Origin of the sequence: Streptomyces sp. NPDC093097, from assembly GCF_044754325.1 — a bacterium.
In the GTDB taxonomy this organism is placed as follows: Bacteria; Actinomycetota; Actinomycetes; order Streptomycetales; family Streptomycetaceae; genus Streptomyces.
The window spans coordinates 1-56,561 of sequence record NZ_JBIVOW010000030.1 but is presented as its reverse complement, the minus strand read 5'-3'; the positions used below and the strand labels follow the sequence as shown (position 1 = coordinate 56,561).

The 56,561-nt window shown below is 72.7% G+C and carries 48 protein-coding genes and 1 tRNA gene (1 of these 49 running past the window's edge); 25 read left to right on the top strand and 24 right to left on the bottom strand.

Annotated features, from left to right (window positions below; translation table 11 throughout):
* From ACIQE0_RS34935 to ACIQE0_RS34925, 3 genes are all read left to right on the top strand, one after another.
* Positions 1-602 carry the 3' end of an LCP family protein gene (locus ACIQE0_RS34935; RefSeq protein WP_402339490.1) on the top strand. 682 nt of this gene lie to the left of the window's left edge, so only the last 602 of its 1,284 coding nucleotides appear in the window; its start codon lies off the left edge, out of view; the stop codon is at positions 600-602.
* A gap of 250 nt (positions 603-852) precedes the next feature.
* Positions 853-2,607: an LCP family protein gene (locus ACIQE0_RS34930; protein ID WP_402339487.1), complete on the top strand. Its 1,755-nt coding sequence runs from the start codon at positions 853-855 to the stop codon at positions 2,605-2,607.
* Positions 2,608-2,664: 57 nt separating this feature from the next.
* Positions 2,665-4,329: an LCP family protein gene (locus ACIQE0_RS34925; protein WP_402339484.1), complete on the top strand. Its 1,665-nt coding sequence runs from the start codon at positions 2,665-2,667 to the stop codon at positions 4,327-4,329.
* Positions 4,330-4,377: 48 nt separating this feature from the next.
* Here the strand turns inward: ACIQE0_RS34925 and ACIQE0_RS34920 are convergent, their stop codons facing one another.
* Positions 4,378-5,409 carry a glycosyltransferase family 2 protein gene (locus ACIQE0_RS34920; protein WP_402339481.1) on the bottom strand — a complete coding sequence of 344 codons (1,032 nt, stop codon included), beginning with the start codon at positions 5,407-5,409 and terminating at the stop codon, positions 4,378-4,380.
* A 256-nt stretch (positions 5,410-5,665) separates the two neighbouring features.
* Between ACIQE0_RS34920 and ACIQE0_RS34915 the strand changes: the two genes are divergently transcribed.
* From ACIQE0_RS34915 to ACIQE0_RS34905, 3 genes are read left to right on the top strand one after another with little or no spacing between them, the layout of a single operon-like run.
* Entirely contained in the window at positions 5,666-7,108 is a 1,443-nt protein-coding gene (locus ACIQE0_RS34915; protein ID WP_402339478.1) for an LCP family protein, read from the top strand.
* On the top strand, positions 7,105-7,557 hold the full coding sequence (locus tag ACIQE0_RS34910; RefSeq protein ID WP_366338691.1) for a hypothetical protein: 453 nt from the start codon (positions 7,105-7,107) through the stop codon (positions 7,555-7,557). Before ACIQE0_RS34915 ends, ACIQE0_RS34910 begins: the two co-directional genes overlap by 4 nt.
* 39 nt (positions 7,558-7,596) lie before the next feature.
* The gene (locus ACIQE0_RS34905; RefSeq protein WP_402339476.1) at positions 7,597-8,313 is read left to right on the top strand and encodes a VanZ family protein; all 717 of its coding nucleotides are present in this window, start codon (positions 7,597-7,599) and stop codon (positions 8,311-8,313) included.
* Between the two features lie 20 nt (positions 8,314-8,333).
* Here ACIQE0_RS34905 and ACIQE0_RS34900 read toward each other — a convergent pair whose 3' ends face one another.
* Complete coding sequence (locus ACIQE0_RS34900) at positions 8,334-8,888, bottom strand: acyl-CoA thioesterase (protein ID WP_366338695.1); 555 nt, start codon at positions 8,886-8,888, stop codon at positions 8,334-8,336.
* A gap of 272 nt (positions 8,889-9,160) precedes the next feature.
* Here ACIQE0_RS34900 and ACIQE0_RS34895 point away from each other — a divergent pair, with 272 nt between their 5' ends.
* Positions 9,161-10,441, top strand: coding sequence for an LCP family protein (locus ACIQE0_RS34895; RefSeq protein ID WP_402339473.1), 1,281 nt, complete (start codon positions 9,161-9,163; stop codon positions 10,439-10,441).
* A 70-nt stretch (positions 10,442-10,511) separates the two neighbouring features.
* Here ACIQE0_RS34895 and ACIQE0_RS34890 read toward each other — a convergent pair whose 3' ends face one another.
* Positions 10,512-11,684 carry an acyl-CoA dehydrogenase gene (locus ACIQE0_RS34890; RefSeq protein WP_366338699.1) on the bottom strand — a complete coding sequence of 391 codons (1,173 nt, stop codon included), beginning with the start codon at positions 11,682-11,684 and terminating at the stop codon, positions 10,512-10,514.
* 207 nt (positions 11,685-11,891) lie between these two features.
* On the opposite strand from ACIQE0_RS34890, the gene ACIQE0_RS34885 reads away from it, so the two are divergent.
* Positions 11,892-13,232, top strand: a complete 1,341-nt coding sequence (locus tag ACIQE0_RS34885) for a UDP-glucose dehydrogenase family protein (RefSeq protein WP_402339469.1) — start codon at positions 11,892-11,894, stop codon at positions 13,230-13,232.
* Positions 13,233-13,854: 622 nt separating this feature from the next.
* Here ACIQE0_RS34885 and ACIQE0_RS34880 read toward each other — a convergent pair.
* The 3 genes from ACIQE0_RS34880 to ACIQE0_RS34870 are packed head-to-tail and all read right to left on the bottom strand — an operon-like array spanning position 13,855 to position 16,816.
* Positions 13,855-15,027: a dipeptidase gene (locus ACIQE0_RS34880; RefSeq protein WP_402339466.1), complete on the bottom strand. Its 1,173-nt coding sequence runs from the start codon at positions 15,025-15,027 to the stop codon at positions 13,855-13,857.
* Positions 15,024-15,611: a 5-(carboxyamino)imidazole ribonucleotide mutase gene (purE, locus tag ACIQE0_RS34875; RefSeq protein ID WP_366338556.1), complete on the bottom strand. Its 588-nt coding sequence runs from the start codon at positions 15,609-15,611 to the stop codon at positions 15,024-15,026. The genes ACIQE0_RS34880 and purE overlap by 4 nt, the downstream gene beginning before the upstream one ends.
* Positions 15,608-16,816 (bottom strand): 5-(carboxyamino)imidazole ribonucleotide synthase, encoded by a 1,209-nt coding sequence (locus tag ACIQE0_RS34870; RefSeq protein WP_366338554.1) that lies wholly within the window; start codon positions 16,814-16,816, stop codon positions 15,608-15,610. Before ACIQE0_RS34870 ends, purE begins: the two co-directional genes overlap by 4 nt.
* Before the next feature lie 137 nt (positions 16,817-16,953).
* Here ACIQE0_RS34870 and ACIQE0_RS34865 point away from each other — a divergent pair, with 137 nt between their 5' ends.
* Together ACIQE0_RS34865 and ACIQE0_RS34860 are read left to right on the top strand one after the other, a co-directional pair.
* Positions 16,954-17,421, top strand: coding sequence for a hypothetical protein (locus tag ACIQE0_RS34865; protein ID WP_402339462.1), 468 nt, complete (start codon positions 16,954-16,956; stop codon positions 17,419-17,421).
* A gap of 135 nt (positions 17,422-17,556) precedes the next feature.
* Positions 17,557-18,066, top strand: coding sequence for a GtrA family protein (locus ACIQE0_RS34860; RefSeq protein WP_402339459.1), 510 nt, complete (start codon positions 17,557-17,559; stop codon positions 18,064-18,066).
* A 92-nt stretch (positions 18,067-18,158) separates the two neighbouring features.
* Here the strand turns inward: ACIQE0_RS34860 and ACIQE0_RS34855 are convergent, their stop codons facing one another.
* Positions 18,159-19,406, bottom strand: a complete 1,248-nt coding sequence (locus ACIQE0_RS34855) for an ATP-binding protein (RefSeq protein ID WP_366338548.1) — start codon at positions 19,404-19,406, stop codon at positions 18,159-18,161.
* Between the two features lie 6 nt (positions 19,407-19,412).
* Positions 19,413-20,093 (bottom strand): response regulator transcription factor, encoded by a 681-nt coding sequence (locus ACIQE0_RS34850; protein ID WP_016575659.1) that lies wholly within the window; start codon positions 20,091-20,093, stop codon positions 19,413-19,415.
* Between the two features lie 507 nt (positions 20,094-20,600).
* On the opposite strand from ACIQE0_RS34850, the gene ACIQE0_RS34845 reads away from it, so the two are divergent.
* On the top strand, positions 20,601-22,127 hold the full coding sequence (locus ACIQE0_RS34845) for an oligopeptide:H+ symporter (RefSeq protein WP_366338546.1): 1,527 nt from the start codon (positions 20,601-20,603) through the stop codon (positions 22,125-22,127).
* Positions 22,128-22,209: 82 nt separating this feature from the next.
* On the opposite strand, the gene ACIQE0_RS34840 is transcribed toward ACIQE0_RS34845, so the two are convergent.
* From ACIQE0_RS34840 to ACIQE0_RS34815, 6 genes are all read right to left on the bottom strand, one after another.
* The gene (locus ACIQE0_RS34840; protein ID WP_402339455.1) at positions 22,210-23,661 is read right to left on the bottom strand and encodes a hypothetical protein; all 1,452 of its coding nucleotides are present in this window, start codon (positions 23,659-23,661) and stop codon (positions 22,210-22,212) included.
* A gap of 50 nt (positions 23,662-23,711) precedes the next feature.
* A complete protein-coding gene (locus ACIQE0_RS34835; RefSeq protein WP_402339531.1) occupies positions 23,712-24,767 on the bottom strand; it encodes a hypothetical protein in 1,056 nt (351 codons plus the stop codon).
* 116 nt (positions 24,768-24,883) lie between these two features.
* Entirely contained in the window at positions 24,884-25,903 is a 1,020-nt protein-coding gene (locus ACIQE0_RS34830) for a hypothetical protein (RefSeq protein ID WP_402339452.1), read from the bottom strand.
* 20 nt (positions 25,904-25,923) lie between these two features.
* A complete protein-coding gene (locus ACIQE0_RS34825; RefSeq protein ID WP_366338540.1) occupies positions 25,924-26,625 on the bottom strand; it encodes an LPXTG cell wall anchor domain-containing protein in 702 nt (233 codons plus the stop codon).
* A 232-nt stretch (positions 26,626-26,857) separates the two neighbouring features.
* Positions 26,858-27,346 (bottom strand): ATP-binding protein, encoded by a 489-nt coding sequence (locus tag ACIQE0_RS34820; protein ID WP_366338538.1) that lies wholly within the window; start codon positions 27,344-27,346, stop codon positions 26,858-26,860.
* A 171-nt stretch (positions 27,347-27,517) separates the two neighbouring features.
* Positions 27,518-27,886: an STAS domain-containing protein gene (locus ACIQE0_RS34815; protein ID WP_366338536.1), complete on the bottom strand. Its 369-nt coding sequence runs from the start codon at positions 27,884-27,886 to the stop codon at positions 27,518-27,520.
* A gap of 369 nt (positions 27,887-28,255) precedes the next feature.
* Between ACIQE0_RS34815 and ACIQE0_RS34810 the strand changes: the two genes are divergently transcribed.
* Complete coding sequence (locus tag ACIQE0_RS34810; RefSeq protein WP_402339448.1) at positions 28,256-29,098, top strand: RNA polymerase sigma factor SigF; 843 nt, start codon at positions 28,256-28,258, stop codon at positions 29,096-29,098.
* Positions 29,099-29,217: 119 nt separating this feature from the next.
* On the opposite strand, the gene hutI is transcribed toward ACIQE0_RS34810, so the two are convergent.
* From hutI to hutU, 4 genes are read right to left on the bottom strand one after another with little or no spacing between them, the layout of a single operon-like run.
* Positions 29,218-30,399 (bottom strand): imidazolonepropionase, encoded by a 1,182-nt coding sequence (hutI, locus tag ACIQE0_RS34805; protein ID WP_366338532.1) that lies wholly within the window; start codon positions 30,397-30,399, stop codon positions 29,218-29,220.
* A 50-nt stretch (positions 30,400-30,449) separates the two neighbouring features.
* A complete protein-coding gene (locus ACIQE0_RS34800) occupies positions 30,450-31,868 on the bottom strand; it encodes a formimidoylglutamate deiminase (protein WP_366338530.1) in 1,419 nt (472 codons plus the stop codon).
* Positions 31,859-33,097: an allantoate amidohydrolase gene (locus ACIQE0_RS34795; protein ID WP_402339444.1), complete on the bottom strand. Its 1,239-nt coding sequence runs from the start codon at positions 33,095-33,097 to the stop codon at positions 31,859-31,861. Before ACIQE0_RS34795 ends, ACIQE0_RS34800 begins: the two co-directional genes overlap by 10 nt.
* Positions 33,094-34,758: a urocanate hydratase gene (gene hutU / locus ACIQE0_RS34790; protein WP_366338528.1), complete on the bottom strand. Its 1,665-nt coding sequence runs from the start codon at positions 34,756-34,758 to the stop codon at positions 33,094-33,096. Before hutU ends, ACIQE0_RS34795 begins: the two co-directional genes overlap by 4 nt.
* A 238-nt stretch (positions 34,759-34,996) precedes the next feature.
* On the opposite strand from hutU, the gene ACIQE0_RS34785 reads away from it, so the two are divergent.
* From ACIQE0_RS34785 to ACIQE0_RS34765, 5 genes are all read left to right on the top strand, one after another.
* Entirely contained in the window at positions 34,997-35,518 is a 522-nt protein-coding gene (locus ACIQE0_RS34785; RefSeq protein ID WP_366338526.1) for a hypothetical protein, read from the top strand.
* A complete protein-coding gene (locus tag ACIQE0_RS34780; protein ID WP_366338524.1) occupies positions 35,515-35,859 on the top strand; it encodes a transcriptional regulator in 345 nt (114 codons plus the stop codon). The genes ACIQE0_RS34785 and ACIQE0_RS34780 overlap by 4 nt, the downstream gene beginning before the upstream one ends.
* Positions 35,856-36,845 carry an ABC transporter ATP-binding protein gene (locus ACIQE0_RS34775; RefSeq protein ID WP_402339441.1) on the top strand — a complete coding sequence of 330 codons (990 nt, stop codon included), beginning with the start codon at positions 35,856-35,858 and terminating at the stop codon, positions 36,843-36,845. Before ACIQE0_RS34780 ends, ACIQE0_RS34775 begins: the two co-directional genes overlap by 4 nt.
* An 11-nt stretch (positions 36,846-36,856) precedes the next feature.
* Entirely contained in the window at positions 36,857-37,816 is a 960-nt protein-coding gene (locus tag ACIQE0_RS34770) for an ABC transporter permease (RefSeq protein WP_402339438.1), read from the top strand.
* Positions 37,817-37,940: 124 nt separating this feature from the next.
* Positions 37,941-39,275 (top strand): diaminopimelate decarboxylase, encoded by a 1,335-nt coding sequence (locus ACIQE0_RS34765; RefSeq protein ID WP_402339435.1) that lies wholly within the window; start codon positions 37,941-37,943, stop codon positions 39,273-39,275.
* Positions 39,276-39,317: 42 nt separating this feature from the next.
* On the opposite strand, the gene ACIQE0_RS34760 is transcribed toward ACIQE0_RS34765, so the two are convergent.
* Together ACIQE0_RS34760 and ACIQE0_RS34755 are read right to left on the bottom strand one after the other, a co-directional pair.
* Positions 39,318-40,238, bottom strand: coding sequence for a MurR/RpiR family transcriptional regulator (locus ACIQE0_RS34760; RefSeq protein WP_366338518.1), 921 nt, complete (start codon positions 40,236-40,238; stop codon positions 39,318-39,320).
* A gap of 192 nt (positions 40,239-40,430) precedes the next feature.
* Positions 40,431-41,468 (bottom strand): sigma-70 family RNA polymerase sigma factor, encoded by a 1,038-nt coding sequence (locus tag ACIQE0_RS34755; RefSeq protein WP_402339433.1) that lies wholly within the window; start codon positions 41,466-41,468, stop codon positions 40,431-40,433.
* Between the two features lie 239 nt (positions 41,469-41,707).
* Between ACIQE0_RS34755 and ACIQE0_RS34750 the strand changes: the two genes are divergently transcribed.
* Together ACIQE0_RS34750 and ACIQE0_RS34745 are read left to right on the top strand one after the other, a co-directional pair.
* Positions 41,708-43,147: a purine-cytosine permease family protein gene (locus ACIQE0_RS34750; protein WP_402339430.1), complete on the top strand. Its 1,440-nt coding sequence runs from the start codon at positions 41,708-41,710 to the stop codon at positions 43,145-43,147.
* Between the two features lie 41 nt (positions 43,148-43,188).
* Positions 43,189-43,602, top strand: a complete 414-nt coding sequence (locus ACIQE0_RS34745; RefSeq protein ID WP_402339428.1) for a hypothetical protein — start codon at positions 43,189-43,191, stop codon at positions 43,600-43,602.
* 363 nt (positions 43,603-43,965) lie between these two features.
* On the opposite strand, the gene ACIQE0_RS34740 is transcribed toward ACIQE0_RS34745, so the two are convergent.
* Positions 43,966-45,354: a cystathionine beta-synthase gene (locus tag ACIQE0_RS34740; RefSeq protein ID WP_366338512.1), complete on the bottom strand. Its 1,389-nt coding sequence runs from the start codon at positions 45,352-45,354 to the stop codon at positions 43,966-43,968.
* Between the two features lie 226 nt (positions 45,355-45,580).
* Here ACIQE0_RS34740 and ACIQE0_RS34735 point away from each other — a divergent pair, with 226 nt between their 5' ends.
* From ACIQE0_RS34735 to ACIQE0_RS34725, 3 genes are all read left to right on the top strand, one after another.
* Positions 45,581-46,618 (top strand): SGNH/GDSL hydrolase family protein, encoded by a 1,038-nt coding sequence (locus ACIQE0_RS34735; RefSeq protein ID WP_402339425.1) that lies wholly within the window; start codon positions 45,581-45,583, stop codon positions 46,616-46,618.
* 244 nt (positions 46,619-46,862) lie between these two features.
* A complete protein-coding gene (locus ACIQE0_RS34730; RefSeq protein ID WP_402339422.1) occupies positions 46,863-48,083 on the top strand; it encodes an acetyl-CoA C-acetyltransferase in 1,221 nt (406 codons plus the stop codon).
* 647 nt (positions 48,084-48,730) lie between these two features.
* Positions 48,731-49,720: a hypothetical protein gene (locus tag ACIQE0_RS34725; protein WP_366338506.1), complete on the top strand. Its 990-nt coding sequence runs from the start codon at positions 48,731-48,733 to the stop codon at positions 49,718-49,720.
* Here the strand turns inward: ACIQE0_RS34725 and ACIQE0_RS34720 are convergent.
* On the bottom strand, positions 49,684-50,052 hold the full coding sequence (locus tag ACIQE0_RS34720) for a hypothetical protein (RefSeq protein WP_366338504.1): 369 nt from the start codon (positions 50,050-50,052) through the stop codon (positions 49,684-49,686). The genes ACIQE0_RS34725 and ACIQE0_RS34720 overlap by 37 nt on opposite strands.
* A 98-nt stretch (positions 50,053-50,150) precedes the next feature.
* On the opposite strand from ACIQE0_RS34720, the gene ACIQE0_RS34715 reads away from it, so the two are divergent.
* Positions 50,151-50,378, top strand: a complete 228-nt coding sequence (locus ACIQE0_RS34715; protein ID WP_366338502.1) for a DUF4287 domain-containing protein — start codon at positions 50,151-50,153, stop codon at positions 50,376-50,378.
* A gap of 93 nt (positions 50,379-50,471) precedes the next feature.
* Here the strand turns inward: ACIQE0_RS34715 and ACIQE0_RS34710 are convergent, their stop codons facing one another.
* Positions 50,472-51,320: a Bax inhibitor-1/YccA family protein gene (locus tag ACIQE0_RS34710; RefSeq protein ID WP_366338500.1), complete on the bottom strand. Its 849-nt coding sequence runs from the start codon at positions 51,318-51,320 to the stop codon at positions 50,472-50,474.
* Between the two features lie 562 nt (positions 51,321-51,882).
* On the opposite strand from ACIQE0_RS34710, the gene ACIQE0_RS34705 reads away from it, so the two are divergent.
* Together ACIQE0_RS34705 and ACIQE0_RS34700 are read left to right on the top strand one after the other, a co-directional pair.
* Entirely contained in the window at positions 51,883-54,732 is a 2,850-nt protein-coding gene (locus ACIQE0_RS34705) for a CDP-glycerol glycerophosphotransferase family protein (protein WP_366338560.1), read from the top strand.
* On the top strand, positions 54,732-55,901 hold the full coding sequence (locus tag ACIQE0_RS34700) for a glycosyltransferase family 4 protein (protein ID WP_402339417.1): 1,170 nt from the start codon (positions 54,732-54,734) through the stop codon (positions 55,899-55,901). Before ACIQE0_RS34705 ends, ACIQE0_RS34700 begins: the two co-directional genes overlap by 1 nt.
* 111 nt (positions 55,902-56,012) lie before the next feature.
* Here ACIQE0_RS34700 and ACIQE0_RS34695 read toward each other — a convergent pair.
* Positions 56,013-56,094 (bottom strand) — tRNA-Leu (locus ACIQE0_RS34695).
* Positions 56,095-56,561: the final 467 nt, after the last annotated feature.

Here is a 56,561-nt window from a genome sequence, read left to right as displayed (position 1 = left end):
ACGCGGTGCACGGCGTCCGGATGTGCCTGGCCGCGCCGATCAGGGACGAGGAGGCGCACGTCTCGCTGCCGGCCGGCCGGCAGACGTTGGACGGTGAGGCGGCGCTCGGATATGTGCGGGCCCGCAAGAGCCTGGGCAATGGCAGTGACACCCAGCGGATGGCCCGCCAACAGCAGTTCCTCGGTGCGCTGGTGAAGAAAGTGCAAAGCAATGGTGTGCTGCTCAATCCGACCCGGTTGTATCCGGTGATGGATGCCGCGACGAGTTCGCTGACGACCGATGCCGGACTCGCTTCGCTCCGGGGGTTGTATGAATTGGTCCGGAGTATGCGCAGCATTCCCTCGTCGCATGTGCAGTTCCTGACCGTGCCCCGCACCGCGTACCGCGACGACCCCAATCGCGATGAACTGGTGCAGCCGGATGCGGACCGCCTTTTCGCGCGGTTGCGCAAGGATCGGCCGGTGACGGTGGTGCCGCAGCGGCCCGCCCGGGCGACGGACGGCAGGCCGGCCCATTCCCGCCGCGGCGGAAGACCGGCGCCCGCGGCGAGTTCGCCGTCGTCCTTTCCCGGGAGCACCGCGGAACGCGGCGTCTGCGAATAACGACGCCGTTCTCCGGCGCCGGGGCGAAGGGAATGGGCGGATTGCCCACTTGTAGGGACGTGGAATGTGTCACGGGCGTCGCTCGGCGCTGAACTTGGCGGATAGTGTGAGCGATCCGGTCCGCCCGACCAGCTGGCCGATGATCGTTGACCGCGTATCGAATGACCAAGTACCGAACCACGTATCTCAGGATCGACCGAGCGCCTTAGGGGATGGCGCCGCGTGGTACCGACGGAGGACTCAAGGCACCGTGGACGCGCAAGGCCGTGGGCAGGCGGGCGACGACAACGTCGACCCCGCCGATCAGTGGGTGTTCGATCCGAACACCGGCAACTACGAGTTGCGGCTCGACCCGTCGGGTCGGGGCCCGGCTCGGCCCGCCGACCGCAAGGCGCCCGGCAGACGTGCCGCGAGGGGCCCGGGCGGCGAGGACACCGACACCCGTCCGCTGCCGGTCCAGCGGTCCGGCAAGAAGGCCGACGACGACGCGGAGGCCCCGGCCGGCGGGCGGGCGGCGCGGCGCGCGGCGGGCCGGTCCAGGAGCGCGGCGGCCGCGCCGGCCGCCGGCCGCCGGCGGACCAAGCCGAAGAAGTCGGTGAAGCGGAAGGTCCTGTACTGGACGGCCGGGGTGGTGGGGTTCGTCCTCGTCGCCGGCTGCGGGACCGCGTTCGTCATCTACCAGCAGCTCGACGGCAACATCAAGAAGGTCGACGTCGGTGAGGAGAACTCCGCGGTCACCGACGGCCCGGTGAACCTCCTGGTCATCGGCACCGACGCGCGCACCGGCAAGGGCGACAGCCACTACGGCGACTCCGGCAGCCTGGGGCACGCGGACACCACGATCCTGATCCACGTCTCCAAGGACCGGTCCAACGCCGCGGCGCTGAGCATCCCGCGGGACCTGATCACCGACGTCCCGGACTGCCCGACGAAGCAGCCGGACGGCTCGACCAAGGTCATCCCGGGCGAGCGGAACGTACGGTTCAACATAAGCCTGGGTCAGGAGGGCCGGGACCCGGGCTGCACCTGGCGCACCGTGGAGAAGCTGACCGGGCTGCAGGTCAACCACTTCATGATGGCGGACTTCAACGCCGTCAAGGACCTGTCCACCGCGGTGGACGGCGTCGAGGTGTGCGCGGGCAAGGACATAGACGACCCCAAGTCGCACCTGAAGCTGACGGCCGGTCGGCACGTGGTCAAGGGCGAGCAGGCGCTGGCGTTCGTACGGACCCGGCACGCGGTGGGCACCGGCAGCGATCTGAGCCGGATTCAGTTGCAGCAGCAGTTCGTCGGGTCGCTGATCCGGAAGCTGAAGTCGAGTGCGTTCAGCAGCCCGGGCAAGCTGCTGGACGTGGCGCAGGCGGCGACCAAGGCGCTGACCGTGGACACCGGCATCGGCAGCGCGTCGAAGCTGATGGACTTCGGCAACGACCTGAAGAAGGTGAACCTCGACAAGATCACCTTCGCCACCGTTCCGGTGCTGGACAACCCGCGGGACAAGGCGACCGTGATACTCGACACGGCCAAGGCCGACCCGCTGTTCAAGATGGTGCAGCAGGACCACCCGCTGGCCAAGGGGGCCGGGAAGGGCGGCGGCAAGAAGAGCGCGGCGCCGGTGCGCAAGGCGCCGCCGGAGCGGGTCCGGGTCGATGTCACCAACGGGGGCGGGCCGATCGGCGCGGCCCAGGAGACCGTGGACTGGATGCAGAACTCCAAGGGCGCGCGGCTGTCCACCAACGCCGGCAACGCCCCGGAGAAGCTGGCCACGACCCGGCTGGAATACGCGCCCAACCAGGCCGATCAGGCCGCCGCGCTGGCCGAGTGGATGGGGCTGCCCAAGAGTGCGCTGACGAAGACCTCGGTGGACGCCGGTCCGCGGGTCCCGATGAAGCTGGTGCTGGGCAAGGACTTCACGGCGCCGGGTTCGCCGATCGAGGCGCCGACCGAAACCCCGGCGGGGGTTCAGCACGTCAGTGCAGATGACAAGAACATCTGCGCGAAGTAGTCCGGTGGCCCACGGCGGGCCGCCGGTCGCATCGGAACACACACGGGGGAATGCCGAATGCCGCACAGCGGTGTACGGGACGAGGGGAAGAACGGGGAGCCGGCGCCCCAGCCGCTGGGCTGGGCCGGCGGCGGCTACGAGGACAAGGGGCTGCCGCCGGACGCGCCCGGCTGGGAATCGGACGGGGATTCCGGCGAGGGCGGGGGTCCGCCCGGCGGGCGCCGGCGCGGCGGCCGCCGGGTGCTGCGCTGGACGGCGCTCGGCCTGGGCCTGCTCCTGGTGGCCGGCGCCACCGGCGGCTACCTCTACTACCAGCACCTGAACGCCAACCTCCGCAAGGAGGCGCTGGATCTGGGCCCGGGCGGGCTGAAGAAGCCCGAGCCCAACGCGTTCGGGCAGACGCCGCTGAACATCCTGCTGGTGGGGTCGGACGGCCGGAACACCGAGAAGGACGTCGAGTTGGGCGGGGCGCGGCAGGACGCGGACCGCAAACCGCTGGCGGACGTCCAGATGCTGGTGCACGTCAGCGCCGACCGCAGCAGCATGTCGGTGGTCTCCATACCGCGGGACACCCGGGTGGCCATCCCGGAGTGCACCGACCCCGAGGACGGCCACGTCTATCCGCAGACCACCGCCGCCATCAACCAGTCGCTCCAGCACGGTGGTCCGGGCTGCACCGTCGCCACCTGGAAGGCGCTGACCGGCGTCTACATCGACCACTTCATGATGGTCGACTTCGCCGGCGTGGTGGACATGGCCGACGCGGTCGGCGGGGTGCCGGTCTGCGTCGACCGGAACGTCTACTCGCACGACAGCAGGGGCCACGGCAGCGGGCTGCGGCTGACCAAGGGCACCCACGCCGTCCAGGGCGTCCAGGCGCTCCAGTGGCTGCGCACCCGCTACGGCTTCGAGGACAACACCGACATCGGCCGGGCGCGGGCCCAGCACATGTACATGAACTCGATGATCCGCCAGCTCAAGCAGGGCACCAAGCTCACCGACCCGGTGCAGCTGCGGGACCTGGCGGAGGCGGCGACCAGCGCGCTCACCGTCGACGAGGGGCTGGGCTCGGTCAAGAAGCTCTACGACCTGGGCGGCGACCTCCAGCGGGTGCCGACCCGGCGCATCACGATGGTCACCATGCCCTGGCAGTACGGGCCCGGGGAGCGGTACGTCCTCCCCAAGCCCGGCGACGCGGAGTCGGTCTTCGCGATGCTGCGGAAGGACGTCGCGCTGGACGGCAAGGACGCCAAGGGCGCGAAGAAGACTGCCGAGCCGGACCCCGGGCCGTCGACGCCCAAGGCCGAGCTGGCCGTCGTCGTCCAGAACGGCACCGACGGCGCCCGCGGTCCGGCCGCCGGCCGGGCCGGCGACGTCCATGGCCGGCTGCTCGCGCTCGGATACTCCGCCGCCCGCACGGAGCCCGGCCTGACCAGCCGGGCCGACACCGCCCTGGTCTACAAGGACGCCGCGCAGCGCGGCGACGCCCTGGCGCTCGCCAAGGCGCTGGGGCTGCCCAAGGGCGCGGTGCAGGAGTCGTCGTCGGTGACCACGATGCGGCTGGTGGTCGGCAACGACTGGCGGACCGGCACAAACTACCCGGCCGCATCCGACGGCGACGGCGGTGGCACGGCGCACCGGGCCCCCAAGAGCGCGGACCCGCTGAACGCCGAGAAGGACGCGTCGGCCTGTATGCACGTCAATCCGCAGTACGCGTTCTGACGTGCCAGGGTGCGCGCCCGCGGGAGGCGCGCACCCGGCGCGGGGCCGCTACTCCGCGGCCGGTACGGGCGCCTGGACGGCCGGCCGCCGGCTGGCGATGACCCTCTTGGCGAGCGAGCGCGGGCTGGTGAGGAAGCCGGTGCCCCACGACATGTGCATGGTCGCCAGGGCGAGCGGGATCTGGGCCCGGGCCTTGAGCGACATGCCCTTGCCGGCCGGCAGCGAGCCGGCGGTGATCGCGGCCAGGTAGCCGGCCGGGACGACGAAGCCCCAGGGCGTGAGGACCGCGCCGACGACCAGGCCGGCGGCGATGGCGCAGACCGCGGTCGGCGGGGCGAGATAGCGCAGGTTGATCGACCCGGAGTGGTAGCGGGCGACGACGTGCCGCCACTTCCCGTAGTCCTTGTACTGCTTGGCGAGCGCCCTGACGCTGGGCCGCGGCCGGTACTGGACCTTCAGCTCCGGGGAGAACCAGATCTTCCCGCCGGCCTCGCGGATCCGGAAGTTCAGCTCCCAGTCCTGGGCGCGGATGAACTCCTCGTTGTAGCCGCCCTGTTGCTCCAGCACCTCGCGCCGGAAGACGCCGAGGTAGACCGTGTCGGCGGGGCCGGCCGCGCCGCCGGTGTGGAAGGAGGCGTTGCCCACGCCGATCCGGGAGGTCATGGCGGCGGCCACCGCCTCCTCCCAGGCGTTCTCGCCCTCGGCGTGCATGATGCCGCCGACGTTGGCCGCGCCGGTCTCCTCAAGGAGGCGCACGGCGGTGGCGATGTAGTTCTGCGAGAGCATGCCGTGGCCGTCGACGCGGACGACGACGGGGTGCCGGGACGCCTTGATCGCGGCGTTCAGGGCGGCGGGGGTGCGGCCCGTGGGGTTGGGCACGGTGTGCACCCGGGGGTCCTCGGCGACCAGTTCCGCGGCGATCTCGTCGGTACGGTCCGTGGAGGGGCCGAGGGCGATCACCACCTCCATCTCGCCGGCGTACTCCTGGGCCAGGATGTGCCGGACCGCGTTGCGCAGGTGACGTTCCTCGTCGAGCACCGGCATGATCACGGAGACGGCCGGGAGCTGCTGCTGGGACATGGTTCCTCAGGGGGGACGGCCCGCGGCGAGCCGCCCATGGGGGCGGCGGCGCCCGCCGGGAGACTGCGGTATTCCGCCTCACGGTACCGCGAACGGGGGACAGGCTCGGACGGCAACCGGGTGGCCGGAGGCAAAGTGCCCGGTGTGTGGCGTTTTGCAGGAGATCGTACGGGCTTACGGTGACCCGGTCCGTTCCGGCCGGTCCCGGCCGCCCGGCCCCGCTCCCCCTCGTCCCCGTCCACCGCGGAGGTGGCCCGTGACCGCGCCGTCCCCCTCCAGCCGCACCGTGCCGGGCCGGCGGCCCAGGCGGCGACGCGCGCGCTGGGGGCTGCGGGTCAGCACCGCCGCGGCCGCCCTGCTGCTGTCCGCGAGCGGGGTGGGGCACGCCATGGTCACCGGCGTGGAGGCCGGCATCGGCCGGGTCGACGCCTTCCAGGGGATGACCGACCGGCCGGGGGGCGGCGCGGGGCTGACGTTCCTGGTCGCCGGCACCGACAGCCGGGACAAGCTGACCGACGAGGAGAAGCAGAAGTACCACCTGGGCGGTGACCCTTGTCACTGCACCGACACCCTGATGCTGGTGCACCTGGCCGCCGACCGGAGCCACGCCAGCGTCGTCAGCCTCCCCCGCGACTCGTACGCCGAGGTGCCCGCCTATCCGGACGCCGAGGGGCGGCGCCACCCCGAGCACGCGATCAAGCTGAACGCGGCCTACGCCGAGGGCGGCGCCAACCTGACCGTGCGCACCGTCGAGCACATGACGGGGGTGCACATCGACCACTACCTGGAGGTCGACTTCACCAGCTTCATGCGGACCGTGGACGCGGTCGGCGGGGTGGACCTCTGCACGGTGCGGCCGCTGAAGGACCGCTACTCGGGGCTGGACCTGCCGGCCGGCACCTCCCGGCTGGGCGGCGGCCGGGCGCTCCAGTACGTCCGGGCGCGCCATGTCGACGCCTCCGCCGACCTGGGCCGGATGCAGCGGCAGCAGCGCTTCCTGGCCGCGCTGCTGCACCGGATCACCTCGTCCGGGGTGCTGATGAACCCGGTCCGCTTCAAGGAGGTGGCGGACGCCGTGCTCCAGTCCGTACGGGCCGACGCGGACTTCAACGCGGGCGATCTGACCGATCTGGCGCAGGCGATGCGCGGCTTCGGGCCAGCGTCCTCGGAGTTCGCCTCGGTGCCGCTGCGCGGTCCGGCCGAGGAAGTGCCGGGGCTGGGGTCGACGGTGCGCTGGGACCCGGTGCGGGCGCCGAGGCTGTTCCGGGCGCTGCGCGAGGACCGGCCGTTCGCACTCCACCGGGACCGCACCCGGCCGCCGGCCGCGGTCGTGGACGTACCGCCGGAGCGGGTCCGGGTGCGGGTCGACAACGGCGCCGGGCGGCGCGGGCTGGCCACCGAGGTCACCCGGCAGCTGCACGCCGCCGGCTTCGCCACCGCCGACGCCCCCGGCGACTCCGCGCTCGGCACCGTGCCGCACACGGTGGTCTCCTACGACCCGCACTGGGACCGCTCGGCCCGGACGGTGGCGGCCGCGCTGCCGGGCGCGCAGCTGCGCCCGGCAGCCGGGCAGGGGCCGGTGATGCGGGTGACGGTGGGGACGGACTTCCGGGCGGTGCGGCCGGTGCGGGCCGAGGAGCCGACGCCGGCCCCCGGCTCCGTCGCCGCGATGACCGGCGACCAGGCGGTGTGCCGATGACCGTGCCCGCTCCCCGCCGCACCGCCGCCGGGCCGTCGTCGGCCGGGTCCGGTCGGCGACGGCGGGTGGGCCGGGCCGCCGCCGCGGCCGCGGTGCTGGCGCTGCTGGCGGCCACCGCGGCGGCGGCCCCGGCGGCCCCGGCCGAGCCGGTCGGCTGCGGGGCGCTGCTGAACGGGCGGCTGTGCCTGCGCGGCCCGGTCGGCGGCACCGGCCTGTACACCGCCGTCTACCAGCGCGACGTCCCGCTGCCCGGCGAGATCACCGTCCGACTCGGCTACCAGCGCAAGAACTCCCAGATCACCGCGTTCCCCGGCTGGTTCGGCAGCGGGCGGACGCGGGGCGGGGCGCTGCGGCTGAGCGGGCGGGTGGAGATGCAGCCCGACGAGTGCATCCGCGGCGTCATGGAGCACACCGCGACGGTCTTCGTCACCAAGTGGAGCTGCGGCTGACGCCGGGCCGCCCGGCGCCCGGAAAGGTGCGTGCGAACCATGTGGCAGGTCGTCCTGGCGGTCACCCCCACCACGGTGACGCTCTTCCTCCTCGGGGCGCTGGCGCTGGCCCTGGGCCTGGCGCTGTGGTCGGCGCGGGCCCCGCACCGGCGCACCCCGCAGACCGCGGCCCGCGCGCTGCTGGCGGCCTGGCTGCTGCTGGTGCTGGTGGTCACGCTCGCCCCCACCCAGCCGATCGGGTCCGGCGACGCGACGTTCTGGTGGCGGCCGGGCGGCGGGCGCCTGGAGCTGGGCGCCCCGTTGGAGCCGGGCGAGGTGGCGATGGCCGTGCGGCGCCAGATCGCGGGCGTCGCGCTGTTCGTCCCGGTGCCGGTGCTGCTGCGGTTCGCGGCGCCCCGGTGGTCGGCGGCCGGTGCGTTCCTGTTCGGGGTGGGGCTGAGCGTCGCCGTCGAGACGGGGCAGCTGCTGATGCGGGCGGGCCGGGTGGCCGACATCGACGATGTGCTGTGCGCGGCGGCGGGGACCGTGGTCGGCGCGGCGCTGGCGCTGCTGGCGAAGCTGGCGGCGGCGGGGGGGGGGACCCCGCGGGGGGGGGCGGGCCCCCGGGGGGGCCGCGCCCCCGCCGCCCCGCGCGCCGCCCGCGCGGGGGGGGGGGGGGGGGGGGGGGGGGGGGGGGGGGGGGGGGGCGCCCCCGGCCGCGGGGGGGGGGGGGGGGGGCCCCCCCCCCCCGCGGCCCCCCCCCCCCCCCGGCGGTAGAGCAGCGGGCGGGCGGCCGGTCAGGCGTCGTCGAGTCCCTCGGCGGCGCGGCGCTCGCGCAGTTCCTTGATGGCGCGGCGGCGGGCCAGCCGGTGCGTCCGGCGGATCTGGGCCTCCTGGTAGCGCCGCTTGTCGCGCCCGGTCTCGGGAATGACCGGCGGCACCGGGCGGGGCTTGCCGTGCTCGTCGACGGCGGCGAAGACGAGGTAGGCGGAGCCGACCTGCTGGGCGGGGGTGGACTCGTTCCAGCGCTCGGCCAGGACCCGGACGCCGACCTCCATCGAGGAGCGGCCGGTCCAGTTCACCTGGGCCTTGACGTGGACGAGGTCCCCGACCCGCACCGGCTCCAGGAACGCCATCTCGTCCATGGACGCGGTCACCGCCGGGCCGCCGGAGTGCCGGCCCGCGACCGCGCCCGCGGCATCGTCGACCAGTTTCATGATCACGCCGCCGTGCACCGTCCCGAGGAGGTTGGTGTCGGCCGCGGTCATGATGTGCGACAGCGTGGTGCGGGAGACGGAGGTGGGCTTGCCCGCAGGGCCGTCCTCCGGGCTGGTGGTGGCGAGGTCGGTCATGCAGAACAGCGTAAGCCGCTTCCGTACGGGACCGTACGGAGCGGGGACTCCGGCGGCGTGACCCCGGTCTCACCGGGCCGTGAGATGTCTCTCCTCGTCCGCGCCGGAAACCAACCGGAATGAAGCCTTCCGATCGACGCGCCGGAATCGTCGGCCCCCTTGCGGTATGGGCCGGTAGCGCTCGGTCGCTTTGCATCAGCTCTGCAACAGCCGGGGCCCGATCTCGCCCCCGCCCTATGGAGCGGCCTCCTTCGGCATGCACACTTCCCCCTATGAATGAGTGGCCCCAAGGACGGTCCGGAGACCCGAACCGGTACGGACGCGGCAGCGGCAGCACCGAGCCGGAGGGCATGCGCGCCATGCCCCACGTACGGCGCGACGCGGGCCCCGGCTACCCGCGGAACGAGCCCCCGTTCCCGCGGGGCGGCGCGGGGGTGCCACCCCAGCAGTCCCGGGGCCACCACGACTACGACGGCTACGACAGCGGTTACAACACCGGGCAGGTCTACGGCGGTGGCGGCGGCCGCGGCGACGACGGCCATGACGGCGGGTACGGCTCCCGGCCGCGCCCCCGCTGGGGCCGCCGCATCAAGTGGGCCCTGATCACCCTGGTCGTGGTGGTGCTGGCGACCTCGATCGGCACCTACTTCTGGGCGGACGGCAAGCTGCGCCGCGAGGTGGACCTGAGCAAGGTCATCGACCGCCCGGCGACCGGCGACGGCACCAACTACCTCATCGTCGGCACGGACAGCCGCGAGGGCATGACCGACGAGATGAAGAAGCAGCTGCACACCGGCGGCCCCACCGACGGCGGGCGCACCGACTCGATGCTGATCCTGCACGACGGCAGCAACGGCCCGACGCTGATATCCCTGCCGCGCGACTCCAACGTCGAAATACCCTCGTACGTCGGCTCGACCTCCGGCAAGAAGTACCCGGCGACCGGGCGGCACACCAAGCTGAACGCGGCCTACGCCGAGGACGGCCCGGCCCTGCTGGTGCGGACCGTCGAGTACAACACCCACCTGCACATCGACCACTACGTCGAGATCGGGTTCGCCGGCTTCGCCAACATCGTCGACGCGCTCGGCGGGGTGGAGATGGACATCCCGCAGGCCTTCAAGGACAAGGACTCCGGCGCCGACTTCAAGGCCGGCAAGCAGACCCTCACCGGCGCCCAGGCGCTGGCCTTCGTACGCACCCGGCACGCCTTCGCCACCCAGGACCTCCAGCGCACCAAGAACCAGCAGAAGTTCCTGGCCGCCGTCGCCAAGCAGGCCGCCACGCCGGGCACGATCCTCAACCCCTTCGCGCTCTACCCGACGCTGGGCGCCGGCCTGGACACGCTGAAGGTGGACAAGGACATGGGCCTGTGGGACCTGGGCCAGATGTTCTTCGCGATGAAGGGCGTCACCAGCGGCGACGGCAAGTCGATGAACATGCCGATCTCCGGGAGCACCCACGGCAACCTGCTCTGGGACCAGGCCAAGCTCAAGCAGCTCGTCCAGCAGCTCAACAACGACGAGCCGGTCACCGTCTCCAGCGACAACTGATCGGGCAGAGCACGGCAGGGGCCCCGACCGCGGCTGCGGTTCGGGGCCCCTGCCGTGCTGCGGCTCCGCCTTACGGCAGGTTGCGCGCCATCACGATCCGCTGCACCTGGTTGGTGCCCTCGTAGATCTGGGTGATCTTGGCGTCCCGCATCATCCGCTCCAGCGGGTAGTCGCGGGTGTAGCCGTAGCCGCCGAGCAGCTGGACGGCGTCGGTGGTGATCTCCATCGCCGCGTCCGAGGCGTAGCACTTGGCGGCGGCGCCGAAGAAGGTCAGGTCCTCGCCCTTGGCGCCGGCCGAGACGCGCTCGGAGCGGGCCGCCGCTGCGTAGGTGAGCTGGCGGGCCGCCTCCAGCTTCATCGCCATGTCGGCGAGCATGAACTGGACGCCCTGGAAGTCGCCGATCGGCTTGCCGAACTGCTTGCGCTCCTGGACGTAGCCCTTGGCGTAGTCCAGCGCGCCCTGGGCGATGCCGAGCGCCTGGGCCGCGATGGTGATGCGGGTGTGGTCCAGGGTCTTCATGGCGGTGGCGAAGCCGGTGCCCTCCGCGCCGATCATGCGGTCGGCGGGGATGCGGACGTTGTCCAGGTAGACCTCCCGGGTCGGGGAGCCCTTGATGCCGAGCTTCTTCTCCGGGGCGCCGAAGGAGACGCCCTCGTCGCCCTTCTCGACGACGAACGCCGATATGCCCTTGGACCGCTTCTCCGGGTCGGTGACCGCCATGACGGTGTAGTACTCGCTGACGCCCGCGTTGGTGATCCACCGCTTCACGCCGTTGAGGACGTAGTGGTCGCCGTCGCGGACCGCCTTGGTCTTCATCCCCGCGGCGTCGGAGCCGGCGTCCGGCTCGCTCAGGCAGTACGAGAACATCGCGTCGCCCTTGGCGAGCGGCGCCAGGTACTTCTTCTTCAGCTCCTCGCTGCCGGAGAGGATCACCGGGAGCGAACCGAGCTTGTTGACCGCCGGAATCAGGGACGACGAGGCGCAGACCCGGGCGACCTCCTCGATGACGATCACGGTCGCCAGCGCGTCGGCGCCGGCGCCGCCGTAGGACTCCGGCACGTGCACGGCGTGCAGGTCGTTTGCGACCAGCGCGTCCAGCGCCTCCTGCGGGAAGCGGGCCTCCTCGTCCACCGCGGCGGCGAACGGCGCGATCTTCGCCTCGGCGAGCGAGCGCACCGACTCGCGGAGCATGTCGTGCTCCTCGGACGGCCGGTACAGATCGAAATCAGCGGTTCCCGCCAAGGTCTCTCACTCCCCTGTGAGGTTTCCGGCAGTGCTAACTACCGTTAAGTAACCCTTACTGGGAAAGGATTCTAGGGCGGATACCGGGCCGCGGATAGGTGAGGTTGCCGACAGTCCCCCCAGGGGGGTACGGCGGGCGGGAAGGGGGCGTTCCGTGCGCGGATATGCTCGGTCAGCACCACTTTCCGCCAGACGTCTGGAGCCCCAATGGCCCTCAAGATCACCGTGATCGGCACCGGCTACCTCGGTGCCACCCACGCTGCCGCGATGGCAGAGCTGGGCTTCGAGGTGCTCGGTCTGGACGTGCAGCCGGAGAAGATCGAGATGCTCCGCCGGGGCGAGGTCCCGATGTACGAGCCGGGCCTTGAGGAACTGCTGCGCCGGCACGTCGCCGGCATCGAGGGCTCCACCGGCCGCCTGCGCTTCACCACCTCCTACGAGGAGGTCGGCGCCTTCGGCGACATCCACTTCGTCTGCGTGAACACCCCGCAGAAGCACGGCGAGTACGCCTGCGACATGTCGTACGTCGAGGCCGCCTTCGACGCGCTGGCACCGCATCTGACCCGGCCGGCGCTGGTGGTCGGCAAGTCGACGGTGCCGGTCGGCAGCGCGGCCCGGCTCGCGCAGCGGCTGACGGCCGCCGCGCCCGCTGGCACCGACGCCGAGCTGGCCTGGAACCCGGAGTTCCTGCGCGAGGGGCTCGCCGTCCAGGACACCCTGCACCCGGACCGCATCGTGGTCGGCGTCATGAGCGAGCGGGCCGAGACGCTGCTGCGCGAGGTGTACGCGACGCCGCTCGCCGAGGGCTCGCCGTTCGTCGTCACGGACTACCCCACCGCCGAGCTGGTGAAGACCTCCGCCAACTCCTTCCTGGCCACCAAGATCTCGTTCATCAACGCCATGGCCGAGGTCTGCGAGGCCGCCGACGGCGACGTGGTGAAGCTGGCCGAGGCCATCGGCCACGACGAGCGGATCGGCAAGAAGTTCCTGCGGGCCGGGATCGGCTTCGGCGGCGGCTGCCTGCCCAAGGACATCCGGGCGTTCATGGCGCGCGCCGGCGAGCTCGGCGCCGACCAGGCGCTGACGTTCCTCCGCGAGGTCGACTCGATCAACATGCGGCGCCGCGCCCACATGGTCGAGCTGGCCCGCGAGGCGGTCGGCGGCACCTTCCTCGGGACCCGGGTCGCCGTCCTCGGCGCCACCTTCAAGCCGGACTCGGACGACGTCCGCGACTCCCCCGCGCTCAACGTCGCCGGCCAGATCCACCTCCAGGGCGCCCAGGTCACCGTCTACGACCCGAAGGGCATGGCCAACGCGCAGCGGGTCTTCCCGACCCTGGGCTACGCGGACAGCGCCCTGGAAGCGGTGCGCGGCGCGCATGTCGTCCTGCACCTGACCGAGTGGCGCGAGTTCCGCGAACTGGACCCCGCGGAGCTGGCCGAGGTGGCCTGCGAGCGCCGCGTCCTCGACGGCCGCAACGCGTTGGATCCTGCGGTGTGGCGCAAGGCGGGGTGGACGTATCGGGCGCTGGGTCGCCCCGTCGCGTAAGCCTGCGGCCGGCTGTTTCCCACGTTGCTGGGTTTCCCGCCGTGCGGGTTGCTGTTTTTCGCGCCTGCGGCGCGGGTCCGCTGCGCGTTGCGTTGCCTGTCCGCTGCGCGGGGCGTTGTCGGGTGCGGTGCCTATCCGCTGCGCGGGGCGTTGTCGGGTGCGGTGCCTATCTGCTGCGCGGGGCGTTGTCGGGTGCGGTGCCGGGTCTGTGGGGCGGTAGGGGTGCCCCGCACTGCTCGGATTAACGCCCGCCACACCCCTACCGCCCCACAGACCCGTCCCCTCCCGTATGTGGTCGGTGAAACAGGCGAGTGGGACCAACTCCCAGTGGGACGGCGCGAGTTTGTGGACTGAGTGGTGACCGTCAGAAGACCACTCGCCTTGGCTGCCGCGAGGGTTTTCCCACCCACAACGGGAGGGGGCGGGGCTGCGGGGCTGGGGGTGTCCGGACGTAAAGCGCAGCAGTCCGGACACCCCCAGCCCCGCAGCCCCGCCACCGCACCCAACAGCCCCGCGCAGCGGACAAGTCAGCCCCGCGCAGCGGACCCGCGCCGCAGGCGCAACAGCGAGAAACCCCCGCGGCGGGGCAGCCGAAGACGCGAGGCTCGATCAATCGCGAGGCTCAGTCGATCGTCGCGTTGGACGGGGCCCTCCGGGCCCCCTCGTGGGCGACGGACTCCGCCGCGCGGAGCACGCGGACCGCGTTCTGCCAGGTGAGCTTGGCGAGGTCGGCGGGCGACCACTTGCGGGACAGCAGCTCGGCCACGAGCGTCGGGTAGCTCGCGACGTCCGCGAGGTCCACCGGCGTGAAGGCCGTGCCGTCGAAGTCGCCGCCGATGCCGACGTGGTCGATGCCGGCGACCTCGCGCATGTGGTCGAGGTGGTCGGCGACCGTGGCGGCGGTGGCCACCGGGCGCGGGTTGGCCTCCTCGAAGGCGCGCTGGACCGCCATGCCCTTCTCGGTGGTGTCGAGGTGGTGCAGGCCGTGGGCGCGCATGTTCTCGTCGGCGCGCAGGGTCCACTCACCGGCCGCGGGCAGCACGAACTTCGGGACGAAGGTGGCCATCGCGACGCCGCCGTTGGCGGGCAGTTGGGCCAGCACGTCGTCCGGGATGTTGCGCGGGTGGTCGCAGACCGCGCGGGCCGAGGAGTGCGAGAAGACCACCGGGGCGGTGCTGACCCGGAGGGCGTCGCGCATGGTGTCGGGCGAGACGTGCGAGAGGTCGACGAGCATCCCGCAGCGGTTCATCTCGCGGACGACTTCCTCACCGAAGGCCGACAGGCCGTGGTGGCGCGGTTCGTCGGTGGCCGAGTCCGCCCAGTCGTTGTTGTCGTTGTGGGTGAGCGTCATGTAGCGGACGCCCAGGGCGTGGAAGGCCCGCAGGGTGGCCAGCGAGTTGTTGATCGAGTGGCCGCCCTCGGCGCCCATGAGGGAGGCGATCCGGCCCTCGGCGCGGGCGGCCTCCATGTCGTCGGCGGTGGTCGCAAGACGTAGATCGGCTGCGTATCGCGTGGTCAACTGCCGTACGGCGTCGATCTGTTCCAGGGTGGCGCTGACGGCGTGGTCGCCGGCGTAGTCGGAGCGTACGTACACCGACCAGAACTGCGCGCCGACCCCGCCGTTCCGCAGCCGGGGGATGTCGGTGTGCAGGTGGGCGCTCTGGTCGGTGGCGACGTCGCGCCGGTCGAGGTCGTAGCGGACCTGCTCGCGCAGCGCCCAGGGGAGGTCGTTGTGGCCGTCGACGACCGGCCAGTCGGCGAGCAGTTCCCGCGCGGCGTCCAGGGCGGCGGTCACTTGCCACCCCCGAAGCCGAAGCCCGCGGAGCCCGCGACCTTGTTGCGCAGCCGCTTGCCCTTCTCGGTGGCCTGGTGGTTCAGCTCGTGCTGGAACTCCCGCATCCGGGAGAGGAGTTCGGGGTCGTGCGCGGCGAGCATCCGGGCGGCGAGCAGTCCGGCGTTGCGGGCGCCGCCGACGGAGACGGTGGCGACCGGGACCCCGGCCGGCATCTGGACGATGGACAGCAGGGAGTCCATGCCGTCGAGGTACTTCAGCGGGACGGGGACGCCGATGACGGGGAGCGGGGTGACGGAGGCGAGCATGCCCGGGAGGTGGGCGGCTCCCCCGGCGCCGGCGATGATCGCCTTCAGGCCGCGGCCGGCCGCCTGCTCGCCGTACGCGATCATCTCGTGCGGCATGCGGTGGGCCGAGACCACGTCGACCTCGTAGCCGATCTCGAACTCGTCCAGGGCCTGGGCGGCGGCTTCCATGACGGGCCAGTCGGAGTCGGAGCCCATGACGATGCCGACGACGGGGGCGTCGGAGGGGCGCGCGTCAGCGCTCGTCGAGGGGTGGCGGTCGGGCGACGGGTGGGCAGTCATTCCGTGATCGTTCCTCGCAGGTAGCCGGCGGCGTGCGCGGCGCGCTCACGCACGTCCGCCAGATCGTCGCCGTAGGTGTTGACGTGCCCGACCTTGCGGCCCGGCTTCACGTCCTTGCCGTACATGTGAATCTTCAACTGCGGATCACGGGCCATGCAATGGAGGTACGCCGCATACATGTCCGGGTAGTCACCGCCGAGGACGTTGGCCATCACCGTCCAGGGGGCGCGCGGGCGCGGGTCGCCGAGCGGGAGGTCGAGGACGGCGCGGACGTGGTTGGCGAACTGCGAGGTGATCGCGCCGTCCTGGGTCCAGTGACCGGAGTTGTGCGGGCGCATCGCCAGCTCGTTGACGAGGATGGCGGGGGCGCCGTCGGCGTCGCGGACCTCGAAGAGCTCGACGGCGAGGTGGCCGACGACGCCGAGTTCGTCGGCGATCCGCAGGGCGAGCTGCTGGGCGCGGGTGGACAGCTCCTCGGAGAGGTCGGGAGCCGGGGCGATCACGGTGTCGCAGACGCCGTCGACCTGGACGGACTCCACGACCGGGTAGGCGACGGCCTGGCCGTGCGGGGAACGGACCACGTTGGCGGCCAGCTCGCGGACGAAGGGGACCTTCTCCTCCGCCAGGACCGGCACACCGGCACGGAACGGCTCGGCCGCCTCCTCGGCGGATCGCACGAACCAGACGCCCTTGCCGTCGTAGCCGCCGCGAACGGTCTTGAGGATCACCGGGAAGCCCTTGCCCGACCCGTCGTCCGGCCACCGTTCCTCATCGGGGCCCTGCGCGCCGCCCCCGCTGACCTCCGCGGCGAAGCGCGCCACGTCGGCCGGGTCCGCGACGATGCGGTGGCGCGGGCAGGGCGCACCGATGGCGTCCAGCTTCGCCCGCATCACGCCCTTGTCCTGGGCGTGCACCAGCGCGTCGGCGCCGGGCCGGATGGGAATGCCCTCGGCCTCCAACGCCCGCAAGTGCGCGGTGGGCACGTGCTCGTGATCGAAGGTGAGCACATCGCAGCCGCGGGCGAAGGCGCGCAGCGTGTCCAGATCGCGGTAGTCGCCGATGACGACATCGCTGACCACCTGGGCCGCCGAGTCCTGCGGGGTGTCACTGAGGAGCTTGAACTTGATGCCGAGGGGGATACCCGCCTCGTGGGTCATACGGGCGAGCTGACCGCCGCCGACCATGCCGACTACCGGGAACGTCACGCCCCCAGGGTAGCCGCCCGGCTGTCGCGCACCCGACCCCGCTTGGAGGATCGCCCCAGGCAGGCGTTCGAGGCCGGTCGTGGGGGTCCACAACCACGGTGAGGTGCCGGCTCCGGCCGGCGATAGGGGGAGGCCGCATGGAGAGCGGCGGCATAACGAGGAACTCCCGGGCGCTGGTGACCGCCGTGGCCGTCACCGCCCTGCTGATCGCCCTGTACTCGGTGCTCAGCCAGGTGGTCGGCCCGGAGGTCTACGGCCCGGACGACACCGAGATCGCGGTCTCCGCCGGCGACCGCTTCACCATCGAGGTCCCCGACGACCCCGGCGACGGCCGGCACTGGATCATCGCCGCCCCCCGTCCGGATCCGGACGTTCTGCGGCCCGCCGCAGGGGGGTCCCCCGGCGCCCTCGAGGCGTGGCGGAAGGCCGCACCGGACGCACGCGCCGGCGGGCCGCCGCCCGACCGCGGCTCCCGCGCGCTGGGCTTCCGGGCCGTCCACCCGGGCCGCACCGACCTGCGGTTGCTGCGCTGCCGGCGGTGCGCGACGGGCGCGGAGTACGAGCCGGGGGCCCGGGCGCTGAACTTCCGGATCACGGTGGGCTGACGGTCGGCCGCGGCCGCTTTCCTGCGCGGGTGCGCCGGGCGGGCCGCCCGGACACCGCGGTGTGGACGGCGTGGTTAGCATGAGGGGGCCCTGCCGGTCCGCCGGCCCGCCCACCACGGGAGCTGAACGATCACCATGAGTGAACGGAGCGCGCTGCGGTCCCGGCTGGAGGCGCTCACTCGGGAAGTCGTGAAGTTCGGTGCCGTCGGCGGCGCGGGGGTCGTGGTGAACCTCGCGGTCTTCAACCTCGTCCGGCACCTGACCGAGATACCCGTCGTCCGGGCGAGCATCGTGGCGACGGTGGTGGCCACCCTCACCAACTACGTCGGCTACCGCTACTTCGCCTACCGGGAGCGCGACAAGCACGGCCGGACCCGCGAGCTGACGCTGTTCCTGCTGTTCAGCGTGGTCGGCCTGATCATCGAGAACGGCGTCCTCTACACCGCGACCTACGGGTTCGGCTGGGACGCCCCGCTGCAGAGCAACGTCTTCAAGTTCGTCGGCATCGGGATCGCCACGCTCTTCCGCTTCTGGTCCTACCGCACCTGGGTCTTCCGGGGGCTGCCCGCCAGGGAGGCGGTGGAGACCGCCGAGTCGTTCCTGGCGGACGGCTCGCGGCTGCCGAGCGGCACGGTCCGCAAGTAGCGCCGGCCGGCACCTTCCCGTCGTCGCCCGACGGGCGGCCGCGAGGCAGACGGGAAGGCGACCACAGACCACCGGCCCTGGCGCGTCCGCGCTCACTCCCCGGTGAGCTCGCCCTCCCGGGCCAGGAACAGCGCGAAGACCGGCGGATGCTGCTGGAGGAGCTCCAGGCGGCCGCCGTCCGCCTCGGCCAGATCGCGGGCGACGGCGAGCCCGAGGCCGGTGGAGTTGCGGCCGGAGACGGTCCGTTCGAAGACCCGTGAGCCGAGGTCCGGGGGGACGCCGCGGCCGGCGTCGGTGACCTCGACGACGGCTTGGTTGCCGGTGACGCGGGTGCGCAGGGCGACCGTGCCGGCGCCGTGCATCAGGGAGTTCTCGATCAGGGTGGCGACCACCTGGGCGACCGCGCCGGGGGTGCCGACGGCCCGCAGCCCCTTCTTCCCGGAGCGGACGATGGCCCGGCCGGCGCTGCGGTAGGCCGGGCGCCACTCCTCGATCTGCTGCTTGACCACCTCGTCGAGGTCGAAGGCGACCGCGGAACCGGTGCGCGGGTCGCGGGAGTTGGTCAGCAGCCGCTGCACCACGTCCGTCAGCCGCTCCACCTGGGCCAGCGCGATGGTGGCCTCTTCCTTCACGGTGTCCGGGTCGTCGGTGAGGGTGATCTCCTCCAGCCGCATGGAGAGCGCGGTCAGCGGGGTGCGCAGCTGGTGGGAGGCGTCGGCGGCCAGCCGCCGCTCGGCGGTGAGCATCCGGGCGATCCGCTCGGCGCTGGCGTCGAGGACGTCGGCGACCCGGTCGAGCTCCTGGACGCCGTAGCGGCGGTGGCGGGGCCGGGGGTCGCCGGAGCCGAGCCGCTCGGCGGTCTCGGCGAGGTCGGTGAGCGGGGCGGTGAGCCGGCGGGCCTGGCGGACGGCGAGCACCACGGCCGCCAGGATCGCCAGCAGGGAGACGGCCACGACCTCCAGCAGGGTCCGGCCGATCTCCGCGCTGACCGTGGAGCGGGACTCCTGGACCGTGACGGCCTCGCCGCGGTCGCCGGTCACATGCGACTCGATCACGTCGCCGGTCGGCCGCGGCCCGATCTCCATCCTCGGCTTGCCGGGCACCTTGATGACGGCGTGGCGGTGCGCGGTGATCTGCTCCGAGAGGATCTGCGGAGTGATCTTCTCGCCGCTGCCCAGCCGGCTCTCCACTATCCCGACCAGCCGGACGGCCTCGGACGCCACGCTCTCCTGCGCGCCGGACTGGATCGTACGGGTCTCGACGATCACCAGGGAGACGCCGAAGACGGCGATGACGACGAGCACCACGGCCAGCGTGGAGTTGATCAGTCGGCGGCGCACGGGCCCCTAGCTCTTTTCGAAGCGGAAGCCGACGCCGCGGACGGTGGCGATGTACCGGGGGTTGGCGGCGTCGTCCCCGAGCTTCTTGCGGAGCCAGGAGATGTGCATGTCCAGCGTCTTGGTCGACGACCACCAGGTGGTGTCCCAGACCTCGCGCATCAGCTGGTCGCGGGTGACGACCCGGCCGGCGTCCCGCACCAGCACCCGCAGCAGGTCGAACTCCTTGGCCGTGAGCTGGAGTTCCTCGTCGCCCATCCAGGCGCGGTGCGACTCGACGTCGATCCGCACGCCGTGGGTGGCCGGCGGCTGCTGGGGCTCGGCGGTGGAGCCGCGCCGGAGCAGGGCCCGGACCCGGGCGAGCAACTCGGCGAGCCGGAAGGGCTTGGTGACGTAGTCGTCCGCGCCGGCGTCGAGGCCGACGACGGTGTCCACCTCGTCGGCCCGGGCGGTCAGCACCAGGATCGGGAAGGAGTGGCCTTCGTTGCGCAGCCGGCGGCAGACCTCCAGACCGTCCATACCGGGCAGTCCCAGGTCCAGGACCACGAGGTCGATGTTGCCCTGGAGACCGGCGTCGAGCGCCGTCGGGCCGTCCTCACGCACCTCGACGTCGTAACCCTCGCGGCGCAGGGCGCGGGCGAGCGGCTCCGAGATGGACGCGTCATCCTCGGCGAGCAGTACACGGGTCATGCGCCGATGGTAGTCCGATGTACCGACAGCGAGGGGTGGACCTGCACGGATGGGCGACAGCCGGCTTTCCCGCGCCCGCTCGCGCGTCTCGGCCCGCCGGCGCGGGGTGCGGATGTGGTGGCGCGCACAGATCTAAACGGTTCCCTGAGCGAGTGTGAGCGTTCTCTCACGCCTCCCAACAGGCGCCCTAGCGGACGTATGGTGTCCGGAACGTCCAACGCACAAACACCGGGACCTATGGCGCAAAAGTGGCGTCATCGGTCTCTGTTGTGTGTGGGGCTGGCATCCCAGCCCCTTGCACAGTGAAAGACCTGTCGACCGAGTCCGCCGGCCGCGCCGTTGCGGTACGGGGGCGTGGATCCCGGTAGTCGGCCTCCCGTCGACCCGCCTCGTGCGGGCTCGAACCTCCCGGACGTGAGGGCGGGCAGGACGGCCCGGTGCCGGTCATCCCCCACCCGGGCGCATACCGAGTCTTTCGGACGCGTCCCGAGAAGCATAGGAACCACCATGGCGTCCAGCCTGACGAAGGGCGCGGCCGAGCAGGGAACCCCTGCCAGCGGCGGCAAGACCTTCTTCGGCCACCCCCGCGGCCTGGCCACTCTCTTCATGACCGAGATGTGGGAGCGCTTCAGCTTCTACGGCATGCGCGCCCTGCTCGTCCTGTACCTGATCTCCGGTGGGGCGGACGCCAAGGTGGGCTCCCAGGGCGGCGGCCTGGCCATGACGGCCGCCTCCGCCACGGCGATCTACGCCGTCTACATGGCCCTGGTCTACCTGCTCGCCATGCCCGGCGGCTGGTTCGGCGACCGGGTCTGGGGCCCCCGCAAGACGGTGATCGTCGGTTCGTCCGTGGTCATCGCGGGCCACGCGGTCCTGGCGATCCCCGGGCAGACCTTCTTCGTCGGCCTGGCGATGGTGGCGTGCGGCTCCGGCCTGCTGAAGTCCAACATCTCCACGATGGTGGGCCACCTCTACGACGGCCCGAAGGACCCGCGCCGGGACGGTGGTTTCACCGTCTTCTACATGAGCATCAACCTCGGCTCCATGTTCGCGCCGCTGGTTGTCGGGGGCATCGGCCAGAGCGTCAACTGGCACCTGGGCTTCGCGACCGCGGCGCTGGGTATGGCGCTGGGTCTGGTCCAGTTCCTGATCGGCACCCGCCACCTGGACGCCAAGAGCCACCAGGTGCCGACCCCGCTCACCGTCCAGGAGCGCAACGGCTGGCTGCGCAAGGGCCTGATCTGGGCGCTGGTCGCGGCGGTCTTCTACGGCATCGTCGTGGGCACCGGCCAGTTCACGCTCAACTGGGCGCTGATCCCGCTGGCCGTCATCGGCATCTGCGTCCCCTGCGTGGTGCTGCTGCGCATCAAGCGGGACAAGGAGCTGAGCTCGACCGAGCAGGCCAAGGTCAGTGGCTACCTGTGGTTCTTCTTCGCCGCCGCGATCTTCTGGATGATCTTCGACCAGGCCGGTTCGACGCTGAACGTCTTCGCCGAGAAGAACACCGCGGAGACGGTCTTCGGCCTGGGCTTCCCGTCCTCGTGGCTGCAGTCGGTCAACCCGGTGTGGGTGCTGGCCCTGGCCCCGATCTTCGCCTCGATGTGGCTGGCGCTGGCCCGCCGCAACCGCGAGCCCAGCACGCCGGTGAAGTTCGCCATGGCGATGGTGCTGGTCGGCGCCTCGTACTTCTTCTTCCTCCTGCCGATCGCGATGTCCTCCGACGGCACCAAGGTCAGCCCGATGTGGCTGATCACGGTCTACGGCCTGCAGACGATGGGCGAGCTGTGCCTGTCCCCCGTCGGTCTGTCGGTGACCACGAAGCTGGCCCCGCAGAAGTACGCCAGCCAGATGATGGGCGTCTGGTTCCTCGCGGTCACCGCGGGCGACAGCGTCATCTCCCTGGTCTCCATCGCCGGTGCGGACCTCAGCGGGACGGGGGTGCTGGTCACCGAGGCCGTCCTCGCCACCCTGGCCGGTGTCGCGGTCTTCATGTACCGCAAGAAGATCACCCCGCTCATGGGGGACGTGCACTGAGCCGCCCCTGACCAAGCGGTGAAGGGCCCGGCGCGCTGGTGCGTGCCGGGCCCTTCCGCATGCCGGGGCGGGCGTTACGGGGTCATCGGCGCGGCCGCCGCGAGGCGAAGGCGCCCCACCCGTAGCGGCCCAGGCCGAGGACCGCGGTGCCGAGCAGCACGACGGTGCCGGCGAGCGTGCCGAGGGCGGTCAGCGCGCCGTGGTCGGCGGCGCCGGTCTGGGCGAGGCCCCCGCCGCTGCTGCCGCCGCTGCTGCCGCCGGACGCCGCGGACCCGCCCGCCGAGCCGCCCGAGGTGGACGTGCCGCCCGCCGAGCCGCCCGAGGTGCCGCCGGGCTGGGCCGCGGTGTCCAGGGTGAGCGAGGCGCCGGGGTCCTTCTCCGGGGTGCAGGTGGTGGTCGTCCCCAGGGCGTTGACGGTGAGGACGCCCGGGGTGAGCGTGGCCTTGCCGGTGGCACCGGGGGTGTAGGTGCCCGTGAGGTCGGGGATCTCGATGGGCTGGCCGGACTTGATCGGCTGGGCGTTGGTGGGACCGGTCACCGGGACGGTGCCCTTGTCGTCGCCGCCCACCTTCACCGCCATCGACGGTTTGACCGCGCCCTTGGGGATGTCCGCCGGGCTGTCCATGACGGACTTGGCGAAGTGCACCGTCAGGGCGTAACCGCCGCCCTTCTTGACGCCGTTGATCTGGACCGGCGAGGTCGCCTTCTTGTCGCCGATGGGCGTCTTGCAGGCGTAGGGGACCGGCACCTCCTTGCCCTTGTACGCGGTGCCGTCGGGGTCGCCGCCGGTACCGCCGGAGGTGCTGGAACCGCCGGTTCCGCCCGTGCCGCCGGTTCCGCCCGTACCGCCGGAGGAGCCGGTGCCCCCTGAGGAGGTGGTGCCGCCGCTCGTGGTCGCACCGCCGGAGCCGGTGCCGCCCGTGCTCGTACCACCCGTGCTCGTGCCGCCCGTGCTCGTGCCGCCGGCGGTCGTCCCGCCGCTGCCCGTTCCGCCGGCGGTGCCGCCCCCGCCGTCCGTCACCTTGATGGTGGCCCCGGCGCGCACCGCCTCCTTGGGCGTGCAGACGGTGTCCGTGGAGATCGGCTGGCTGACGTTGATGGTGTACCCGCCGGGCGTCAGCGTGACCTCTCCGGGGGCGGTGAGCTTGAGCGTGCCCTTCATGGCGGACAGCTTCATCGGGCTGTTCTTCGGGATCGGCGGGTTCTGCCGCGGGCCCTGCATCGCGACGTCCCCGGTCTGCGCCCCGGCGATTTTGAGCGTCCCGGAGGGCCGGACGGTGTCCTGGGCCAGATCGATGATGCCGGGGTTGGGGGAGGCCGCCTGGACCGTCGTCCAGACCACCTCCACCGTGTCCCCGACCTTGGCGGTGGCGGGCGCGCTCACCTCGACCTCGGTGGTGCCCTCGACGGGCGGCAGCCCCGAGATCGGCGGCGGCTGGCACTCCGTCTTGTATGCCACCCCGGCCGCCTGGGCGGTCCCGGAGGCGGTGACCACGCCCGCCGCCGCGAGCGCCAGTGCGGCCGCCGCGGCCATGCCCGCTCTCCTGCGTCGCCCGGTCGGCCGGGGCGGTCTCGTCAACGTCATCACGCGGAACCTTTCGACGGGGGCCGTTCGGTTGCTGTGGTGGACGGTGCGGTGTCCGGGGTGAACCAGGGCAGTGCGGTGGTGCCGTCCGGCGGGGCGCCGGTGCCGGGGCCCGTGGCGGGCCGGTGCGGTGCGGCCTTCCCGGCCCGCCGGGGGCGCGGGGCGCTCCGGTGGCGGGCGTCCGTACCGGGGTGGTGCGGCCGGACGCGGTCGACGACCGTCATCCCGATCCGGAACACCGCCGTGGGGACGACCACGCACAGCAGCACCCAGAAGAGCGTCACGCCCCAGGGGCGGCCGACCTCCCACGGCTGCTCGACCAGCAGTCGGCCGCCGTACTTGAGGGAGACCAGGTAGTCCCCGTGGGCCCCGGCGGCCAGTTCCACCGGGAGCCGGACCTCGGCCCGCCGTCCGGCGGGGACGGTGCCGCGCCACTGCTGGTCCTCCCACTTGGGCGCGAAGACGCCGTGCGAGGTGCCGACCTGGAAGACCGGGTCCTTGGCCGGCCCCGACCCCAAGTTGCCCACGGTGACGGCCAGTTCGCGCTGCGGCGGGGCGCCGAACCAGGTGAGCAGTCCGCTGCTGCCGGTCAGCCGGGGCTGCGCCAGGACGGCCAGCCGGCCGGCGCTGACGTCCTGCGGCAGCGGCGCGACCGGGTGCCCGGCCACCTTGAACGCGGCGTCCGCGGCGGCCGCCGGTCCGGTCGCGGTCGCCACGTGCACCACACAGGGGCAGGGCTTGGGCGGTTCGGCCACCGGGAGCGCCAGGCGGAACGCGCCGTGGTCGTCGGTGGTGACGGTCCGACCGTCGCCGTTGGCGCAGGAGTTGGTGCCGCCGATCATGTTCTGTCCGCAGATCAGCAGCGTCAGCAGGGCGTGCGGGCGCCAGCCCCGCCCGGTGACGGTGACATGGCCGCCGGCGCCGGTCTCCTTCGGGGAGACCGCCGCGGACGGCGGGTCACCGGCCGGGGCGGCGCTCGCCGCCGACAGCGGGAGTCCGGGTGCCAGGGCCGGGAGCAGGACCGGCAGCAGGGCCAGGGCGAGGGCCGCGAGCAGGGCGGCCGGGCGGCGCCGGCGGGCGGTCCGCCGGCCGGTCCGCCGGCCGGTCCGCGGCCGTCTCCGCGTGCCGTGCGCCGCGGACCGCACCGTCCCGCCGTGCCCCTTCGCCCCGTTCACGCGCGCACCCCCGATCCCGTCGTCGCGGCCGTCGTGGTCGTCGTGGTCGTCGCGGCCGTGCGCGGTCGTGCCGGTTCCGGTGCCGGGCGGGCGCCGCCGGCCGGCCGCGCGCCGGGCCGTTCGGGCGGGCCGGCGCACCCGCCGTCGGGCACCGCCCCGCCGGTGGCCGCCGCGCGGGCGGTACGGCGCCGGCGCCACCGCACCGCCCCGCCGCCCCCGCCGGCCGCGAGAAGCAGCAGCGCGGCGCCCGCGCCCCAGGGGACGGTGGTGTAGCCGGCGGTGGCGGTGTCCTGCGCACCGCCCGCCGCGGTCGCGGTGAGCGTGACGTCCACCGCGTCCAGGGCGGGCGGATCGGGCCAGGTCTCGGTCCGGTCGGTGCGGGCGCCGGGCCCGAGGACGCCCGGCAGGGGGCGGGCGGGCCGGCGCAGCAGCGGCCCGAAGAGGCCGTCGGCGCGGAGGGCGAGCCGCGGCCGCAGGGCGGTGTTGCCGCGGTTGACGAGGGTGTAGCGGATCACCGCGGCGGCGCCCCGCCGGATCACCGCGAGATGCTCGACGGTGAGCGCGGACAGCGTGGGCCCGGTCACCCGCAGCCGCAGCGGTATCCGCGTCGGTGCGCCGGGGGTGCCGTCGGTGACGGTGAGGGTGCCGGGGTGGCTGCCGGGGGCGGCGTCGCGCGGTACCGCGACGGTGAACGGCACGCTCGCCCGGGTCCGCGGCGGCACCGTCACCCGGTCCGGCGCGAGGGCGAGCCAGGCGCCGGCGCCGTCCCCGCCGGCGCCGGCCAGCCGTACGGTGACCGGCCGCCCGGAGGGGTTGCGGACGGCGAGCCGGTCGGTGAGGGCGGTGCCCGGCGGTCCCTCCAGGTAGAAGGACGTGCGGGCGGGGCCGGTGGGCGCGGCGGACCAGCTCGGTGCGGCGGGGGCGGGCGGCCGGGCCTCGGCCGCCGCGGGGCACAGCAGGACGGCGGCGGCCGCGAGGGCCGCGCCGGTGGCCGCGGTGCGGGGACGGGACGGCATCGGCGGCTCCCGGTCGAGGTTCAGGCCCGTTGGTGACGGCGGGTCAGCCAGAGCACTCCGGCCGCGCCGGCCAGCAGGACGGTGCCGCCGAGGGTGCCCAGCGCGAGGGCGGAGTCGGCCGGGCCGGTCTGCGGCAGCCGGCCGCCGCCGGACGAACCGCCCGCCGCGGCGCCGCCGCTGGTGCCGCCGGAGCCCTTGACGTCCAGGGTCAGTGCGGGCTGGGGATGGTTGCTCGGCGTGCAGGTGGTGGTGGTGCCCAGCGCCTTGATGGTGAGCGTGGCGGCGGTGAAGGTGACCTTGCCGGTGGCCTTCGGGGTGTACGTCCCGCTCAGATCGCTGATCTTGATCGGGGTGTTGGCCGGTATCGCCTGGTCGTTGGGCGGCCCGGTGACCGGCACGGTGCCGCTCTCCGCGCCGCCGAGCCGGATCAGCGCGCTGGGCTTCATGGCGCCCTTGCCCAGTTCGACGGGGCTGGAGGAGACGCCCTTCTCGAAGGACATCACCAGGGTGTAGGAACTCCCGCTGGGCGTCCCCTTGATGTCGATGGGCGAGACCGCCCCCTTGTTGCCGATCGGTGTCCGGCACTGGTAGTTGACGTCGACGACCTCGGCGTGCGCGGCGGGTGCGGTGAGCAGCACCGCGGAACCGGCCGCCGCCGTGGCCGCGGCCAGCCCGGCCGCCCGCCGCGGCCGCCTGCCGTGCTGTGCGTGGAAGCGGGCCACCTTGAGTTCCCCTTCTCCCGGATGCGCGCCGCCGAACGTTGCTGACGGCACATCAGATTGGGCGTCAAGGTACGCCCGGGAGGTTGCCGAGGGAAGGCACAGCACGGCCCCGATACGCGGCACCGGCCGGATCGGTCCGCGCGGCGGCGCTCCCCGGCCGCGGACCGGCCCCGGACACGACGGAGCGCGGGCCTGCCGGCCCGCGCTCAACGACTGGCGCCGCGCCACGACTTCAGGACGGTGCGGCCAGCTCCGCCCAGACGGTCTTGCCCGCGCCCTCGGCGTTGCGCACCACGCCCCAGTCCAGGCACAGCCGCTGCACGATGAACATGCCGTGGCCGCCGGGGCGCCCGGGGCGGTGCGGACTGCGCGGCGCCGGCGAGCCCGCGCCCAGGTCGCTGACCTCCAGGCGGAGCACCTTGGCCGCGCAGCGCAGCCGCAGCTCCTCGGGGCCCTCGGCGTGCAGGCAGGCGTTGGTGACCAGTTCGGAGACGACGAGCAGCACGTCCTCGGCCGCGGCCCGCTGATCGGCGGTGGCGGCCGGGAGCCAGCCCCAGTCGTGCAGCGCCTCACGGGCGAAGTCGCGGGCCCGCGCCACAGCGCCCCGGGTGCCCGCCAGGCGGAGCCGGCGGATCTGGCCTGCCGGGGCGTCGGCGGAAGCGCCTGCGCCACCTGGCTCCGGGCCGAGATCGCCCGGCGGGTACGGCCGGGTGGTGCTCATCAGCGCTTCACCTCACCGATTCGCCTGTTCACGGACAACAGTTAACTGACTGATTCAACGGATTCAGGTGTCTCCTGCCCGACCGGACCGCGAGAACACCCACTTCTTGGGTACGGAAGTTGTGACACCGACTACGCGCCCGGAACGCATCCTTCCGGACTTCCCGGCCGGTCAGTCGGCCAGGGCCGCGTCGAGTGAGTCGTGCACCGTGAAGACCGCCTCCGCGCCGGTGATCTCGAACACCCGGGCCACCACCGGCTGCATTCCGGCCAGATGGACACCGCCCCCCGCGGCCTCGGCCTTGAGCCGGGCGCCGAGCAGCACGTTCAGACCGGTGGAGTCCATGAAGTCCAGGCGTGAGCAGTCCACCACGAGGCGTGCGTACCCGTCGTCGACGCAGCCCTCCAGTGATTCCCGCAGCAGATCCGCCGTGTGGTGATCCAGCTCACCGGCGACGGTCACGACCGCGCTGGCGCCGTGATGGCGGATCTCGACGTGAAGCCGACCCCGGCTTGCACTGCCGACCGTCCCGCGGTCCATGCGAGCGCACCCCTTTTGCTGCCTAGACGACTGTTTTCGGTGATGACATTGCTCATGACTGCGCGCGTCGAACCCTACGCCTTCCTGACGCCCGCCGGTAGCCGCAGAAAGGGCATAACGCCTGATTGCCGGCATCACGCACTTGCCTTCTTCCATCGAAGCCAGGTAGGCGTAGAAGGACACATTCAAAACGGCCGGCTTTGGAGGCGCCGCACACCGCAGCTTCACGCAGAGGCTTCGGCAGCCATATGCCGAGAACGATGGAGGAGACACATGTCACCCCGGCTCGACGAATTGCGTACCGAGGACGCGCAGATCCCCGCATCGTCGACACTCCGGTCCGCTGAGACCGGACACATCCCTTCCCAAATGCGCGCCGCGGCAACCGAGCCGGTGAGCGTGTCCGACCTCGACGGCCTGCCCGAGATCCCTCCGTTCGACGAAGTGGGTCCGGTGGATGCCAGGGCCCTGTCGAAAACCCTCTTCGAGCGCCTGGAATCGCTGGAAGAAGGCACCCACGAATACGCCTACGTCCGCAACACACTGGTCGAACTGAACCTCGCGCTGGTGAAGTTCGCGGCCTCCCGGTTCCGCTCCCGCAGCGAGCCGATGGAGGACATCGTCCAGGTCGGCACCATCGGTCTGATCAAGGCCATCGACCGTTTCGAGCTCAGCCGCGGCGTCGAATTCCCGACGTTCGCGATGCCGACCATCGTCGGCGAGATCAAGCGCTTCTTCCGCGACACCAGTTGGTCGGTGCGGGTTCCCCGGCGCCTCCAGGAGCTCCGCCTGGACCTGGCCAAGGCCGGCGACGAACTGGCGCAGAAGCTGGACCGGGCACCCACGGTCGGTGAACTCGCCGAACGCCTCGGCCTCACCAAGGACGAGGTCGTCGAGGGGATGGCCGCGAGCAACGCCTACACCGCGAGCTCGCTGGACGCCCAGCCCGAGGAGGACGACAGCGAAGGCGCGCTGGCGGACCGGATCGGCTACGAGGACCACGGCCTCGAAGGCATCGAGTACGTCGAGTCGCTGAAGCCGCTGATCGCCGAACTGCCCTCGCGGGACCGGAAGATCCTCTCGCTGCGGTTCGTCGCCAACATGACGCAGTCCGAGATCGGCGAGGAGCTGGGCATCTCCCAGATGCACGTCTCCCGGCTGCTCTCCCGCACCCTCGTCCGGCTCCGCAGGGGCCTGATGGTCGAGGAGTAGCCCCCCGCGGTCGGGGCCGGCCCGTGCGGCCGGCCGGCGCCCGTGCACACGAGGGCCCGCCCCGGATGCCTCCGGGACGGGCCCTCTGTGCGTCGTGCGGCGGCGCCGGCGCCGTCCGCTCAGAGGCGAACGCCCTTGTGCCAGACGTCCGTCACCAGCGGCACACCGGGCCGGTAGGCGAGGTGGACATGGGACGGGGCGTCCAGCAGCAGCAGGTCGGCGCGGGCGCCGGGGCTGATCCGGCCGACGTCGGTGCGGCGCAGCGCCCGGGCGCCGCCCGCGGTGGCCGCCCACACCGCCTCGTCCGGCGTCATCCCCATGTCGCGGACGGCCAGCGCGATGCAGAACGGCAGGGAACTGGTGAAGGACGAGCCGGGGTTGCAGTCGGTGGACAGCGCGACGACGGCGCCGGCGTCGAGCAGCGGGCGGGCGTCGGGCCACTTGGCGCGGGTGGAGAACTCGGCGCCCGGGAGGAGCGTGGCGACGGTCTCGGACTGGGCCAGCGCGTCGATGTCGCCGGAGGTGAGGTGGGTGCAGTGGTCGGCGGAGGCGGCGCCCAGTTCGACCGCGAGCTGGACGCCGGGGCCGGGGCCGAGCTGGTTGGCGTGCACCCGGGGCACCAGCCCCTTGGCCTTGCCGGCGGTGAGGATGGCGCGCGCCTGGTCGCCGTCGAAGGCGCCGCGCTCGCAGAAGACGTCCACCCAACGGGCGTGCGGGGCGCAGGCGTCCAGCATCGGGCCGGTGACCAGCTCGACGTAGCCGGCCGGGTCGTCGGCGTAGTCCGGCGAGACGATGTGGGCGCCCAGGAAGGTCACCTCGTCGGTGTGGGCGGCGGCGATCCGCACCGCCCGCGCCTCGTCCTCGACGGTCAGGCCGTAGCCGGACTTGATCTCCTGGGTGGTGGTGCCCTGGCGGAGGCCCTCGGCCAGATAGCGGGCGACGTTGGCGTGCAGCGCGTCGTCGGCGGCGGCGCGGGTGGCGGCGACGGTGGTGCGGATGCCGCCGGCGGAGTAAGGCCGCCCGGACATCCGGGCGTTGAACTCCTCGGTGCGGTCGCCGGCGAAGACCAGGTGGGAGTGGGAGTCGACGAAGCCGGGCAGGCCCGCGCGGCCGGCCGCGTCGACGGCGTTGTCAGTGGCGGGTGTTTTGCTGGAGGGACCGACCCAGGCGATGCGGTCGCCGTCGATGACGACCGCGGCGTCCTGGAGCAGACCGAGGGGGCCTTCACCGAGGGAGGGGTCGTTGGTGACGAGCTGGGCGATGTGGGTGATCGCGGTGGTCGGCGCGGAGGTCGTCGTCATCGCGGGGGTGTTCTCCTTCGTCCGCGGGCCGGGCGGGGGGCGGTCAGGGGTCAGCCGCGCACGGCGGCGATGGCGTCGGCGAGGGCGGTGGGCACGTCGGGCACGCCGGTGTGCGTCCCGTCGCGGACGATCCACCGGCCGCCCACGAGGGTGTGCCGCACATCGGCTGCGGTGGCGGCGAATACGGCCGTCTCGGCGCCCAGCCGGGGCAGCGGTCCGGCGGTGCGGACGGAGTCCAGCCGGATCGTGGTGAGGTCGGCGAGCGCGCCGGGGGCGAGGGTGCCGGCGTCGTCCCAGCCGAGCGCCGCGTGCCCGTCGGCGGAGGCGGCGCGCAGCAGTGCGGCGGCGGTCCAGTGGCCCCGGGTGCGGGTGCGCAGCCGCTCGTTCAGCTCCATGGCGCGGGCCTCTTCGAACAGGTCGATGACGGCGTGGCTGTCGCTGCCCAGGCTCAGCACGCTGCCCTGCTCCTGGAGTCGGACGGCCGGGCCGATGCCGTCGGCGAGGTCCCGCTCGGTGGTCGGGCACATGCACACGCCGGTGGTGCTGCCGCCGAGCAGGGCGATGTCCTCGTCGGTGAGGTGGGTGGCGTGCACGGCCGTGGTGCGCGGGCCCAGCACGCCGTGCTCGGAGAGCAGTTGGGTGGGGGTGCGGCCGTGCGCGGCCCGGCAGGCGTCGTTCTCCGCGGTCTGCTCGGAGAGGTGGACGTGCAGCGGCGCCTGCCGCCGCCGGGCCCAGGCGGCGACGGTGCCCAACTGCCCGGCGGGGACGGCGCGTACGGAGTGGATCGCGGCGCCGATCCGGGCGTGCTCGGCGCCCTTGAGGGCGTCGGCGCGCTCGGCCCAGGCGTCCGCCGTGCCGTCGGAGAAGCGCAGTTGGTGCCGGTTGGGCGGGTCGCCGAAGCCGGCGGAGAGGTAGGCGGTGTCGAGCAGGGTGATCCGGATGCCGGCGTCGGCGGCGGCCGCGATCAGTGCCTGGCCCATGGCGTTGGGGTCGTCGTAGCGGGTGCCGCCGGGCGCGTGGTGGAGGTAGTGGAACTCACCGACGCAGGTGATGCCGGCGAGCGCCATCTCGGCGTAGACGGCGCGGGCCAGGGCGTAGTAGCTGTCCGGGGTGAGTTTGTCGGCGACTCCGTACATGACCTCGCGCCAGGTCCAGAAGGAATCCGGCGCACGCCCCATGCCGTCCACCGGCGCTTGGCTCCGCGACCGCGGAGGTGCCCCGGTGCCGCTGTCCGCCTGGACGGTGCCGCGCAGGGCCCGGTGGAAGGCGTGGCTGTGCGTATTGCTCATGCCGGGGAGCGTCAGCCCGTGGAGGGCCTCGGCGCCCGGCGGGGGTGCCGGGGTCCCGGTGCGGACGGCCGTGATCCGCCCGTCCGCCACCTCCACGGTCACCCCGGACTCGACGTGCGCGCCCAGCCAGGCGTGTTCGAGCCAGTACGTCGTCGGTGTTGCCTGCGGCGTCAGCGGCACGCCAGCCCCTCCAGTACGTCGGCGAGTGCGGTGACCCCGGCGACGCAGTCGTCCTCGGTGGCCGCTTCGGCGGGCGAGTGCGAGACACCGGTGGGGTTGCGGACGAACAGCATGGCCGTGGGCACGGTCGCGGACAAAATACCCGCGTCGTGTCCCGCGCCGGTGCCCAGGACCGGCACGGGCCGCTCGCCCCGGGCGCCGAGGATCGCGCACAGTGCGTCGCGCAGGGCGTGCTGGAACTCCACGACGGGGGTGAAGGACTCCCGGACGACGTCCAGGTCGACGCCGTCGCGGGCGGCCCGTTCGGCGGCCGCCCGCTCGATCCCGGTGATCACGGTGTCCAGGGTGTCCTGGCCGGCGGCGCGGGCGTCCAGCCAGCCGCGCACCAGGGACGGGATGGCGTTGACGCCGTTCGGCTCGACGCTGACCTTCCCGAAGGTGGCCAGCGCGCCGGCCAGCCGGGCCTGTTCGCGGGCGGCGAGCACGGTCGCGGCGTAGGAGAGCATCGGGTCGCGCCGGTCCGTAAGACGCGTGGTGCCCGCGTGGTTGGCCTCGCCGCGGAAGTCGAACCGCCAGCGGCCGTGCGGCCAGATGGCGGAGGCGATGCCGACGGGGTCCCCGGAGAGGTCCAGGGCGCGGCCCTGCTCGACGTGGAGCTCGACGAACGCACCGATGGCGGCGAGCCGTTCGGGGTCCGGGCCGATCGCCTCGGGGTCGTGGCCGGCGCGCTCCATGGCCTGCGGGAGGCTGACGCCGTCGCCGTCGCGGAGGCGGTGCGCGTCCTCAAGGGTCAGCGCGCCGGCGGAGAGCCGGGAGCCGACGCAGGCGAGCCCGAAGCGGGCGCCCTCCTCGTCGCCGAAGTTGACGATCGCCAGCGGTTTGGCGAACTCCGCCCCGCGCTCCCGGAGTTCGTCGAGCGCGGCGAACGAGGAGACCACGCCGAGGGGGCCGTCGAAGGCGCCGCCGTCCGGGACGGAGTCCAGGTGCGAGCCGGTGACGACGGCCTCGCCGGGGGCCACGTCCCCGGCGGTGCTCGCGCCGAGCCAGGCCCACTGGTTGCCGTTGCGGTCGAGTTCGTAGGCGAGCCCGCGGGCCTGGGCCTGGGCCCGGAACCACGCGCGGCAGTCGGTGTCCGCGCCGGTCCAGGCGTAGCGGCGGTAGCCCCCGGAGGAGGAGTCGCGACCGAGCGGCTGCAACTCCTCCCACATCTCGTGGAACGAGGAGGTCACGCGCCCTCGCCCTCGCGCATCGGGATGCGGACGCCCCGCTCGGCGGCCACCTCGTCGGCGCGCTCGTAGCCGGCGTCGACGTGCCGGATGACGCCCATACCGGGGTCGTTGGTGAGCACCCGGCGGATCTTCTCGCCGGCCAGCGGGGTGCCGTCGGCGACCGTGACCTGTCCGGCGTGGATCGAGCGGCCCATGCCGACGCCGCCGCCGTGGTGCAGGGAGACCCAGGAGGCGCCGGAGGCGACGTTGACCATGGCGTTGAGCAGCGGCCAGTCGGCGATCGCGTCGGAGCCGTCCTTCATCGCCTCGGTCTCGCGGTACGGGGAGGCGACGGAGCCGCAGTCGAGGTGGTCGCGGCCGATGGCCAGCGGGGCCTTCAGCGTGCCGTCGGCGACCATCTCGTTGAACCGCTCGCCGGCCTTGTCGCGTTCGCCGTAGCCGAGCCAGCAGATCCGGGCGGGCAGGCCCTGGAAGTGGACCCGCTCCCCCGCCAGCTTGATCCAGCGGGCCAGCGACTCGTTCTCGGGGAAGAGGTCGAGGATGGCGCGGTCGGTGGCGGCGATGTCGGCCGGGTCGCCGGAGAGCGCCGCCCAGCGGAACGGGCCCTTGCCCTCGGCGAACAGCGGCCGGATGTAGGCGGGGACGAAACCGGGGAAGGCGAACGCCCGCTGGTAGCCGGCGAGCTGGGCCTCTCCGCGGATGGAGTTGCCGTAGTCGAAGACCTCGGCGCCGGCGTCCATGAAGCCGACCATGGCCTCGACGTGCTTGGCCATCGACTCGCGGGCGCGCTGGGTGAAGTCGGCGGGCTTCGCGGCCGCGTAGGCCGCCATGTCGGCGAAGTCGATGCCGACGGGCAGGTAGGCGAGCGGGTCGTGGGCGCTGGTCTGGTCGGTGACGATGTCGATCGGGGCGCCCTCGGCGAGCATCTGCGGCAGCAGTTCCGCGGCGTTGCCGAGCAGGCCGATGGAGAGCGGCTTGCGCTGGTCGCGGGCCTCGACGGCGAGTTGGAGGGCGTGCTGGAGGCTGTCCGCCCTGACGTCGAGGTAGCGGTGCTCGATGCGGCGCTCGATGGCGCGCGGGTCGCAGTCGATGCAGATCGCGACGCCGTCGTTCATGGTGACGGCGAGCGGCTGGGCGCCGCCCATGCCGCCGAGGCCGGCGGTGAGGGTGATGGTGCCGGCCAGCGTCCCGCCGAACTTCTTCGCCGCGACCGCCGCGAAGGTCTCGTAGGTGCCCTGGAGGATGCCCTGGGTGCCGATGTAGATCCACGAACCGGCCGTCATCTGGCCGTACATGGTGAGGCCGAGGGCCTCCAGGCGGCGGAACTCCTCCCAGTTGGCCCAGTCGCCGACGAGGTTGGAGTTGGCGATCAGCACCCGCGGCGCCCACTCGTGCGTCTGCATCACGCCGACCGGCCTGCCGGACTGGACGAGCATCGTCTCGTCCTGCTTGAGCGTGGTCAGGGTGCGCACCATGGCGTCGAAGGAGCGCCAGTCACGGGCGGCCTTGCCGGTGCCGCCGTAGACCACGAGCTGGTCCGGATGTTCGGCCACCTCCGGGTCGAGGTTGTTCTGCAGCATGCGCAGCGCGGCTTCCTGCTGCCATCCCCGTGCGCTCAGCTCCGTACCGCGCGGTGCCCGCACGGGTCGCGGTCCCGACATGGGCCGTGCCTCCCTGACTCCGAAGTGGATTGACCTATTCACAGTCTGGAGACACTGAATACCGCTAGTCAACAGGGCGTGGCGAGAAGTTTCCCCAGGCGGGATTTTCAACTTGCCCGCCGGGAAAGCCGAGTGCTAGCTTTCCCAGCAGGAAAGTTGAACGGGGGGGGCGCCGCCGGCGATCCTCCGCACCGTCCGAGACGGACCGTCCACGACGTCTTACGGGGAGGCGAAGGACATGACGACACCGGTGGATGCCGAGCAGGCCTGGCAGGATCTCCAGCGCATCCGAGTCCCTCAGGAGCGGGTGTACGACGAGGTCGAGCGCTGCGCGGGCGGCGACCGGCGCTCGACGTACCTGGTGGCAGCCGTGATGTGGGTCTACCTGGCCAGCACGGGCCTGGAGCTCCCGAAGTGGGGCATCTGGCTGACCCTCGCCGCGTACCTCGGCATCCTGGTCACCTTGCTGGTCGTCTACAGCCGCCGGCCCCGGGTGAAGCTGCACCGCTCGCGGTACAGCTGGCGCAGCGTCGCCGCCCTGTTCGCCGGCGCGCTCGTCGGCGGCGGCACGATCCTTCTGACCGGCCTCCTGACCCGCTGGCTGGCGCTGCCCTACGGCAGCCTGATCCAGGCCACGGTCTCGGCCGGCGCCTTCGTGCTGTTCGCCGGGCCGACCAACCGCTGGGCGATCAGCCCGCTCCGGAGCCGCGCCCTGAGCAACGGCCCGGAGAAGACCCTTCATCAGGAGGCCGGCCGATGAGCACTCCCTCAGGCTTCGACGAACTGATCCACCCGTCCACCCGGCTGTCCGTGGTGGCCCTGCTGTCCGCCACCGAATGGGCCGACTTCCCGTTCATCCGCGACAGCCTCTCGCTCAGCGACTCCGCGCTCTCCAAGCAGCTGCACACGCTGGAGGAGGCGGGGTATCTGGAGATCCGCAAGGAGGGCGGCGGCCGCAAGCGGCGCACCAAGGTGCGGCTGACGGCCCGTGGCCGCACCGCCTTCGACGGCCATGTCGCCGCCCTCCGCGCCATCGTCGAGGGCGCGGGCACCACGGCGACCGCCCCCACGCCCCCGCATCACGCGGAGGCCGGCCGATGACCACCACCGCACGCCCGGAGAGCAGCACGATGACCACCCCAGCCACCGCCCCGGCCGGCGCCGCGCCGGTCGTCGAGGTCCGTGACCTGCGGATGTCCTACGGCAGCACCGACGTCCTGCGGGGCGTCGAGCTGGACATCCGGCGCGGCGAGGTCTTCGCCCTGCTCGGGCCGAACGGCGCGGGCAAGACCACCACCGTCGAGATCCTGGAGGGCTTCCGGCAGCGGTCCGCCGGCGAGGTCCGCGTCCTCGGGTCGGACCCGGCGCGCGGCGACGACGCCTGGCGCGGCCGGATCGGGCTGGTCCTCCAGTCCTGGCGCGACCACCGCCGCTGGCAGGTCGCCGAGCTGCTGACGCACTTCGCGACGTACTACCCCGACCCCCGCGACCCGGCCGGGCTGCTGGATCTGGTCGGCCTCACCGGGCAGGCGCGGCAGCGCGTCGACCGGCTCTCCGGCGGCCAGCGCCGGCGGCTCGACGTCGCGCTCGGCATCGTCGGCCGCCCCGAGCTGCTGTTCCTGGACGAGCCCACCACCGGTTTCGACCCCGCGGCGCGCCGCGACTTCCACGACCTGGTCGAGCGCCTGGCCCGCGAGGAGGGCGTCACGGTCCTGCTGACCACCCATGATCTGGCCGAGGCCGAGCGGCTGGCCGACCGGATAGCGATGCTGGTCGACGGCCGGATCCGGGCCTGCGGCACCCCGAGCGAGCTGGCCCGGCGGGCCGCCGCCCAGGCCGAGGTCCGCTGGACGGCGGCCGACGGCACACCGCGCCACGAGCACACCGCCGACCCGTCCCGCCTGGTGTGGGAGCTGCACCGGGAGGCGGCCGGGCCGATCGCCGACCTGGAGGTGCGCCGGCCGACGCTGGAGGACACCTACCTGCACATGGTGCACGGGCGGGGCGAGGACGGGGACGAGCACGACGACGAGCACCGCACCGGCCTGCCGGCCGACGGCGGCACGGGGAAGGCGGACGCGGCATGAGGGGGACGGACATGACGGCGACGGCGACGGACACCGGCCCGGGCGTCGAGGACCGGGGTCGCGCGGCGGCGGCCGGGGGCCGCGGCTCCGGCACCGGCGGGGGCGGGGCCCGTCCCGCGCGGCTGCGCGCCTGGCAGGCGGGCTTCCGGCGCGGCGGCATCGAGCTGCGCCATCTGCTGCGCAACCGCAAGGAGTTGACCGGCTACCTCAGCAACGTGGTGGTGGCCCTGCTGCTCGCCACCTTCATCAGCGACGACGTGCCCGGCACCCGGATCCCGATGGCGCATCTGACCCTGGCCGGCTTCTCCGCGTACCTGCTGTTCCAGATCGGCCTGCTCAACCTCCCGCAGATCCTGGTGACCGAGCGCGAGGAGGGCACCCTGCTGCGGCTGCGGGCCACCCCCGGCGGCATACCGGCCTACCTCATCGCCAAGTCGCTGCTGATCGTGGTCATGGCGGTGGGCACCCTGGTGGTCCTGCTGGGCGTCGGCGCGGTGCTGGTGGACGGTCCGCTGCCGCACGGCCCGGTCGGCTGGCTGACGCTGCTGTGGGTCACCGCGCTCGGTCTGCTCGCCGTCGTCCCGCTGGGCGCGGCGATCGGGGCGGTGCTCCCCAATCCGCGTGAGGCGCTGGCGTTGATCATGCTGCCCTCGATGGGCCTGCTGATCACCTCGGGTGCGATGTTCCCGATATCCCGGATGCCGGCACTGGTGCAGGACATCGCGTCGGTCTTCCCGCTCCGGTGGATGGCGCAGGGCCTGCGTGCGGCCCTACTGCCGGACGCCGCCCGCGCCGCGGAACCGGCCGGCTCCTGGCAGCTGCCGACGGTCGCCCTGGTCCTGGCCGCCTGGGCCGTCCTGGGCTTCCTTCTGGCCGTCCCGCTGCTGCGCCGCGCGACCCGCCGCGAGTCCGGCTCCCGGCTGACCGCCCGGCAGGACAAGGCCCAGCTCAGCGGCGCCCCCACGGCGTAGAGCCGGGTGGTGGAGGAGCCGGGGCGCCCGGACACGAGGTGCACCCCGGCCCTCCACCACCCCTTCACTCCGCACGGCCCGTCGGCCCATGGCGCACGGCCCCGCCGAATGATGGAGTTGACTCATGAACTTCACGGACCGAGACCGCGTCGTCCAGGCAGCCCTCACCCAGGGGCTGGTCAGTCCCGGCCAACCGGTGGCCGGGCTGCTCGACGTCGCCGGCGTCCGCCGGTCGGCGGCCGAACTCCGGGCCGCCTTCGAGGAGTTCACCGCACCGGGCACACCGGTGCTGCACGCGTTCGCGGTGAAGGCCGCCTCGCTGGTGCCCGTGCTGCGGCTGCTGGCCCAGGAGGGGATCGGCTGCGAGGTGGCCAGCCCCGGCGAGCTGGCGCTGGCCCGGGCCGCCGGGGTCCCGGCCCGGCACACCGTCCTGGACTCCCCCGCCAAGGCCCTCGCCGAGCTCCGCGAGGCGCTGGCCCTGGGCATCGCCGTCAACGTCGACAACCACGAGGAACTCTCCCGTATCGACCGGATGATGGCCTCGGCCCCGTCCACCGCGCCGATCGGGCTGCGGGTCAATCCGCAGATCGGCGGCGGCAGCATCGGCCCGATGAGCACCGCCACCGACACCTCCAAGTTCGGCATCCCGCTGCGCGACCCGGGCGCCCGCGAGTGGGTCGTCCGGGCCTGCCTCGACCGCCCGTGGCTGACCAGGCTGCACGCCCATGTCGGCTCCCAGGGCATGCCGCTGGAGCGGATGGCGGAGGGCGTCCGGGCGCTCTACGACCTCGCCGAGGAGATCAACGAGCAGGCCGGCGGCGGCCGGATCACCACCCTCGACATCGGCGGCGGCCTGCCCGTCAACTTCTCCTCCGACGCCGTCACCCCGACCTACCGCGAGTACGCCGCGCTGCTGCACTCCGCCGTGCCCGGCCTGTTCTCCGGGCGCTACGGCCTGGTCACCGAGTTCGGGCGGTCGCTGCTGGCCAAGCACGGCATGGTGCTGGCCCGGGTGGAGTACGCGAAGTGGGCCGGCGGCCGGCCGATCGCGGTCACCCACGCCGGGGCCCAGGTCGCCACCCGCACGGTCTTCGCGCCCGCGTCCTGGCCGCTCCGGGTGGCGGCGTACGACGCCAAGGGCCGCCCGAAGAACGGGGCGCCGGTACCGCAGGACATCGCCGGCCCGTGCTGCTTCGCCGGCGACCTGGTCGCCGAGAACCGCCCGCTGCCCCTGCTGGAGTCCGGCGACCACACCGCCCTGCTGGACACCGGCGCGTACTACTTCTCCACCCACTTCGCCTACAACGCCCTGCCCAGGCCCGGCATCTACGGCTACGCGCCGGGCCCCGACGACACGTTCCGCTTCGCCACCGTCCGCACCCCGCAGTCCCTGGAGGAGCTCACCGCGGAGAGCGGCGCCGAGCACGCCGACGAACTGCGGAAACTGGCCCTGGGCTGAGGAACCGCCCCAGGGCCGGGAGCCCGGAAGCCGCCCCCGGCCTCACTCCACGAACAGTCCCCGTTCCGCCGCCCTGGCGTCGAACTCCTCCAGGCGGGCCTGGGCGTCCGGGAGGTCGTCGCACATCGCCTCCAGCAGGACGCGCCCCAGGAGCATCGGCGCGCAGGCGGTGTCGAAGGCCAGGCCGGTGCCGACCGGGGCCGGGAGGAGCAGGTCGGTGTGGCGGGCGACCGGCGCGAAGGCGCTGTCCGCGACGGTGACGACGGTGAGCCCGGCGCCGCGGGCGTAGGCGAGGGCGTCGACGACCTCACGCGGATGACGGGGCAGCGCGAAGCACAGCAGGGCGCTGGCCCCGGCGTGCACCGCGGCGTCGATGCGGTCGGCGAGCAGGGTGCCGCCCTCGTCCAGCAGCCGGACGTCGGGGTGGACCTTCCGCGCGAAGTACACGAACCCGGCGGCCTGGGCGGTGGCGGCCCGCAGCCCGAGCACCGGCAGCGGGCGGGAGGCGGCGAGCAGCCGGCCGGCCTCGGTGACCGGCACGGGGTCGGCGAGCGCCTCGGCCAGGCGCCGGAGGTTGTCGATCTCCGCCTGGACGGCCTGCTGGTACTCGTTGTGCGCGCCGGGGGCGGCGGGCTTCTCGGCGGGCGCGACGTCCCGTAGGTGGCGGCGCAGCGCCGGGTAGCCGTCGAAGCCGAGCGCGACCGCGAAGCGGGTGACGGACGGCTGGCTGACGCCGGCCAGTTCGGCCAGTTCGACGCTGGAGAGGAAGGGCGCGTCGGCGGCCCGCCGCACCATGCAGTGGGCGATCCGGCGCTGGGTGGGGGTCAGCCGGTGCCCCTCGAAGAGCCGCTGGAGGCGGGTGGCGGTGCCGGTGGCGCCGCCCGCTGCCGTGTGCCTCGCCGCGCCCGTCTCTCGCTGCTGCGTCCCGTCCGTGCGGACGCCGTTGTCCCCGTCCCCGCTCATCGCCTCTTCTTCCCGGCCCGGTCCGGGGCCTTGACGTCGGTCCACCGACTGTACGGAACTCCCGGCCCCGGCGGTCCCGGGTGCGGGGCGGAAGGGACGTGGCGGCGGGCCGGGGCACCCGCCGCCGGCCGGCCCGCCGCCCCCGAAGCCCCCCAGAACCCCCGAAGCCCCTGAAGCCCCTGAAGCCCCCGGCTACCCCGCGTACCGCATCGGCAGCCCGAACAGCGGGAAGAGCCGCTCGGTGTCCAGGAAGGAGTGGAGTCCGGCGACCCGGCCGTCGGCGAGGTCGATGACCTGGATCGCCCAGGCGGTGCCGCCCGCGCGGTACTGCGCGAAGGCCGGCGTCCCGTTCGCCGCCAGCGGCACCAGCCGCGAGCCCGCGCAGGCGCGGCCCGGTCCGCGCATCCAGCTCACCGCGTCCGCGCGGCCGCGCAGCCACAGTGCGAACGGCGGCATGGAGACCGTGCAGTCCTCGTGCAGGACGGCCGTCAGGGCGGCCATGTCGAAGCGTTCGAAGGCGTCCACATAGCGGGCGAGCAGGGCCCGTTGGGCGTCGTCCAGCGGTCGTTGCGGGGCCGCGGACGGGCCGTCGCCGGACGCGGCCAGGGTGGCGCGGGCACGCTGGAGGGCGCTGTTGACCGAGGCGACGGAGCTGCCGAGCAGCTCGGCCACCTCGCTCGCCGACCAGCTGAGCACCTCCCGCAGGATCAGCACCGCCCGCTGCCGGGGCGCCAGCCGCTGGAGCGCGGAGACGAACGCCAGCCGGACCGACTCCCGGGCCACCGCGGTGTCCGCCGGGTCGCCGGCGCCGGCCAGCACCCGCGCGTCGGGGACCGGGCCGATCCAGGCCGTCTCCGGCAGCTCGGTGCCGATCGGGTTGCGGACGCCCGACGGAGACGAGAGGTCCATGGGGCGGGCGCGGCGGCTGCTGCCCTTGAGGAGGTCGAGGCAGACGTTGGTGGCGATGCGGTAGAGCCAGGAGCGCAGGGAGGCCCGGCCCTCGAAGCGGGCGTGGCCGCGCCAGGCGCGGACCATGGTCTCCTGGACGGCGTCCTCGGCCTCGAAGGCGGAGCCGAGCATCCGGTAGCAGTAGCCGGTCAGTTCGGTGCGGTACGCCTCCAGCCGGTCGGCCAAGTCGCCCGATTCCGCGGGCCGTTGGGGCCCGGAGGACGCGCCGTCCGCCGACCCCGGCGCCGCGCCCCCGCCCGCCGCCGTTCCTGTACCGACCATGCCCCGTTGCACGCGAATCGCCCCTCCCCGTCCCCCGACGTCCACCCTGCGCGCCCGACGCTACCGGAGCGCCGGACCCCGGCCCGCACCTCACGCCTCACCCCGCGCACGAACCGGGTGCGCCACGGCAAATCGCCCACCGGGCACGGCAATTCACCTCCCGCCTATTGACCTGCCATTCACCGCCCTTGATCCTGCATGGACCCATGCACCGGCAGGGCGGCGGAAGGGGCGCACCCATGGCAGGCCTGATCGAACGGCGCTCGATCGACGTCGTCCCGGACGACGAGCGGCACGGCAGCGCGGCCGGCCAGTTCACCCTCTGGCTCGGCGCCAACCTCCAGATCACCGCCGTCGTCACCGGCGCGCTGGCCGTGGTCTTCGGGGCCGGCGCCTTCTGGGCGCTGATCGGGCTGCTGCTGGGCAATCTCGCGGGCGGGGCGGTGATGGCACTGCACTGCGCGCAGGGGCCGCGGCTCGGGCTGCCGCAGATGATCACCTCCCGGGCGCAGTTCGGGGTGCGCGGGGCGGCGGTGCCGCTGGCGCTGGTCATCGTGATGTACATCGGGTTCTTCGCCAGCGGCAGCGTGCTCGCCGGGCAGGCGGTGGGCGAGCTCACCCACCTCGGCCAGACGACCGGGATCGTGCTCTTCGCCGCCGTCACCGCGCTCGCCGCGGCCGTCGGCTACCGCCTGATCCACCTGCTCGGCAAGGTCGCCGGGCTGGTCTGCGCGCTGGCCTTCGTCTACCTCGGCGCCCGCCTGCTCCAGCGCGCCGACCTCGCCACACTGCTCCACGACCGCGGCTTCGGACTGCCGGTCTTCCTGCTCGCGGTCTCGCTCTCGGCGTCCTGGCAGCTGGCGTTCGGCCCGTACGTGGCGGACTACTCCCGCTACCTGCCGCGCCACACCTCGACCCGGGCGACCTTCTGGTGGACGCTGGGCGGCTCCGTGCTGGGCGCACAGTGGTCGATGGCCTTCGGGGCGCTGGCCGCCGCCGCGGCCCCGAAGGCGTTCGTGGGCCACGAGGTCGGCTACCTCGTCGGGTTGGGCGGCACCGGACTGATCGCCTCGTTCCTCTACTTCGTCATCGCCCTCGGCAAGCTCACCATCAACGTCCTCAACACCTACGGCGGCTTCATGTCGCTGGTCACCAGCGTCAGCGGCTTCCGCGGACTGGGGGCACCTCCCGCCGAAGGTGGGGGACCGAATCTCTCGGCGCGCGGCCGCTCCGCGTACCTCGTCGGCATCATGGTGGCCGGCACCGCCGTCGCCCTCCTGGGCGCGGACTCCTTCCTCGCCTCCTTCAAGGACTTCCTGCTCTTCCTGCTGACGTTCTTCACGCCCTGGTCGGCGATCAACCTCGTCGACTACTACCTGCTCTCCAAGGAGCGCTACGACATCCCCGCGCTCCATGACCCCGCCGGCCGCTACGGCGCCTGGAACGTCCGGGCCCTGACCGTCTACACCGTCGGCGTGCTCGCCCAACTCCCGTTTCTGGCCACGGCGTTCTACACCGGCCCGCTGGTCGCCCCGCTCGGCGGCGCCGACATCTCCTGGCTGGTGGGCCTGGCGGTGCCCGCCGTCCTGTACTGGCTCGCCGCCCGCCGCGACACCGCGCGGCTCGCGGAACCGCCGGCCCCCGAGGACCGGGAGGCACCCGCCGTTTCGGGGGGCTAGCCCTACCGCGCCGCCGCCGGCCCGGCCGTAGTCTCGGCGCCATGGCGACACACGACCCTGAGCTGAGGAAAGAACTCGACGCGACCCTCCAGACGCGCAAGGAGCTGGGGCCGGAGTACGAGTCGGAGCTCCTGGAGTCCTTCCTGGAGAAGCTCGATCAGAACGTCGACCGGCGGGTGCGCCGACAACTGGCCGAGCAGCAGATGCAGGTGGCGCGCGGGACGCAGCCGGCGCGCCGGGCGGACGCCGGCACCGAGTTCTGGCAGCGGTTCGCGGTCGCCATGGTCTCCCTGGTGCTGGCCATCCCGCTGTCCGCGATCGCGGTGGTCAACGCCGGGCTGGCCGGTCTGGCGGTGTGCTGGGCCGGCATCGTCGGCGTCAACGCCGTGCACGGCCTATGGCTGCAGGCGGCGCTGCGGCAGCGGACGGAGCGGCGCGACGCGGACGCGGACTGACCGCGCCGGCGGCGGGCGGGCGGCCCGGTCGTCCGGTCGGTCGTCCGGTCGGTCGTCCGGTCGGTCGTCCGGTCGGCGAAAAGAAGATCGCGGGGACCGCCGCACCCCGGCCGAAGCCAGGGGCGGGACGACGGCGGTCCCCGCACGAGACGCGAGCCGGGTCAGGGCCGGTCGTCGCATCCTGGCGACCGCGGAGGTCCGGGAGCCGCTCCGGAGGTCCGCATCGCCTGGGCATCACTGTGCCGGAGAAGTGTTAAGCCCGTGCTGCGTACACGTGACGCATACGTGCCTCTTGCGCCGACGGGCCGTTCCCTGACGGACACTTGACGCCGGGGCGGAGGGTGCCGCCCCGGCGCCGCCTGCCTACTTCCCGGCCCCGCGGGCCAGGTACGCCAGCAGGTCCTGCCGGCTCACCACGCCCTTGGGCTTGCCCTCGACGAGGACGATCGCCGCGTCGGCGTTCTCCAGCACCGCCATCAGGTCGGAGACCGGCTCGCCCGAACCGACCTGCGGCAGCGGCGGGCACATGTGCTTCTCCAGCGGGTCCGACAGCGCGGCGCGCTGGGTGAACAGCGCGTCCAGCAGCTCCCGTTCGACGACCGAGCCGACGACCTCGGCGGCCATCACGTCGGGGTGCCCGGCGCCCGGCTTGACGATCGGCATCTGCGAGACGCCGTACTCGCGCAGCACCTCGATGGCCTCGCCGACGGTCTCCTCCGGGTGCATGTGCACCAGGGACGGCAGCGCGCCCTCCTTGTACTGGAGGACCTCACCGACCCGGGCGGCGGTGCCGCTCTCCTCCAGGAAGCCGTAGTCGGCCATCCACTCGTCGTTGAAGATCTTCGAGAGGTAGCCGCGGCCGCTGTCCGGCAGCAGGATCACCATCACGTCGTCCGGCCCGAGCCCCTCGGCGACCCGCAGACCGGCCACCACGGCCATCCCGCAGGAGCCGCCGACCAGCAGCCCCTCCTCCTTGGCCAGCCGCCGGGTCATCTGGAAGGCGTCCTTGTCCGAGACCGCCACGATCTCGTCGGCGACCGTGCGGTCGTAGGCGCTCGGCCAGAAGTCCTCGCCGACGCCCTCGATCAGGTACGGCCGGCCGGAGCCGCCGCTGTAGACCGAGCCCTCCGGGTCGGCGCCGACGACCTTGACCTTGCCGTCACTGACGTCCTTCAGATAGCGGCCGGTGCCGCTGATGGTGCCGCCGGTGCCGACGCCGGCCACGAAGTGGCTGATCCGCCCGTCGGTCTGCTCCCACAGCTCCGGCCCGGTGCTCTCGTAGTGCGAGCGCGGGTTGTTGGGGTTGCTGTACTGGTCGGGCTTCCACGCGCCGGGCGTCTCACGCACCAGGCGGTCGGAGACGTTGTAGTACGAGTCCGGGTGCTCGGGGTCGACCGCCGTCGGGCAGACCACCACCTCGGCGCCGTAGGCCCGCAGCACGTTGATCTTGTCCGTCGAGACCTTGTCGGGGCAGACGAAGATGCACTTGTAGCCCTTCTGCTGGGCCACGATCGCAAGGCCCACGCCCGTGTTGCCGGACGTCGGCTCCACGATCGTGCCGCCCGGCTGCAACTCGCCCGACTCCTCGGCGGCCTCGATCATCCGCAGAGCGATCCGGTCCTTGACCGATCCCCCGGGGTTGAAGTACTCGACCTTCACCAGGACGGTGGCCTGGATCCCTTGAGTAACGTTGTTGAGCCGCACGAGCGGGGTGTTGCCGACGAGCTCAATCATCGAATCGTAAAACTGCACGGTGGTCTCCGCGGTCGGGGCACGCTCTCCTGCGCCTGTGCTGCCAGCCTATTGCCCTGGTGGACCAAGGGCCCCCGGCTTTGTTCGGAGGGCTCCATCGGGGGCCCGGAGCGTTGCACGGGGGCCCGGAGCGGGAATCCTCCCGGTGAAGGTGTTCTTGCCCTCATCCGAGCGCGTCCGGCCCTTGCGCCGCGGCGCGCCCGCGCTGCACGGGGAGGTCCGGCCGATGGCGACGACGGTGACGACGGTGACGACGAGGTCCACGGCGAGGGTGGCACGGCGGATCGCGACCGCGGCCGCGTTCGGCGGCGGCGGGATCGGCCTGCTCGGCGTGGCCGGCGTCGGGCTGCTGCTGACCGAGGCCCGGCTGGCCCGCCGCACGGTCGGCGGCTCCAGCGACATCTCGCCGTGCGCCGACGGCCGCTACGGTGCCGCCTTCGGCCACCGCACCGACCGGCCCCCGCTGCGGCTCGGCTACCTCGGCGACTCCACCGCGGCCGGCCAGGGCGTCCACCGCCCCTCCCAGACCCCCGGCGCGCTGCTGGCCTCGGGCCTGGCCGCGCTCGCCGAGCTGCCCGTCGACCTCCGCAACGTCGCGCTGCCCGGCGCCCGGTCCGACGACCTGCCCCGCCAGGTGGAGCTGCTGCTCGCGGACGGCGCCCAGGTCCCCGACCTCTGCGTCGTCATGATCGGCGCCAACGACGTCACCCGCCGGCTGCCGCCCGCGCAGTCGGTGCGGTACCTGTCCGAGGCGGTGCGCACGCTGCGCGCCGCGGGCTGCGAGGTCGTCGTCGGCACCTGCCCGGACCTGGGCACCATCGAGCCGGTCTACCAGCCGCTGCGCTGGGTGGCCCGCCGGCTCTCCCGGCAGCTGGCCGCCGCGCAGACCATCGGCGTGGTCGAGGCCGGCGGGCGGACGGTCTCGCTCGGCGCGCTGCTCGGCCCGGAGTTCGAGGCGCGCCCCCGGGAGCTGTTCGGCCCGGACAACTACCACCCCTCGGCCGAGGGGTACGCCACCGCCGCGATGGCCATGTTCCCGACGGTGTGCGCGGCGCTCGGGCTGTGGCCCGAGGAGGAGCGGCCGGAGCCGGCCCGGCGCGAGGGCATCCTCCCGGTCGAGCAGGCCGCCGCCCGGGCCGCCTCCGAGGGCGGCACGGAGGTCACCGGCTCCCGCGCCCCCTGGGCCCTGCTCAAGCACCGCCGGCGCCGCCAGCTCCCGGCGCCGGAGGAGACCGCGGCGGAACGCCCGTCGATCACGGGCTAGAACGGGCCGGAACGGGCCGGACGGGGCCGCTCGGCCCGCTCCGTGCGCGCCCCGCGGGGGAATACCCGCGGCCCCGCCCCCGTTCCCATAAGCGCCCGCTTAGAAAAGAGGCCCGCATCACAGCGCGCACCCCGTGACCTTCGCACTACGTGCAGGTAACTTCCCAGACGGTCTGCCCTGTTCAGCGCCCGCCGCCGCGCGACGAGGCACCGGACGCCGCACTTACTCACTCCTTGGAGCCGTGATGCCCGAAGCCGTGATCGTCTCAGCCGCCCGCTCCCCGATCGGCCGCGCTTTCAAGGGCTCCCTCAAGGACCTGCGTCCGGACGACCTCACCGCCACGATCATCCAGGCCGCCCTCGCCAAGGTCCCCGAGCTGGACCCGACCGAGATCGACGACCTGATGCTCGGCTGCGGTCTGCCCGGCGGCGAGCAGGGCCACAACCTCGGCCGCATCGTGGCCGTCCAGATGGGGATGGACCACCTCCCGGGCTGCACCATCACCCGGTACTGCTCCTCCTCGCTCCAGACGTCCCGGATGGCACTGCACGCCATCAAGGCCGGCGAGGGCGACGTCTTCATCTCGGCGGGCGTCGAGACGGTCTCGCGCAGCGTCAAGGGCTCCTCCGACGGCCTGCCCGACACCCACAACCCGCTCTTCGCGGACGCCGAGGCCCGGACGGCCGCCCGTGCCGAGCAGGAGGGCGCGGGCTGGCACGACCCGCGCGAGGACGGCCTGGTCCCGGACGCGTACATCGCGATGGGCCAGACCGCGGAGAACCTCGCCCGCCTCAAGGGCATCACCCGCCAGGACATGGACGAGTTCGGCGTCCGGTCGCAGAACCTCGCCGAGCAGGCGATCAAGGCCGGCTTCTGGGAGCGGGAGATCACCCCGGTCGAGCTGCCCGACGGCACGGTCGTCTCCAAGGACGACGGCCCGCGGGCCGGCGTGACCCTGGAGGGCGTGCAGGGCCTGAAGCCGGTGTTCCGCCCCGACGGCCTGGTCACCGCCGGCAACTGCTGCCCGCTCAACGACGGCGCCGCGGCGCTGGTGATCATGTCCGACGCCAAGGCCCGCGAGCTGGGCCTGACCCCGCTGGCCCGGATCGTCTCCACCGGCGTCTCCGGCCTCTCGCCCGAGATCATGGGCTACGGCCCGGTGGAGGCCAGCAGGCAGGCACTCAAGCGCGCCGGCCTGTCGATCTCCGACATCGACCTGGTGGAGATCAACGAGGCGTTCGCCGCCCAGGTGATCCCCTCCTACCGCGATCTGGGCATCGACCTGGACCGGCTGAACGTCAACGGCGGCGCGATCGCCGTCGGCCACCCCTTCGGCATGACCGGCGCCCGGATCACCACCACCCTGATCAACTCCCTCCAGTGGCACGACAAGCAGTTCGGCCTGGAGACCATGTGCGTGGGCGGCGGCCAGGGCATGGCGATGGTCATCGAGCGGCTGAGCTGAGCCGCAGCGGAGGGTGGGGGCCGGGTGCGAGGAACGAGTGCCCGGCACCCGCCCGCAGCGGAGGCGACGCTCAGCGCGACCATGGACACGCGCGGCTGAGCTGAGCCGCAGCGGAGGGTGGGGGCCGGGTGCGAGGAACGAGTGCCCGGCACCCGCCCGCAGCGGAGGCGAGGCTCAGCGCGACCATGAGCACGCGCGGCTGAGCTGAGCCGCAGCCGCAGCCGCAGCGAGGAAGCGCCTTTGAAGGGTGCGCGGGGAAACGGACCAACTCCCGTTCCCTGCGCACCCTTCGCTGTCGTCCGGACACCGTCCGCGACGGCGGGTGACCCGGGTCACTCGGTGACAAGATCGCGACCCAATCGCTCCCAGGATTGTGACCAACATCCCGGTGAATCGGCGTTCTTGCAGCTCAGCCGTGGGGCACCACACCCCAGGAGCCCCCAAGTGCACCCCATTTCAGGACATACCACCCTGCGATCAGTCGCCGACCTCGGTCACGCTGTTGTAGGAAGTCGGAGAACAATCTGCTAACGGGAGTACGCCGGTGATCCGGTCCGCGACAGTGTGCGCGTAAGCCCGGAAGTGAGCGAACCACCGAAAGGTGCGCGCCTCGCGAGTGCGAGGCTTGAGCGAAGCGAGGTTTCGGCATGACTGTCACCACCCTCGTCCTGCTGCTGGCCGCGGCGGTCGCAGTGGTGCTGGGCGCCGCCGCCCTGCACACCGCCCGTACGCTGCGCCGCCAGCTCACCACGCTGCACGCCGAGCTCGTCGCCGCCCGCGCGGAGGCCGTCGACCGGGCCGAGGCCGCGGCGACGGTCCCGGCCGCCCGTGGTGTCCCGGCCGGCGAGACCCCGCTCGCGGACATACGCGCCGCCGTCGCGGACGCGCTGGCCGAGGAGCGGGAGCGGGAGCTCGCCGAGGCGCGCGCCTTCTGGGCGGCGCAGGAGGCCCGGGACGCCGCGGACGCCCCGTCGCTGCCCGGCCCGCTGCCCAGCTTCGGCGACGAGGGTCCGCTCGACGGCCGCGAGGGGCGCCGGGAGCACACCGAGCGCCTGGACCTGGACCGCTTCGACCACCATCCGTTCGTGCCGCGCCAGGCCGATCTGGCCGGGCTGGAGTCGCTGCTGGGCCCGGAGGTCCTGGAGCCGCTGCCCGCACTGGAGCCCGTCGAGGCCCTGGAGTCACTGGAGGCGCTGGAGTCCGTCGAGGCTCTGGAGGCCCTGGACGCGCCGGAGTTCGAGCTGGCCGAGGAGACCGAGTCCGCCGAGCTGGCCGCCGCCCGCCGGCGCCACCCCTCGCACCCGGACTTCTCCCCCGCCCCGGCGATCGGCGACCACGAGCGCACGGTGGCGCGCCTGGACGAACTGGCCCGCGAGGCCACCCCGCTCGCCGATGTGCGCCCCGGCCCGCTGGGCACCCTGGACGTGTACGTCTTCACCGACGGCACCACGCTCTGCCTGACCCCCGGGCACCGCGAGACCGCCGAGAGCGTGGCGGACGCGCTGCGCGACGGCCACACCCCGGTGCTGCTGGGCGGCTCGGGGATCTCCGGCGCCTACGCCCTGACGTTCTCCTGGGGCGAGCGCCGCGACGAGAGCGTCTACATCCTCGCCGACCGGGTCATCGCCTCGCTCTGAGCCGCGTCCCGCACCCGCCGCAGGGCCTCCGCCAGGTGTACGGCGGGGGCCGCTTTCGCGTCAGCTTCGCCGCCGGCCGCGGCGGTCCGCAGCGCCTCGACGAGGTCGTGGCCGGCCACCGCCACCTGGTCCCCGGCCGCGAACATCCCGGCGTCCGGGAGTTCCACGGGCCGCCCCCCGGGGCGTTCGATCAGCTGCGCACGGGCCGCCAACTCCCGCGCCAGCGCGAGCCCTTCGGCCGCGGCACCGCGGCGCAGGGCGCTCTGCGGCAGCGCCCGGAGGCGGTCGGCGAGCGCGTCCACGGCGGTCTGCAAAGGCGTCACGTCAAGCACGTCGTGAGCCTAAGCGCAACGCCCGGGTGGTTGCCAACGCCTGAACCCTCAGGCACGGTGAGCGGAAGAACCAGCATCGACCGCGTCCGGAGGCGCCGATGTCACAGTCCTTCTCCGAAGAAACCCACCGGAACATGCTCTCCCGAATCCCGCACTGCACCGGCCGGGATATCTCCGAATGGCTCCGCACCGTCGACGACGGCCCCGCCCTCATCCGCTTCGACGAAAAGGTCAGCTGGCTGCGCGGCGCGCACAACCTCTCCTACGGCCACGCCAAGGCGATCGTCCACGAACACGATCTCCGGCGCGCCGCCCGCAAGTTCTGACCCCGGCGACGGACCGCGTCCGCCATGCGCGAGGGGCCCGCGGGCAGTCGCCCGCGGGCCCCTCGTCCGCTGCGCGGTGGGACCGGATCCGCGTCAGTCGCGCAGGATCGAGATCAGCCGCAGCATCTCCCAGTAGATCCACACCAGGGTCATGGTCAGGCCGAACGCGGCCAGCCAGGACTCCTCGCGCGGCGCGCCGTAGGCGATGCCGTCCTCGACCTGCTTGAAGTCCATGGCGAGGAAGGCCGCGCCGAGGCAGATGCCGACGACGCCGAAGAGGATGCCCAGGCCGCCGCTGCGGAAGCCGAGGCCGTCACCCCCGCCGAACACCATGAACAGCAGGTTGACCAGCGAGAGCAGGACGAAGCCCAGCGCGGCGATCATCACGAAGCGGGTGAACCGCTCGGTGACCCGGACGATCCGGGTCTTGTAGGCGACGAGCATGGCGACGAACACCGCCATCGTGCCCAGCACCGCCTGCATCGGGGCGCCGTTCAGCTTCGGCAGGGCGTTGAGGTAGCCGCTGAGCGCGCCGAGGAAGACACCCTCCAGCGCCGCGTAGCCCAGGATCAGGGCCGGGACCGGCTTGCGCATGAAGGACTGGATGAAGCCGAGCACCGTCGCGGCCAGACCGGCGCCGATCGCGAAGCCGAGCTGCCCGGTGAGGAAGAGCCAGCCGACCGCGGCACCGGCGATGACCGTGCCGAGCGTCAGGCCGGTGCGGGTGACGACGTCGTCCATCGTCATCGGGCGGGTCTGCGGGGTGGACTGCGGTGCGTACTGCGGCGCCTGGGTGGCGTACGGGTTGGTTCCGGCGTACGGGTTCGCTCCGGCGTACGGATCGGCGGCGGGGCCCCCGGCCTGCGGCGGCGCGTTGAAGCCCGCGTAGCCGGTGCCTCGGCTGAACCCCCGTCGCGAGAAGACCGGGTTGCTGCTCCTCATCTCACTCCTCCATGGCCGCCCTGCGCGGCCTTGACGCAAGCGTAATGGCTTGGCAAAGAGACGTCTCTCGTTCTCGGGCAGGATCTTCCCCCGCGCCGCGGACGACATGTCCTCTCCCTGGAGGACGCCCAGAGGTGCACGGAGGTGCCCGCGCACACGGTTCCGACGCAACGGAGCCGCCTTCGTCACATCGTGTGCGACTGGCGCTGTGTCATGTGCCACTTCGGGGCGGCCACACGGGCGGACCGGTCCGCCCGATAGTCCGGACAAAATCCGGGTAATCGATCTTTTCTCCTCGGTCTCGAACGGGTATTTCCCCATCCGTCAACTCCGAGAGGCCACCGTCACCGACATGATCGGAATCCGATAAAGATCAGATCTCGTCCGCACACAGGCAACCGATTGACCAGAGCCATCGTCATACCTGCTAGCCGGAACCTGCCCTTCCCCGGGCAGCACCCCGTCACCACGTGTAGCACTCCGGGTGCGGGTGGTCGTAAACCCCGTGTGCAGATGGGGCTATTCTGGCCGGAAACAGCAGCGAAAGAGGGTTGAGGTGCCTGTGCCTGACGTCTCAGTAGTCGTCATTGTCTACAACGACGCCGACCGGTTGCCGACCGCGGTCCAGTCCGTGCTGGACCAGACGCTCCGGGACGTCGAGGTGGTGATCGTCGACGACTGCAGCACCGACCGTTCTTTCGAGGTCGCGCAGGCGCTCGCGGCCGCGCACCCCGGCCGGGTCAGAGCCTTCCAGCTGCCGGAGAACAGCGGCGCCGGCGGCGAGCCGCGCAACGCCGGCATCCAGCACACCCGCGGACAGTACGTCATGTTCCTGGACAGCGATGACGTCCTGGAGCACAACGCCTGCCGCAATTTGCTGGAGGCCGCCGAGGAATCCGGCTCGGACATCGTCTCCGGCCTCTGCGTCCGGGTCCACAAGGACACCCGGAACCAGAAGCGCGACGAGTGGTACTCCTGGCTGTATTCCACGACCCGCACCCTTGAGTCGGTTACGGAATTGCCGGACCTTTTCGTGTGGGACACCCTCTCCACGAACAAGTGCTACCGCCGCGAATTCCTCATCGAGAACAACCTCCGCTTCCCCAAGGGGATGTTCTACGAAGACCTGATGTTTATCGCCGACGCCTACCTCGCGGCGAAGCGCATCACGCTGATCCCGAATCAGGTCTACTTCTGGAACGTCTTCGAGAAGTCGGCCGTGAAGTCGGTGACGAACCGACGGCACGAGATGACCAATTACATCCACCGGCTGGAGGTCCACCGGCGGATCGACGCCGCCCTGGTGGAGCGCGGGCTCACCGAGATGAAGCTCGCCAAGGATGTCAAGTTCCTCAAGCACGACCTGGTGCTCCACCTGCGGGACCTGCCCTTCCGGGACGAGGCGTACCGCCAGGAGTTCGCCGCGCTCTCCCAGGAGTACCTCGCCGGCATCGCCCCCGAGGCGTACGAGCGGGTCCTGCCGATCCAGGCCATCTGCGCCTACCTGCTCCAGAAGGGCGACTGGGACAACCTCATCCCGGCGGTCGACACCCTCATCAACCGCGCCAAGCTCTCCTCGCCGCTCGCCCAGCACGACGGCCGGATCTACTGGTGCGACGGCCACACCGACGACCCCTTCGGCCGCCAGGTGCTGGACGTGACCGACGTCGGCTACCACGAGAAGCCGGTCAACCAGCTGTTCCTGCGCAACCAGCTGACCCGGTTCGCCGAGGCGGGCAACTCCGTCTCGCTGGCCGGCCGGATCACCAACCCGCTCGGGGTGATCCCCGAGGGCGCCAAGCTCTCCGCCGAGCTGGAGTTCAGCGCCCGCCGCCGCAGCCTGCAGTCCTTCACCTTCCCGGTCCAGACCGTGCGCCACGAGGGCGACACGGTGGTCTGGGAGACCTCCGCCGACATCACCGCCACGCTGCGCCCGCTGGGCATCGTCGACACCATCTGGGACGTCCGGCTGCGCCTGAAGGTGGACGGGGTGCCGACCACGACCCGGCTCACGGTCGCCGACACCGAACTGGCCGGCGGACCGCTGCCGGTCCGGCCGCGGCTGTCCCGGATGGTCGCCGACCACGTCGAGCCGCACATCTCCTCCAAGGGCCACCTGGCGTTCCGCCTGATCAGCGAGGGCCGCAACGCCGAGCGCGTGCAGGAGCTCATCGCCAAGGGCGTCCGCGGCAAGCCCGGGACGCTGGCGAAGAGCGGCTTCCGCAGGGCCAAGGCGCTGCGCAAGACGCTGGCCTCGGGGGACACCAAACTCCGGGCGTACCACGAGGTGTTCAGCCGGCTGCCGATCAAGAAGCGCACGGTGGTCTTCGAGAGCCACCTGGGCAAGCAGTACAGCGACAGCCCGCGCGCGATCTACGAGGAGATGCGCCGGCAGGGCCTGAAGTTCGAGGCGATCTGGGCGTACGCCGGGTCCCCGAAGGACTTCCCCAAGGACGCCACCCTGGTCAAGCGCTGGTCGCTGCCGTACCTCAAGGCGCTCGCGCAGGCCGAGTTCTGGGTGGACAACCAGAGCTACCCGCTGAAGCTGACCAAGCGCCCCGAGACCACCTACATCCAGACCTGGCACGGCTCGGCGCTGAAGAACATGGGCTTCGACCAGCCCGTGCTCAAGGCGCAGACCCGCCAGCAGCAGGCCGAGCAGCAGCAGTCGCTGGACCGCTTCGACCGGTTCCTGTGCCGCACCGAGCACGACGCGCGGACGCTGGCCAAGGCGTTCCGGCTGAAGGAGAAGACCCTGCTGCGGGTGGGCTACCCGCGCAACGACGCCCTGGTGCGGGCCCGGCAGCAGGAGGCCGCGACCGGCCACCGCGAGCGCGGCCCGCTGGCGGCAGAGCTGGGCATCCCCGCGGACAAGAAGGTGCTGCTGTACGCGCCGACGTTCCGCAAGGCGGGCGGCCGGCACGGCCGGTTCGCGCTCCCCTTCGACGTGGAGCGCTTCGCCGACGAGTTCGGCGACCGCTACGTCCTCCTGGTGCGCTCGCACTACCTCAACCACGTGGTGCTGCCGCCGACCGTGCAGGGCCGGGTCATCGACGTCTCCGCGCGCCATGACATCACCCCGATCCTCCAGCTCGCCGACGGTCTGGTCACGGACTATTCGTCGGTGATGTTCGACTACGCGCTGCTGGACCGGCCGCTGGTGTTCTTCACCTACGACTACGACGAATATGTGCACGAGGGCCGCGGAACGTACTTCGATCTGCTGGAACACGCACCGGGCCCGGTAGTGCGCACCGAGGACGATTTCTTCGAGGCCATGCAGTCTTTCGAGTCCCAGCAGCTGGAATACGCCAAGGACCGCAAGGAATTCGTCGCCAAGTTCGGGGAATACGACCAGGGCGACGCCGCACAGAGCATCGTCGACCAGTTCTTTGCGCAGTGGAGCCGTTGATGACCAAGTCGAACGCAGCCGAGCCGCGGGACATCTTCTTCGTCTCCAACAGCGTCAACGAGCTGGGCGGCATCACCAGTTGGTCGCACCAGATGGCGCGCCTGTTCGCGGAGCAGGGCCACCGGGTGCACGTCGTCGGGATCGTGCCGCCGCCCGAGGGCCGGGTCCACGAGCTCGGCCCGGACCTGCCGTACGAGACCACCACGCTCTACGACGTGCACCCGCCGAGCGTCCGCCCGGTGCGCGGCCTCAAGGACCGGCTGAACGTCGTCGAGCAGCGCCGCCGGGCCGCCCGTGAGGCCGGGATGCACGAGCAGGCCGCCAAGATGAGCGCGCTGTTCCGGGCCGCCCGTCCGGGCGGCGTGGTGATCGTCACCCAGGTGTGGGCGATGGAGTGGGTGGCGCTGGCGGACACCACCGGGCTGCCGGTCATCGGCATGAGCCACGAGTCGTTCGAGACCTGCCGCCAGTCCTCCCGGTTCGCCCGCGTCAAGCGGTTTTACCAGGACGTCGACCGGATGCTGCCGCTCACCCGCGAGGACGCCGACAAGTGGATCCGGCAGCGGATGGACAACGTCGGCTTCATGCCGAACCCGCTGCCGTTCTTCCCCGACGTCCCCTCGGAGCGTTCCCGGAAGGTCGTCGCGAGCATCGGCCGGCTGCACGAGGAGAAGGGCGTCGACCTGCTCCTGGAGGCGTGGGCGAAGGTCGCGCCGCAGCACCCGGACTGGACGCTGCGGATCTACGGCTCCGGTGAGGAGGCCGAGGCGCTGCGCAAGCAGGCGGCCGAGCTGGGGGTCACCGACTCGGTCGAGTGGATGGGGCGGACCAGCGACGTCGCCGGGGCGCTGCGGGAGAGCGCGGTCTTCGCGCTGAGCTCGCGCGGCGAGGGCTTCCCGCTCGCGCCCATGGAGGCGATGGCCACCGCGGTGCCGTGCGTGGCGTTCGACGTGGCGCCGGGCGTCCGCGAGATCATCACCGACGGCACCGACGGCTTCCTGGCCCCTCCGGGCAACATCACCGAATTCGCCCGGCACCTGGGCACCCTGATGTCGGATCAGGAGCTGCGGGACCGGATGGGCGAGGCGGCCCGGGAGAACATCCAGCGGTTCTCCACCGATGAGATCGTCGCCCGCTGGGAGGCGCTGTTCGCGCTCGTGGAGCGCTGAGCAAAGAGCACGCACAAAGGGGTGGGGCCGCCGGGAAAACCCGGCGGCCCCACCTCGCTCTGTTGAATATTCAGTTACATACGCGTTCTTTGTCCCGCTGCCCACGGGAAGTGCCCGGAGCCGGACTTGAACCGGCACGGCCCGAAGGCCAGCGAGGTTTAAGCTCGCCGTGTCTGCATTCCACCATCCGGGCTTGGGGTCCCCCATGCCGCCTCTTTGAAGGCAGCACGAGCGTAGCCCGCAGCGTACGAAGCAGATCGGCCGCTCATCCCGAGGTTGTCTTATTTTATTGGCAACTGAGGGGTCATCAGCCGCCGCCAGGGCCCCCGGCACATGCCTGATGCCCATGTTCGCCGGTGGCCGCCAGGGGGAAATTCGACCCCGAATTGACGGAAACTCGACGCCTCCGCGACGGCCCCCGCGCGCCCCTCCCAACCCCCGCGTCGCCGCCCGTCCGGCGCGCCCGCGGGCGCCGGCGGTCTCAGGGATCACGTCATACCCAGGGATGACGCGACGAGGGGAGCTAATCCCTGGGGGTGGTCCGAGGACGGTCACAGGGGTTGACGTCCGGGGCAGGTGGGCTGCCGGACGATGGAAGCCGATGTTCCTCCGCCCGCCGCGGCCTTCGTGCCGGCGCGGACGGCCCGCCTCTCGTTCGAC

Excerpts from the sequence above, each read along its gene's own strand:
- ACIQE0_RS34840 (WP_402339455.1), bottom strand. The coding sequence starts at position 23,661 with ATGGCCGCGGCGGCCGCACTGGCGCTCGCGGCGGCGGGCGTGGTCACC.
- ACIQE0_RS34850 (WP_016575659.1), bottom strand. The coding sequence starts at position 20,093 with ATGACCCGTGTACTGCTCGCCGAGGATGACGCGTCCATCTCGGAGCCG.
- ACIQE0_RS34710 (WP_366338500.1), bottom strand. The coding sequence starts at position 51,320 with ATGAGGAGCAGCAACCCGGTCTTCTCGCGACGGGGGTTCAGCCGAGGC.
- ACIQE0_RS34785 (WP_366338526.1), top strand. The coding sequence starts at position 34,997 with ATGACGACACCGGTGGATGCCGAGCAGGCCTGGCAGGATCTCCAGCGC.
- hutU (WP_366338528.1), bottom strand. The coding sequence starts at position 34,758 with ATGTCGGGACCGCGACCCGTGCGGGCACCGCGCGGTACGGAGCTGAGC.
- ACIQE0_RS34885 (WP_402339469.1), top strand. The coding sequence starts at position 11,892 with ATGGCCCTCAAGATCACCGTGATCGGCACCGGCTACCTCGGTGCCACC.
- ACIQE0_RS34895 (WP_402339473.1), top strand. The coding sequence starts at position 9,161 with ATGAATGAGTGGCCCCAAGGACGGTCCGGAGACCCGAACCGGTACGGA.
- ACIQE0_RS34765 (WP_402339435.1), top strand. The coding sequence starts at position 37,941 with ATGAACTTCACGGACCGAGACCGCGTCGTCCAGGCAGCCCTCACCCAG.
- ACIQE0_RS34830 (WP_402339452.1), bottom strand. The coding sequence starts at position 25,903 with ATGCCGTCCCGTCCCCGCACCGCGGCCACCGGCGCGGCCCTCGCGGCC.
- purE (WP_366338556.1), bottom strand. The coding sequence starts at position 15,611 with ATGACTGCCCACCCGTCGCCCGACCGCCACCCCTCGACGAGCGCTGAC.
- ACIQE0_RS34815 (WP_366338536.1), bottom strand. The coding sequence starts at position 27,886 with ATGGACCGCGGGACGGTCGGCAGTGCAAGCCGGGGTCGGCTTCACGTC.
- ACIQE0_RS34925 (WP_402339484.1), top strand. The coding sequence starts at position 2,665 with ATGCCGCACAGCGGTGTACGGGACGAGGGGAAGAACGGGGAGCCGGCG.
- ACIQE0_RS34810 (WP_402339448.1), top strand. The coding sequence starts at position 28,256 with ATGCGCGCCGCGGCAACCGAGCCGGTGAGCGTGTCCGACCTCGACGGC.
- ACIQE0_RS34700 (WP_402339417.1), top strand. The coding sequence starts at position 54,732 with ATGACCAAGTCGAACGCAGCCGAGCCGCGGGACATCTTCTTCGTCTCC.
- ACIQE0_RS34760 (WP_366338518.1), bottom strand. The coding sequence starts at position 40,238 with ATGAGCGGGGACGGGGACAACGGCGTCCGCACGGACGGGACGCAGCAG.
- ACIQE0_RS34820 (WP_366338538.1), bottom strand. The coding sequence starts at position 27,346 with ATGAGCACCACCCGGCCGTACCCGCCGGGCGATCTCGGCCCGGAGCCA.
- ACIQE0_RS34715 (WP_366338502.1), top strand. The coding sequence starts at position 50,151 with ATGTCACAGTCCTTCTCCGAAGAAACCCACCGGAACATGCTCTCCCGA.
- ACIQE0_RS34780 (WP_366338524.1), top strand. The coding sequence starts at position 35,515 with ATGAGCACTCCCTCAGGCTTCGACGAACTGATCCACCCGTCCACCCGG.
- ACIQE0_RS34755 (WP_402339433.1), bottom strand. The coding sequence starts at position 41,468 with ATGGTCGGTACAGGAACGGCGGCGGGCGGGGGCGCGGCGCCGGGGTCG.
- ACIQE0_RS34750 (WP_402339430.1), top strand. The coding sequence starts at position 41,708 with ATGGCAGGCCTGATCGAACGGCGCTCGATCGACGTCGTCCCGGACGAC.
- ACIQE0_RS34770 (WP_402339438.1), top strand. The coding sequence starts at position 36,857 with ATGACGGCGACGGCGACGGACACCGGCCCGGGCGTCGAGGACCGGGGT.
- ACIQE0_RS34725 (WP_366338506.1), top strand. The coding sequence starts at position 48,731 with ATGACTGTCACCACCCTCGTCCTGCTGCTGGCCGCGGCGGTCGCAGTG.
- ACIQE0_RS34775 (WP_402339441.1), top strand. The coding sequence starts at position 35,856 with ATGACCACCACCGCACGCCCGGAGAGCAGCACGATGACCACCCCAGCC.
- ACIQE0_RS34920 (WP_402339481.1), bottom strand. The coding sequence starts at position 5,409 with ATGTCCCAGCAGCAGCTCCCGGCCGTCTCCGTGATCATGCCGGTGCTC.
- ACIQE0_RS34910 (WP_366338691.1), top strand. The coding sequence starts at position 7,105 with ATGACCGTGCCCGCTCCCCGCCGCACCGCCGCCGGGCCGTCGTCGGCC.
- ACIQE0_RS34860 (WP_402339459.1), top strand. The coding sequence starts at position 17,557 with ATGAGTGAACGGAGCGCGCTGCGGTCCCGGCTGGAGGCGCTCACTCGG.
- ACIQE0_RS34730 (WP_402339422.1), top strand. The coding sequence starts at position 46,863 with ATGCCCGAAGCCGTGATCGTCTCAGCCGCCCGCTCCCCGATCGGCCGC.
- ACIQE0_RS34865 (WP_402339462.1), top strand. The coding sequence starts at position 16,954 with ATGGAGAGCGGCGGCATAACGAGGAACTCCCGGGCGCTGGTGACCGCC.
- ACIQE0_RS34900 (WP_366338695.1), bottom strand. The coding sequence starts at position 8,888 with ATGACCGACCTCGCCACCACCAGCCCGGAGGACGGCCCTGCGGGCAAG.
- ACIQE0_RS34735 (WP_402339425.1), top strand. The coding sequence starts at position 45,581 with ATGGCGACGACGGTGACGACGGTGACGACGAGGTCCACGGCGAGGGTG.
- hutI (WP_366338532.1), bottom strand. The coding sequence starts at position 30,399 with ATGACGACGACCTCCGCGCCGACCACCGCGATCACCCACATCGCCCAG.
- ACIQE0_RS34845 (WP_366338546.1), top strand. The coding sequence starts at position 20,601 with ATGGCGTCCAGCCTGACGAAGGGCGCGGCCGAGCAGGGAACCCCTGCC.
- ACIQE0_RS34905 (WP_402339476.1), top strand. The coding sequence starts at position 7,597 with ATGTGGCAGGTCGTCCTGGCGGTCACCCCCACCACGGTGACGCTCTTC.
- ACIQE0_RS34745 (WP_402339428.1), top strand. The coding sequence starts at position 43,189 with ATGGCGACACACGACCCTGAGCTGAGGAAAGAACTCGACGCGACCCTC.